Origin of the sequence: Candidatus Ichthyocystis hellenicum, from assembly GCF_001460935.1 — a bacterium.
GTDB classification, from domain to species: domain Bacteria; phylum Pseudomonadota; class Gammaproteobacteria; order Burkholderiales; family 2013Ark19i; genus Ichthyocystis; species Ichthyocystis hellenicum.
Map to the genome: position 1 here is coordinate 1,544,300 of NZ_LN906597.1, position 43,373 is coordinate 1,587,672.

Genomic DNA, 43,373 nt, shown 5'->3' on the forward strand with positions numbered 1-43,373 from the left:
TTTCTTTCCTACTACAGCTAGGAAAAATAATAAAAGAAAATCGGAAATAGCTTTCAACGAATAGGCAATAACATCAAAAAAATTTATATGTCAAATAAACGAAACCTGGGTACCGTGACTGTATCGCAGTACTCAGGGTCCGTTTTCGCTAAAATTACCAAATGTATTAACAACCACATTACAAAAATATTGCAGAATATAAAAAATCACACTCACTGCGTCAATCAACATCATCAATAAGATTTAATCCAGGTAATAAGAAAAATTATCAAAGTTAATTTATCAGAAGTGATTAGTAAAATAACTACGAAACTACAATGATATTAATCATATGACAATAACCTATCGTGCTACGATCCTAACTACCCTTACTGATAATAATGTATCATGTATACTAGTAGTTGTTACCAAATCAACCATGTAACAATATAGGTACCTATCGCAATTAAATTCCGGTAGTAGTATGATATGAATGAGAATAGTTATTATTAACTTAATCATGCGACAATAAAACTACTTTTCGTCGCTAGATATTGGTAATAATTTGTCATAACAGGTGGTAATTGTGATTAACTTAAGCATGCAACTATATGGGTACTTGTCCTCATTAAATGATAGCAATAATGACGATAATTTACAAAAAACATCACTAAAAATAGAACTTACTGAATTATGGAATCAAAATGTCACTATAGCAAATGAACCAAAAAGTATGCAGAACTCTGTAAATACCAGCACTATGGCAATAGTAATATCTATGGTCGTATTTTTTACTATTACCTTTACACTTGTCTCGTATATATGCAAACATAAACCAATTAGGAAAAATAATGATCCAATAAATTTCGTCTCTTACCACAAAATCGCACCTGATGATAACTTAAAATCGATCTATGACATTGGTGGTCCCGTGGAAAAAAGAGGAATTTCATGGCTACTACAGGATATATGATATTAGTTATGAGCAATGACTACCAACATGACTAATAAAATTGATGGGATAAATTTCCAAAGTTGCTCTTCTATAAGATCATAAAACTTCACATGTATACGTATAGAAAAAAACAGTTATACTGTAAATCACCATATCACCACACCGTAAAATTTATGCACCCAGAAATGATTAAAGAAGCAGCTATTGCCTACGCTCTGCAACACTTACCAACCAACATTAAATAATCCACCACCGAAATAAACACGGCGTAATAGCACATCTTCAGAATGATAAGTTACTATCATATTTAATTATTAGTATCCACAAAAATATATAAAATTCTCTACCTAAGTAAAAAAATAAATCATTATTTATAGTATTACTACTAAATCAATAACAGTAAATTACTAAAATTTTTTTTATAACTTACAAGTAAATATACAAAAGTTATAGCTTTGCAAAAATTGCTTTTATACGGACACATACTTATATCTTTTATACATATTAATTGGCAAATAAAAATAATGGTCTAAGTACGAAAATAATGAACTCCAAAATTAACATCTCGCCAAAGCAAAAATTCCTTTGATAATTAATAATTAAGACTAGATTATAAACATAGATTTATATGAAAATACTTTATATGAAACTACTTTGTGTGAAACTACTTATTTTGATATAGAGAGTGAACAAATGAATTTTGGTAACAAATATGATAATTAATAATTAAGACTAGATTATAAACATAGATTTATATGAAAATACTTTATATGAAACTACTTTGTGTGAAACTACTTATTTTGATATAGAGAGTGAACAAATGAATTTTGGTAACAAATATGTAAATAGCCTGGTTTCTTCAGAAGAAGTACGCTCTGTGATAGATCATGATCAAGAGGATGAAGATCAATCTGATGATGAATCCTCAGTTACCAATTGCTCTAGCCTTACTACCATCTATCAACCTCATCCAGATAATTCACATTGTATAATAGGAAAAGCAAAGGCAAAAGAAGATGAATGCTGTGGTAGTACTATATTCAGTATAATTAATAATATTAGAAGATCAACCACTTCATTAATTAATAGATCAGCAGCACCAATAAGAAGTTTATTTATGCTTGCATGTTTTTCAAATTTTGTAGAATTAGCCATCGGTGGTAATGAAACAATAGAACCAGATTTAACTAAGGCATTTCTGTCAAATCTGTGCCTAATGGTTTATATATCAGATTTTCCTTATACAAGAGGTGCCTCAACGTCCAGATATGACTTGCGATCATATCTACAAAATATTTCAGGAACAGATTTAATTAACTGTGGAATGAAAAAGGTCGAGGAATTAACCGAGATATTCAGCAAATACAATGGAACAAAAAAACTTGACATAATAAGCAAAATGGTCAGTAAATCTGCTGGAATGTTTGAGCTTGGAATATATGAAAACGCTAAATTAAACTCTTCAGATGAGAATACTGCACTAGATGTTGTCATGAATAGGTCATCCGTGGCATACGGCCCTAAAGATGATGTAAATATGGACATTTGCGGTTCTATCATGAAATACGCATGTTCTCCGACAGATGTTGGCGATGAACGTCATGACTTGGGGCACATAAAATCAGTATCTTTGATAGTACTAGTAGTTTTTGTGATTCCCGCAATGATTGTCTCATGTTGCGCATTAAATAATTATAGAAAATCTAGAAGAACGAAAAACCCGACGTTTAATGTTGAAGTAATAAATAGCCAAGATTATGCCGAAAGAAACGCTCCAGATATCCTTGATCCTAGTTTATGCCTGATACCAGAATATTTTTTAGAAACTAACGAATCAACCGTAACTGATATGACTAGCTGTGAACAACATGAAGAAAATAAGTATATGGAGGATCTGGTTGAATATTATTCAAGTGATCACGTGGAACCAGATTATACATGCACTAAAGAAAAATCAACCCAAGGAATATCTAAACTACAGCAACACAATGCTTTTATAGTAAGACACACATTGGAAACAATTTCAGAGGAAGATGAATCCAATTCATGCTTTGATGAATACAATTCATACTTTGATGAATCCGATTCATACTGTTGACGAAATACCAGAACCGGAAACATCGTTTTGAAATCCATAAAATATGCTCTAACACTATGTACAATCGCACAATATAGATGTCATGCTATTTGTACTAATTGGCATTAATAATTGATTATATGGCAATAAATAGTAAATTCATCCATCGCCTAATTCATGTAACTATTATCATATTATATTTTTATTAAATATTACTTAATTAAGTAATATTTAGATTTATGGAGACCTTCATGTTCAAATGCTTAACATCGGCACTTCCTATACCCAACCCTAACCCTTCAGATGAAGATAATACAACACCTAGTTCATCTGTGGATAATAGTGATGATACTTTACAGTCCATTGTTATGGAATACATATATTCTATAACAGCCGTCGGTGAAGAACATAGTACCCAGGAATACTCAAAAATATTATATTTACTAGCAATAGTATTTCTTGCAATTCCTGTAATACTTATCATGCACTACGTATTATGTGACTGTAAAAAATCTAGAAGAAGAGAATCACCACCACTTAGTCTTACCGTAACAGGACGCACTAAAGGGAAAAAAAAGCAAAGAAGAAGAGATGCATTATCACTCCATCTTGGCGTAATGGGACAACACACTAAAAGGGAAAAAAACCAACTAAAAGGAGAAGAATCGTCATCACTTAATATTGGTGTAATGAGACACAATAAAGGGAAAAAAATCCAAAGAAGAGTTAAACATCATCTACTCAATAACGCAGAAAAACGTTGCCTAACAACAATTCCAGAGGAAAATGAGATTGATTAATCTTACAGTCAAACATCAGGCCAAGAAACATCATTTGAAAGCGTACTCTAGATCTTTATGTATAATTGCACAATATAGTGGTTGTATTATTGTACATATTGATATAACTAATTGATTATACGGCAATGAATATTGAATTCATATCTTTCCTGATTTATGTAACTATAGGCACATGATATTTCATATTGTGTTGTTCTTGGATATTTATCGATAAAGTAAATGCGTATCTTTTACGGAGATTTTCATGTTAAAACGCCTCTCGTCGTCAATTTCTTTTTCCAGTTCTGGTACAAAAACTGAGGATGGGGGGGGGGTATTAACAGTAGGATACAAATCTGTAGGAGATCTCGGAACAGTAGAAAAAAGTCCAAATATTATAACTGCTAAGAATCATGAATTATCAATGTCTTTTGACACTACAGGTGGTTATATATACGGCCACTCTTGCGCTTTGTTTGGATGTACAACTGGAGGTTATGGTTGCAAAACTTGCTACAGTAATAATATGATTGATACTAAGTGGGATAGACAGACTGGGCAAGATCTAAGCACATTTGATCAGGTCGAATAATGTACGGTATTACATATATTATCAAAGTTAACGATCGTGTTTATTGCATGCAAACAATGGTATTCTGTGACTAACGTACGCATGTAGAATTGGGTTGTGTAATTTTAGTTTATATATGGCTACTATAGCTATAGTTACTTAAATAATACTTAAGTTTGAGCTTGGTTCGGTGTCAATTGTTCTTTTGTTGATGAATTAAAGTTGTTGCTTTTTCTATCAGCACAAATTAGTAAAACGTAACGGCACCACCGCTCAAGCAATACTTGAGCGCACTTTCTTCCATAGGTGATTTTAAAAAACCTGAAATGCGGCAAATTAACACCACAAATCAGATAATACACGTGGTGGTACCTTAAGTGAAAATTGACAACGCAATCAGTCATCGCCATCTACTTCGTATATTGTGGGGGTAGAACATATGTCTGTGCGTAATTTTTCTAACACTTTTTCAAAAGATAAGATTTCATCCATATATTTTTCAAGTAGAAGTTCATTATGACCATCAAAAACACGAAATCTAAATAGTGACTCGCAAAAATATGACAAATTTGATCTATAGCGATAAACCATGCAATAATATTTTTCTAGCACAGAAAGATATTCGGTAAACTTGTTACGACGATACAGACTACAACATACTTTTTCGCCACTAGAAAAAATATGATAATTCCTTGAAATTAATACTTTCAGGGAATTATCAATTCTGATACAAATTTTCTTTACCACAGGAACTAATCTAATTATACGATTAACATATATTAATGGAATATATTTTTTTACTTTTGCTACATCATCTAAAAATTCAAGGTCACTAAATGATAGAGAAATGTAACTACTAATTTCCGTATGATCTTCATGGTATCCCTCACAGCTGTCCCCCCTCAACAATAATTTAGTATTCGTGTCAATATCAATTAAGGCATGTTCAATATAATCATTGTCTACGCTATAAGCACTAGCAGAACTTGATGACACCAATGTTATATTATCCATGTAGACCCTTAGATAAAAGTTTTTATATTTATAGTAACAAGTGCAAGAATAACGTAACTATATTATTAACAATGGAAAATTTAATACAAAAAGATTATAATTGATAGTAGTAGAAACAAGATTGCGGACCTAATAGTTGATATATGTATATTAATAACATAGTAATACTACTCTAATATGTCCCCTAATTAAGGACTGAAAAATATCTTTTCTTACAATAAAGCTATATACGAATTTGTAATAATCTATAATTACTAAGTAAATATTTACCCTACTCATATGCAGCACCTCAATACTGAGCTTTTTTGCCACGATGAGGTGTTCTGCGAGATAAGCGTGAAGGTGAGTCCGAAAGAAAATTTTTCCACCAAAAAGATATTTCCGAATTAACTTCCCCTGCTTCAGTTCTAAGAAGCATAAAATCATATCCTAATCGGAAACGAGTATGAGATATGAATCTGGTTGCACGAGATACTGAAGTATTTTCAAATCTACTTTGCATCATCCATATTTCTCTTACACTAACTAAAATTCTCTTAGGAAGATCATAATCTCTTATTATTGATTGAGTTACCTCACTCATAGCCTTTAAAAGGGCATGATGCTGAGCAATACCGGAAACTCGATGGTCGTACCATCCTTTCCTAATGAGAGGCCAAAGAAGAGTAGCAAAGAGAAAAATTACACTAACTGACTGTCCCTTAGAAACACGATGATCAGTTTTTTCAAGCGATATTTGAACAAATGGATCATCAATGTGATCATAAACCAAATTTAATAGTGGAATAGTCCGATCATTTATTCCTAAGCGCTTAAACTCATGTATGCTGGACAGAGAATGACCAGATAAAAGTATCTTTATCAACTCGTCGAATAATCGTGCAGCTGGAACATTGTTAAGCAAGGATGAATGCCCATGAATAGCATCAACTAAAGAATCATCTAGAGAAAAAGAAAGCTTTTTAGAAAATCTAATGGCACGTAAAATACGAACAGGATCTTCACGAAATCTTTCATTAGGATCACCCAGCATCCTTATCACTCTTTTTGAAATATCAAAAATTCCACCGGAGTAATCTATCAACTCTTCCGAAAAAGGATTGTAGTAGATGGCATTTATTGTAAAGTCCCTTCTTTTTGCATCTTCAAACTGTGTTCCATAAAGATTGTCTTCCAATATACGACCAAAAGAGTCTTTATGCTTAGTTTCCAAATTTCTTCCTCGAAAAGTTGTTACCTCAACGTAATCGCGCCTGCTGTAAACAAGAACTATTCTAAAACGCCTACCGATAATTTTTGCGCGATGGAAAAGCTTAACAACATCTTCAGGATGAGCGCTAGTTGCTATATCAAAATCCTTAGGAACTTTATTTATCAATAAATCACGAACTGCACCACCAACCACAAAAGCTTTATGCCCATTTTCATGTAAAGTACGAATAATTTCTAATACGTTTAGTGGAAAATCATTCTTAGAGAAGCCATAATTTGAGCTAGAAAATATCCTCGGCTTACAATTCCGATTCCTCAGATTCATAAAACGTTGAAAAAGAAAATGAAACATTTCTTCACAATCCTTATAGTATATGCATCTCTACTCGTGGGAATCGTGAGCAATCATAGCTCTTCTTTTCACGCATTCTAACTCCTCAGCAGAATCAGGAATCAACCAAGTCCCTAATTGTTCCGATACTATCTTCTCCAATGCAGAAATCCAAAAATGACTGTCATTTAGTGAAGGAACAACATAAAACTCTTCTCCACCATTACTCAAAAAAACATCTCTAAGTTCAATACTAATCTCTTCCAAAGTTTCCAGACAGTCAGACACGAAGCTAGGAGAAACAACCATAATTTTTTTATGTCCAGAACAAGCCATCTTCTTTATCACATCCACGGTATAAGGTTCAACCCAATCAGCACGCCCAAAACGAGACTGAAAACAAACCTCATAACCATCCTTTGATAAACTTAGCTCTTCTGCAATCAGTCTAGCAGTTTGGTAACAGTAGCATGGATAGGGATCTCCAGCTTTCCAAGACATCCTGGGTATGCCATGAAAACTAAAAATCAATTTATCTGTTATGACGTTACGAGACCAAAAATCACGGATATGAACAGCCATAGCCTCAATATATGCCCTGTGTGTATGAAAATGATGAATAAATTTAATCTCAGGAATATATCGACACTTTTTTAAGATAGAGAAAAAAGCATCATAGACGCTACCAGTGGTGCTGCTGGCATACTGAGGGTAAAGAGGGAAAAGCAAGAACCTATCACACCCCAAGTTACGTAGTTCATCGTATGCCTCCTCCAAAGATGGAGATCCGTATCGCATTGCATGGCGAACACGCACAAATGACTGAGATTGATCAAACAACCTCTGCAAATTCTTAGCCTGGTAAAATGTATGAACACGGAGAGGAGATCCCTCTGACAACCAAATACTACGATACTTGTTAAGTAAGGAACGCGGACGAAACGGCAATACAACGGTACGTAAAATAATACTCCAGATCCAAGATGGAATTTCAACCACCCGCGAATCTGACAAAAATTCCTTTAAATAACTGCGAATAGAAGCAACAGACAACTCAGCAGGAGTTCCTAGGTTGACTAAAATAACCCCAACAAAACGGGATTGGCCGTGTATAAAACTAGAATCATGCTTATACTTCATACTCTCCCAAAAATACCCTCTAGAAAATAAGTAATAATAAACGCAATGCAGCATTAACAATGCCAAACAAAGCTACTGTAAAGCTAGTAATTAATGCCCCCTTAACCATAGATTAGAACCGCAAAAATCGTGAGATAACATAAAAAATCGCGATCTAAAATAGAGAAAAACACTTCACCTTAAGCCAATGCTAGCTATATAAATAATTTACCGGCGAATTGGCAATTTCAGCATTTTCACATATACAAAAAATATTTTTTGCCATTGATTAAATACCTCACTTTGCTTTGTTACAAAGAACAACCACCAAACTAGATAAATTTCAACAATAGCTCTTCAATAACTTCTCGTATTTTACCTAGCTCTTAACATAGGCTCCTGTATGGTTTTAAATGATTGTCGCACACAATATCGATTAATGAAATTCATTGCCTCCAGCATCTTAGGTAAAGAATAATCACAATTTTAACTGATCGGTATATTTTCAATATAGACATCATTGACAAGGGCTATCATAATAATTTCAATCGAGGGGATATGAAAAAATTTAATATGTCAAGATGATTAGCACCATCATCTGCCTTATTTTTTGAAAGTTTAAATCTACAACAGCAATACGCAAGCTTCTTCACAAAAATCGAGAGTTAGAACAAAATCCCTGTTCTTAATTACAAGAGCCAGAGACTTACTAATTATTTTGGTGGCATCAGTAATTAGGTGCTAAAAAACCACTTCCCCCAAAACGAGTAAGGTGTAAATCAACGCATTATTTTCTATGTCATCACACTACCTGTTCTACTATCCTGACTTAGGTATAATTGAAAACTTGTAGTAAGACAGCACACTGCAGTATCCAACCCACTTGAATATCGTTTTCAACATCTATGCACACAGCTGACACATAAAATACAATTAAATTAGCTTTTAGCAAAAATTGCTGTATCTTGCGTTAGTTTAAATTCCCCATATGTGCCAAAATAAGAAAATGTGGAGCACGACAGGATGTACTGTGAAAAAAAAATTCTCGAAAATAGGCCTGGTTGTCAAATCTGATTTACAAAGAACTAATCTAGTTGCCATAGAGAACGTGATTGCGGCATTTGCAAAAAACGATTGTATCATTTATACAACGGCGGAGTTATTTAAGACTATAAAAGAAAGAAAAAGTGATCTCACGGAAATAATTATTCCATGTGAAATAAACAGTTTACACGAAAATATAGACCTAGGAATTGCCTGCGGGGGAGATGGAACCTTAATGCATTTAGCGCGAGCCGTGGTAGGCCACGAAATACCAATAATGGGAATACATTTCGGTAGGTTTGGCTTCCTCATGGACGTATCATCAGACAGACTAGAACAGCAAATAGATTCGATATTTCAAGGAAAATACACTGTAGAACATAGAATTACATTGCAATTTTGTGCACCACAATCTACTCAAAATATAGGATTTAAGTTTGCCATAAATGACGTACTAATCCATCGTGGCACATACAACAGGTTGACAGAATTCATCATAAAAATAGACGACCACGAACTTCCAGGAATAAGAGCTGACGGCATAATAGTCGCATCCTCAACTGGATCAACAGGATACAGCCTATCAGCTCAAGGAAGCATTATACATCCTCAGTTAGACGCCATAACGGTGACACCTATATGCAGCCACAACATAGGAATCAACAATCGTCAAATGGTATTACCAGGAAACTCAAAAATAGAAATATGGTCACCTGACAGCGAAACTACCGTTCAAGTTGACGGCAGAAAATACGATCCTCTTATAGACACTGGAAAATCGATAGAAATAACAGGAAAACACAGGGGGCTGTCAATGATACATCCAATTGACTACAATTATTTTAAAAAACTAAGAAGTAAATTTCCGTAGGCAATCTCAACAACAAATCTGCAATATGGCGTCCCCAAGGGGATTCGAACCCCTGTTACCGCCGTGAAAGGGCGATGTCCTAGGCCTCTAGACGATGGGGACAGCACTGGTGGAGCTAAGCGGGATCGAACCGCTGACCTCTTGCATGCCATGCAAGCGCTCTCCCAGCTGAGCTATAGCCCCGAAAGTAGATAAGCTTGTAGAGGTACCCGCAACGACCGCATTATGCATGAGTTTAACAAAAATAACCAGAACTTTTGTAGTCACCATAAAAACATGGCGAATTATACACTGCAACAACAATCGATAATACAACGCAACAATAAACAATCAAAAAATCATAAAAAAAACAACATAAGCAAACAAACATTAATACGTAATTGTACATGCAATACGAACGCTAACCTAATACATCATCCATATCAAATAAACCAAATTCATGATTATCAAGAAATAGCGCAGCTTTAGTAGCACCAGCAGTAAAAATTTTTCTGCTATGGGCAGTATGCCTAATCTCTAGGCATTCATCCAAGTTGGAAAAAATTACTTTGTGCTCACCAACTATGTCACCTAAACGGGTAACCAACAAATCCTTTTCAAAAGAAATGGCATTCTTCTCTTCAACTTCACTTACTATGGACAGTATTCTTTTCATGGTACCTGAGGGAGAATCTTTTTTATGGCAGTGATGAGAATCTGACATATTCAGATCAAAATCAGCACCCAGAGCAATCAAAGACTGGCGCAAAAGACGATACATTAGATTCATACCAACACTCATGTTTGCAGAAAAAACACAGGCTGTATTACGTGAAAAATCGCTAATCTTCCTCATAACATTATCGGCAATACCAGTAGTACCAATAACAAGTTTAGTATTGGAATCACTACAAAACGGCAGGATAAACTCAGTCCACTCTGGGTGACTAAAGTCAATCAATACATCAACATCGGAAAGAGCATCAACTGACAAAGAAGAAACCTTTATGGGGAGTTGGCAGTTAGCAAACTCACTAACGGATTTTCCAATAGAAGAACTATTATCACGGGAAAACACACAAGCCAACTCCAACCCGTCACTACCGATCACGGACTCTATCAAAAGCCGCGACATACGGCCACGACAAGAAGAAATAGCAACTCTCACGAGCACCTCCGTTAGGAAGAAGTACTAGATACAACCCTACCACTGTCGTCGAAACAAAGCCACAAAACATACTGCTGATGCATAGCAGAATGTTTGTGAAAATATCCCTCACAACTAGCATGAAAAGGATCAAAAAAATTTGGTGATCCTAAAATACGGTAGACATCCTCACGAGAAGAACCAACGGAAATCGATTTAATATCCGATTGCTCATAAGGCAATCCCTGCAGCACAGACAACCGGTACCCGCACCCAAACAACAAGAAGACCGGTAGCAACGCATATAAAAATCTATATCCCAATATATTCCCTCCCTATACCAAAATTCCACATTAATCTGATGTACGGCAGAATGGTTATCGGTGGATTGACAGTATCAATTGCCCGAAAGCTTGAGTATACTACAACCCATAAGGCTATTATGGCTATCCCCACACCGTTTATTGGTCATGATCGGACAAATACCTATGAGCAAAAAATATCACCTGAAAGAAAACGGTCTTAAAATAACAACACCTCGCTTAAAAATACTAAATATATTTGAAACAAGCTTAGTAAAACATCTTTCTGCGGACGACATACACAAAAGGATATTAGAAGAAAAACTGGACATCAGCCTAGCGACTATATACCGCGTGCTGTCGGACCTCGAAGAAGTAGGAATTTTGGTTAAACAACACTTTGAGGGCGGAAAAGCCGTTTTTGAACTGAATAACCACGAACACCACGACCACATCATATGCATAAACTGCGGGATAGTAGAAGAATTCTTCGATGAAAGAATAGAATCTCTCCAAGAAAAAGTAGCAATGGAGAGAGGATTCAGCATCAAATACCATACTTTGCATCTGTATGTTGAATGTGAAAGAACGAACTGCCCTCATAAAAAAAGGGAATCATCGCTACCACAAAATCGAGCACAAACCCTAACCTGACCCCCAAAGTAGAAGTAAAAATCTGATTCATAAGTGAACCTTTAGCCCTAACTCTGGTCTTATCCTACTCCGGAAGCTACAAAATAACAATAATGAGAAGAATAAAAACGGCAGTGCTTTCGTTTGTAGTTATCATTTCTAGGAGAAGATCTTCCTGACTCGACAGAACCGCGGTTGCTCAGAAAGCTCTTTTCCTCGCCTCTTTTTATCAAATTTATACCTGGCAGTGCTGACTTTATCCCCCTGAGGAAGTATGATACATCCCTCGGCACTACGACAACGGTGAATCTTGATCCCGAAAATTTCTGTTTTACCGCCAGGGAAATAGCCATGAAAGCGTTTTTTGTGTTTTTTTTCTGCGTCGTTTTTTGTGTATTTATCCTTGCACCAACAACATCCATAGCTGAAACTGTGGTAATTAACCGCAATACTGTGAGTAAATCTTCATCGAATGGAACCGATAAGACCTATAAAAACTCCCCTCCGTATTCACAAATGAGCGAAGAAGTATTATCTCCTACTCGTGTAAAAGACGAGACTGAATGGAAAGTTTTAGACACTACTGAAGACATTGATACAAATGTGCCCAAGGAGGGTGAAGCCTATGATCAAAGCGATGATGATATGGTTTTGTTCGATCTATCCTCTGGTAATGAAATACCTATTATCAACGATAGCAAAGAAGATGACACCGGAGCACCGGTAGTAGTAGGAAAAGAATTAGACTTGGGACAAAACTTAGATGATGTTTGGGATCGAATTAGGCAGGGATTTGGAATGCCAGATTTTAAATCTAATCTGGTCCACCAAGAGGAACTTTGGTACGTACATCACCACAAAACGACAGTTGCTATTTTTGAGCGCGCCAAACCCTACCTACACTACATAGTAGATCAAGTGCAAAAACACTCCATGCCCACCGAATTCTCCCTTTTGCCGATTGTTGAAAGCGCATACAACCCTTTTGCTCTATCACCAGCGCGAGCCTCGGGACTATGGCAGTTTATTCCGTCAACCGGTAAAAAGTACAATCTATCTCAAAATTGGTGGGTCGACAAACGGAGAGACATCGTAGCCTCAACTAAGGCTGCTTTGACGTATTTCACCAACCTGTATAACCAGTTCGGAGATTGGCAGTTATCTTTGGCCGGATACAACTGGGGGGAGTCGGCAGTACAAAATGCTATCACTCATAACCAGCGGTACAACATGCCCGCCGATTATGAGCACCTAAAAATGCCACGGGAAACTAGGCACTATATACCCAAGCTTCAGGCATTAAAAAACATAATTAACAATCCCGGAGCATATGGTTTTGAGCTACCCCACATTGTTAATAAACCATACCTAGTAGCAGTAGAAATAACTAGTACCTTAGACATTCCCACCGCAGCAAAATTAGCAGAGCTCCCAATATCACAATTTTTGCACCTTAACCCGGCGTTTAAACGACCTGTAATCAAATCGAGCAAGAAGGACAAATATATCCTCCTGCTACCGTATGACCGAAAAGAAACTTTCCTAAAAAATTTAGATGATTATAGGAAACACAACAAAAAACTCAGCCATTGGCACATTTACTATATTTATCAAAAAACACCTATCAGATCAGTAGCCCAAAAATTTCATGTAAAAACTTCACAAATATTACTGAGTAACGGGTTAAACCCAGGCACTCATTGGGTACACGGTACGCTACTGATTCCTGATGCTAAAAACCCCATTCCAACTGCCATTGAAAATCAAATTCATAAAATAATGCCAATTCCTGAACAGGAAGAAGTATTTTATTATCAGAATCGTAGAAAACACAGATATCATGGCAAACACCATATCAAGAACATTTTTGGTTCCCACATAAGGTCCTAGCATAGGAATAATCGTACAATATGAAAAACTATATTACTCCTGATGGCTATACAACAATTTCAGACAGAGTAAAACACTTACTTAATGTTGAAAGACCAGAAGTAGTTGCCGTGGTTTCATGGGCAGCCGCAAATGGGGACCGATCGGAGAATGGAGACTATATTTATGGCAAAAAGCTTCTACGTAAAATCGACAATGAAATCAGGAGATTAACCAAAAGTTTAGAATCTGCAGTAATTGTCCCTCCCAGAGAAGATGATACTGATCAAATTTTTTTTGGTTGTTTTGTAACTTTTTTGTATGAAGATACCAATATCCATAACAGTATAAGAATAGTTGGAACGGATGAAATAGATGTTACCAAAAATTACATAAGCTGGAAGTCTCCTTTGGCGAAAGCGCTACTAGGAAAAAGAATGGGTGACGCGGTAACTGTAGCAACCCCGGAGGGAAACAGGTGCATTGTAATTGTTAAAATGTCGTACTCTACATTAGACGCTTATTCCGATTGCCAGCAATAACCGTTTTTAGCCTAAATTTTCACACCATACCGCGGGCAGAAACAGCAGAGCTGTACACAGAACCTCCTGGCAGTATACGCCCAACATACGATGTTTTGGTTTTGTACTCACCGTAATCATCATCGTCACCGCTATCGATTGAAATTCCACTCTCTTTTATTATTTTTAGCAGCTTGCGATCCTTTCCTTCCCCATCATTGGTAGATTCTCCTTTAAATACGGAAGAAATCTGCGCGGAGACAACAGTTACCGCATCCTTAATACCTTTCCTATGGGCAATTACTGGGGGAAGATCTGAATAAATCACGTGATCACCAAATTTATCATGAGTAACCCAACGAAAAAGAGGCCTATCTTTATTATCGCCTATTTCCTGTGAGTAAACTGGAACAGCCGTTAAACAAAGCAGATACAGGGAAAAAACGACAAGCGCACGAGGCGTATTATCCATAGTCAATGTACTCTAATTTATTATAATTATTTTTTATTTTCTAATTCAAAATGTATGAACCAGATTGACATCACAATAATATTGTCCCATAAAACAAAGAGTTAGTTTTTTATGACATGACCAATAATGTGGTATTATAACCGGTTTCACTGATTATCACACAAATAAGGATGGCTCAATGCCAGAACCGCCTCTATCGCTAACATTTGACGATGTTTTATTAGTTCCACGCTATTCCGACGTTGCACCAAGTAACGTCTCTGTGGAAACGTATTTGACAAAAGAGATATTGCTTAAGATACCTCTCATAGCTGCGGCTATGGATACAGTAACAGAGAGCAGATTAGCAATTGCACTATCCCAAGAAGGCGGGATTGGTATTATTCACAAAAACATGCCTGTAGATAAACAAGTAGAAGAAGTGAAAAAAGTAAAACGCTTCGAGGCTGGTATACTACGTGATCCGGTAATAGTAGCCCCTGACACATTGGTGGCCGATGTTATTTCTTTGGCACAAATTAAAAAAATATCAAGTCTTCCGGTGGTAGATAAAAACCAGAAAGTAGTTGGAATTGTTACCAATCGTGACTTTCGTTTCGAGAACAATTTAAATCAACCTGTGCGTAATATAATGACCCCTAGGGAAAAATTAATTACTGTGCCGGAAGGAAGTGACCTTCGATATGCTCAAGAGCTGATGCATAATCATCGTTTGGAGAGGTTACTGATAGTTAATGATAATTTCGAACTAGCAGGCTTGATAACACTAAAAGACATACTAAGCACTAAACAATACCCTCGAGCTTGCAAGGACTCTTGGGGGCGATTACGGGTAGGTGCCGCAGTAGGAGTATCATCAGACTCCCTAGAAAGAATTGATCTATTAGCTGAAGCTGGCGTGGACATTTTGGTTGTGGATACAGCTCATGGTCACTCGCAAAAGGTTATTGAACAAACACGATACATAAAAGATAGATACCCAAAAGTGGGTGTTATATCAGGAAACATTGCCACCGGAGAAGGAGCTGCAGCTTTGGCAGATGCCGGAGCAGATGCGGTAAAGGTAGGAATTGGTCCTGGATCAATTTGCACGACACGTATAGTTGCTGGAGTTGGTGTTCCACAGATCACCGCCATTTCCAACGTTAGCGCAGCATTAAAAGGGCGTAATATAGCCATCATTGCTGATGGCGGAATTAGGTACTCTGGTGATATAGCAAAAGCAATTGCAGCAGGAGCTCATTGTGTAATGATGGGTGGTTTATTTGCTGGCACAGAAGAAGCTCCAGGAGAAGTGGTACTGTATCAAGGAAGGTCTTATAAATCCTATCGTGGCATGGGATCAATCACTGCGATGAGAGAAGGATCTGCTGACCGTTATTTTCAGACGAGCTCTATCCCTGAAAAATTGGTTCCGGAGGGAATTGAAGGGCGTGTTCCATACAAGGGTCCACTAGCAAATGTTATTTTCCAATTGATAGGCGGTCTTCGTTCATCTATGGGATACTGCGGGTGCAGAAATATTGAGGAAATGCGTTCAAAAAATAGCTTTGTCCGCATAACATCTGCCGGAATGAACGAATCTCATGTTCACGACGTTCAAATTACCACAGAAGCTCCTAACTATTCAGTAGAGTAGCTAATATGTCTCATATACTAGTTGTTGATTTTGGATCTCAGTTTACTCAACTCATCGCTCGTCGCATCAGAGAATTCAACGTTTACTGTGAGGTGGTGCCGTATAACAGTTGTGCTGATCTAGGTAACAAAGACGTGCTTGGAATTATCTTGTCGGGGGGACCATCTTCAGTAACCGAAAAGATATCACCCACCATACCACCTGAAGTGTGGTCGTGCGGTATTCCGGTTCTAGGAATATGTTACGGCATGCAGGCTATGGCAAAAGAGTTGGGTGGGACTGTTCACCAGGATGGCGTACGTGAGTTTGGTCACTCTAATTTGATTTACCAACCTTCGCGTCTGTGGTCAAGCATTAATATCGATAAGAAACAGGATGTCTGGACCAGTCACTCCGACCAGGTACTGTCTTTGCCCAAGTGCTGCCGTTCCATCGCTCATAGTACTAATGAAGTTTGTGCTGCTTTTGAGCACCTTGAAAAACCGTATTGGGGAATTCAGTTTCACCCCGAAGTAACACATACTGTAAACGGGGGGCAAATTCTCCGTAATTTTGTACTCGACATCTGCAATTGCCAACCAAATTGGACAATGAGTAACTTTTCCAATAAAGCTTTGACATCCATCAGGGAAAGAGTCAAGGATGATCACGTTGTGCTGGGATTATCTGGTGGAGTTGATTCTTCTGTAGTCGCCGCGCTGGTTCATCAAGCTATTGGTGACCATCTGCACTGCGTATTTATAGATCATGGATTACTGAGAAAAAATGAAACGCAGCAAGTTTGTTCTTATTTCCAAAAAATAGGATTACCCATAAAACTTGTAGAGGCATCCAAATCATTTTTAACTGCATTAAGCGGAGTTTCTGATCCAGAAAAAAAGAGGAAGATAATAGGTCGGGAGTTTATCACAGCTTTTGAAAAAGAAGCTGCCTCATTAAACGCTAAATGGCTTGCTCAAGGAACAATTTACCCAGATGTAATAGAATCTTCAAGTTCTTCTAGCTCTTCCCAAATTATTAAGTCTCACCATAATGTTGGTGGTCTTCCACATAATCTTAATCTGAAATTACTGGAACCACTTCGCTTCTTATTTAAAGACGAAGTACGAAATTTAGGAAAAACTTTAGGTTTACCCGATTTTTTGGTACATCGGCACCCATTTCCTGGACCGGGATTGGCCATTCGTATTTCTGGAGATATCACTCCAGAAGCTATTGCTTGTGTAAGAGAAGCAGACGCCATATTTATTGACGAATTGCATAATAACAAACACGAAGATGGAAAATCATATTATGAGCACTTAAGTCAAGCCTTTGCTGTCTATTTACCAGTTTGCTCAGTAGGAGTTATGGGTGATGCTCGAACTTACAACGCCACTATTTGTTTACGTGCTGTAGAAACAGTTGACTTTATGACAGCCCGATGGGCTGCTCTCCCAGCAAGCCTTTTATCAATCGTTTCACACCGGATAATCAATGAAGTAGCTGGAATTAATAGGGTCGTATATGACATTTCAAACAAGCCCCCAGCAACCATTGAGTGGGAATGAAAACATTGATTCTGTTATAGACAAGATCTTCATGGAAGAGGCTTTGGTTTTAGCAAGTGAGGCTGCACGTACTGGGGAAGTTCCTGTTGGGGCAGTTGTTGTTTCCAATAATGAAATCATTGGTCGTGGGTATAACCGTGTTATTACAAACTCTGATCCAACAGCACACGCTGAGATAGTGGCCCTAAGAGACGCTGCTGTTAAAATAAGCAATTATAGACTACCTGGAACTACCTTATATGTCACACTAGAACCCTGCTGTATGTGCAGTGGTGCAATTTTTCATGCTAGAGTTTCACTAGTTGTTTATGGAACAACTGACCCAAAAACAGGATGTGCAGGTGGATTTATGAATCTATTTTCAAATAAAGCCATAAACCACCATACAAAATCACGTGGTGGAATTTTACAGGATGCATGTAGGAACATTTTGCTGGATTTTTTTTCTAAACGCAGACAAGGTTTAGACACAATATAAAAATGAGAGAAAAAGATATGGTGCATATCGTAGTAAGCATTGCTGAGCAAACCCTCGGCCTTTGGGATGATCATCTGTGTAGGTATGATAAAATCTACACGATATCGACATCTAGAAATGGCCCAGGGGAGAAAAAAAATAGCTATCGTACACCTCGCGGGCATATGACCATAGCGGAAAAAATTGGAGCCGGCCAAAAACTAGGAACCTTCTTTGTTGGTCGTCGCCCGGTTAACCCTGATACCGTAGTGGACAAATCTAAGGGAATAACAACAAGAATTTTATGGTTGGATGGTGCAGAACCTGGATTTAATAAATTAGGTGACTGTGATACCAAAGAACGGTTTATATACATTCATGGTGTACCTATAGCAGCCCCGCTTCCAAGATTTATATCGCAGGGATGCATTAACATGACAGACGACGACGTGCTTGATCTTTTCGATCGTGTGCACACAGGAACCCCGGTAACGGTTTACGAAAACAAACTACCCTCTTACTACGTTAATACCAAACCAGGAAATTTAGAAGAAATTAGGAATTTTTTTCCACATGCACCTGAATCAGAGTGGCAGTGGATGGCCACATCGACAAAAGATCAATCTGTAATGGGATACATAGCTGTTGATGATAACAATATTGTTGACATGAAAACCACTGAAGCTCACAGGGAAGTCACTGAGAATCAAATGATTGAAACTATTGGTTACTATTGCATGGCTAAAGGATACCAAGCCCTAAGTAGGTAGGGCTAGTGATCTATGGAATTGCCTTTTGGAATTTCACCCAGGCGAAGGAAAGCAACTTCGGTGAGAATTGGTCCGATACCCTCCAGTACAGCAACACTTCCGAACACAACCGGAATCAAAATATCGCTAAACTCTGGATATAAGCCCTGCGTGGTGTATATCAGACCTATAGCAAGACCGGCCATAGGAACCATAATAAGACTAAGGTAGAAAGATTCAGTAACAGTCATCTGATTTTTACGGTGGAATAGAAGTAAAGTAAAAAATTTAGATACAAAACGTACCACAGTGAAAACAACTATATCAAAAAATGCCTCTGCAACGTGAGAGATTTCAATCTTTGCTCCAGCAACCACAAAAAGAATTATGTAGAATATGTCCCCTATTTTTCCGTACCTAGCTTCCGCAATAACCTCGTCGGCACTACTAGAGTAATTCTTAGTGAATATACCAAGAGATAGTAGAAGCATGATCATGGACATGTTTAGTGCCTTAGATATGCCCAAACTGAGCACTATGGCTGCAGCCATCAAGGAATACTGATCTGTGTTCTGGTTTCCTATGAAATCCGACAAAAAATAGAGAATACGAGACATTATATAAGCCACTAGGATTGGCAAAATGAAGCTATAGATAGGCTGCGATACAATAAACGTCCAATTGGCATGATGCTCATAATGAAGAAAAGGAAGAACTAAGCTAAACACAAGAGCCGATGCAACATTATTAGCAGCAACAAGATCCAAAGATATAGATGTAAATCTTCCTGAAACACCGAGCTCATTTACTAACAAAATCAAGATAGCCGGCGAAGAAGATATAGCAACGGAAGCCACTATTGCCGAATGAATATCAGAATAATGCAACCACTGAAAAGAAAAAAATATAAGCAAGAAAGTCAAAACTGCATCAAAAACAGACGTAGCAATTAAACTAGGATTTCTCTTAAATACCTCGAAGTCTATTTGTTGCCCCAAACGAAACAAAATGAGAGCCAAAGCTATGTTAACAAAATCCTTAGAAGTTCTAAGGAGATCGGGAGTAAGAATTTTCCATACCTCTGGTCCTATCAGGAAACCAGCAACCATAAAAGAGGTAATACGGGGAATAGGAAGCTTTGCTCTAGAAACACAGCTAGCCAAAAATATCCCAGACACCAACAAAATACCGAAAAGTATGAGATTATTGAGATGAAACAACGACTCAGTTGCTACAAATAGCCCACGATGTAAAGCAGAATCATCCAACAGGTCACCTTCCGTGAAAAACAAAATTTTTCAAAAGAAACAAGTATGATTATCTAGCGATCAAACCCCAGCAGCGTATCTAGTAGTAGTGTATGCTATTAGGCGGTCATTATGGCAGGAAAAAGAATTGACATGAAAATAGCCGTACTCTTTTCAGGGAAAGGATCAAACCTAGGAGCCTTAATATCTTCACCAGTCAGACCGAACATAGAGCTCTGCTTGACGGATAATCCAAACGCTCTAGGGATAATCAATGCCCGCTCCCACAACCTCCCGGTATTTATAGCTAATTATGAAGAATATGTAAACAAATCGGAGTTTGAAAAAACGGTACTCAACGAACTAAGAAGAAGAGCAATCAACTATGTCGTTCTAGCTGGGTTTATGAGAATATTATCAGCAGACTTTATATCTCAATACAGCAATAGAATCATTAATATTCATCCTTCTTTGTTACCAAGCTACACAGGACTAAATACCCACGAACGCGTTATTAAAAACGGCAACAGGATCCACGGAGTAACCATTCACTTCGTAACACCACAAGTAGATACCGGACCGATAATTGCACAAGGTGCTATTCGTGTCCAACCAAATGATACGCCGGAATCTCTACAGGAACGAATCCACAAGCTAGAACACCTAATGTACCCCAAAGTTATGTCATGGATTATAAAAGGTCAAATTTATGTAAACGCCCAAGGAAAAGTTGTTCCTCCTTTTTGTACCGGCTTTATCATGGAGGACTAATAAATGAACGAATACTTAATACAGCTGTGTGCAGAACCGTTATCTGAGATTTTATCAACTCCTACTGCTGCTGCAGATGCACTACTAGAACGATATCTGAGAGAAAAACGCCTAGGCAAAAATGAACGCATGTTCGTATCAGATCTATACCATGGCGTTATTCGTCACAAAAAATCTTTATCATTCTTAACCGGAACTAAAAATCCAGGAATACTAGCAAGCTTTTACGGAAATATGGGAAATAATCGTGAAGAACGATATCTAGCTCTGTGTGAAGATAAACGCCTCAAGAACGCTGGAAAGGCAGTACAATATGATATTCCCGAATGGGCAGTGCCTCTGCTAGAAAAAAAAATTCCGGATCCATGTGAACTAGAAAAATTCATCTTTTCCATTAATCAACCTGCAACCATAGATTTGCGAGTTAATACTTTAAAGACTAATATCCATGAATTAAAAAGCTACCTATTAAACAAAGGATACGCAGTTGAGGAAACTACTTGGTCACCCACTGCCTTACGTTTACCTACTGTGATCCCCTTCAATGCTGGAAGAGACCTTCGCTTTCAAAAAGGTCACTTTGAGATTCAAGATGAAGGAAGCCAATTGATAGCTCATTGGTGCCAACCTAAACGTCATGAAATAATCGTTGATCTATGCAGTGGAGCTGGAGGAAAATCGCTAGCACTAAGTTCATTGATGCGCGCAACAGGAAGAATTTACGCTTTCGATATATCACGCAAACGTCTTGAAAAAATTAAGCCACGGCTACTACGAAGTGGCGCGAAAAACATTACCCCTATACTTTTAAATAATTTAAATGATGATCGTTTAAAAAAGTGCTACAGTAAAGCTGATCGTGTCTTAGTCGATGTTCCTTGCAGCGGTAGTGGCACGTGGAGGCGTCACCCATATCTAAAGTGGCGCTACGTTAGCAGTGATATTGTTCAGTTTCAACGGGATCAGAGTTGTATTTTGGAAAAAGCATCGTCTTTGGTAAAACGTGATGGTTGGCTGATCTACTCTACTTGCAGTTTATGGTCAGAAGAAAATGAACTAAGTATAGATAGATTTCTTAGTCATCATCCCGAGTTTGTCAGGGTGCCATACCATGAGTGGAAAGTGGCCGCTGTTGATGGAAGTCAACACTTTGATGACGCTCAATTGTATACGCATAGACACCAAACAGACTGTTTCTTCGTTGGAATACTCAAGAAAATTTCTTAGTTACTGATCGTTATTCTTGGATTAAACAGGTGATTTTATGAGCCCTATTCAGGATTCATTCTACAACTCCCCACTGGGGTCAATATGGGCGGAAATAATAAGTGGAGCCGACTGGTTTCCTATGATAGTAAGCCTTGTTTTATCTTTATTACTATTTTTCTCTGCTCACGCTGTAAACCACTCCTTCAACAAATCTAAAAGTTGTATTCGACGCATAAATTTGTGCAAAAAAATCTTTTTCCCCTTAATAGTTTTCATATTAGCAACTTTAGGGAATCAATTAGCAAAATTTTTACCAGCAGATAAAGGAATAATGGAGTTGTTTTTTCAGGCAACACTGGCATTTTTGGAGATCAATGTTTTATGGATAATGGTTGACAGTATTTTTTCTAAAAGCACATTTAGGACCAATTTAAACAGGATGATATCGTACTTAATTTCCATCCAACTATTGCTTGAAGCAACAGGAATGTCTACTGTTGCATCCGAAAGCATAAAAGGCATTTTCTTAAATATAGGAAACTATAAGGTCAGCTTATCAGACGTTATGGGTGCCATGATAATAATATTTTTAGGATTATTAATAGCATTTTACCTTTCTTCTATTTTCGCCACACAAATAAAAAAATCATCGATCCAAGCTAATGCAAAAGTGGCTATTATAAATGTAGGCAGTACTGTAATAATATCGCTAGCAATCATAATATCTCTTCCCATGGCAGGTATAAATATCACTGCTTTGAACGTATTTAGTGGGGCACTCGGTGTTGGTCTTGGACTAAGCCTAAAGCAAGTAGCAAGCAACTACATTAATGGTCTGATTATGTTAATCGAAAACAAAATCAAGATCGGAGATTGCATACAGGTAAACGGATTTCAGGGGATCGTACAAACGATGTCTTCTAGAGTAACAACTATACAAAAATATGACGGAACCGCAGTTATTCTACCTAATGAAATAGTTTCTGGTGGTACAGTGGAAAACTTCAATCTTAATGAATACACTCCTGGAAATCGCATTGCAATATCAGTAATTTTAGATCATGAAACTGACATGAACAAAGCATCTACGCTTATGATATCCGCTGCAAACTCGCACGAAGCAGTGATCTACCGTGAAAAAACCAAAGTACAAATCAAGGAAGTTAAATTAGAAGGCATAGTAATCAATCTACGTTGCTGGGTAGCTGACATACGCAACAACAGCAACGACGTTGTGGACCACATATTACGAGATACCATTAGCACATTCCGTAAGAACGGCATAGCTTTTGCAAAACTCACATTTTTACCAGATATCAGGTAACTGGCTGCTCAGGACTTTATCCACTAGCCTTATCAATGCAAGATTTTATTAAACCGCAAAGATATTTGGACAAGGAGAGACAATCTAATCCATTATCCACACAGTACTTGAAGCAAGAAAATGTGAACCAATCATAAGCGCAGCCCATCCCTAAAATTAAAACGATCTCTCTGCACAATTTAACAATGGGCCTACGGGAATATCTGAGATAACTAAAAGATCTTCTAACACAATAGCAACGTGAGCTAGGATCAACTTGAGGCACACCACGAATGGAACCGGGATCTTGTTTTTCTGCCCAATCTTCAACCATAGACAATCTTACATCAATACCAGAAACTCCAATAACCTCTTTAATTTTATCTTGCACAGCACGCACATCAAATACTACTGAATCACCTAAAAAATGCTGAAGTGATCGTTCCAAGCCAACCAATGCCACTCTATCATCCATGGTAATACCACTTCCAGATTCTTTAACCTCACTCAAGTTACCAATAAGAGCTACTAACTTAAGCTGAAGACGATCAATCTCCAAATCTGATAGTGTGATACTAGGAGCACATGATGTAGAGGCGAGAGAACCATAATTAGGAACAGCTCTAGATGTAGGTGTAGGCTGAGAAGAAACAACAGCGCAATCCATATCCTGAATCAACAAACAGGAGGTATCGGAAAAATCATCCTCTTCACCAGTACCATGTTCAAGAACAGACGACGACGAACCAAAAATGGGCATCATATCCACCTCCACAAAAAAGCGGCCAACTGCAGAACAATGCCAAAATAAGAAGTAGCCCTAGGCTACTACGTCGAATAATAATTGAAAATAGTGGATTCCATTAATACAAAAGAGTATTTTTGTGAAAAATTTCTTATACTTATATCAATAATTAGCTAAATATAAATCTAAATGTTAACAAACAAAAAAAAGGGGATAAATCCACGATCTACCCCCCAAAAAGATAAAGACACAAGATCGAAAATTACTTCATCTTCGACTCTTTATAGATAACGTGCTTACGGACAACCGGATCATACTTCTTTAACTCAAGTTTTGTATTCAAAGTCCTCTTATTCTTGGTAGTAGAATAAAAATGACCCGTAGAAGCAGTTGACTCCAACTTAATCTTCTCTCTCATAACCCTCCCCAACCGGCCAGCCAAAACAGTAGACCAGTAAAAACAAATCTAATCCCAAAAATTAAACCTTACAAATCTGCAAGCCACAACAAGGATTGGCAGAGCACGAGTTCCAAAAATAATCAATGCCGTACTTGTCTATCGTACGGATAGCAGCAGCAGAAACACGCAACGAAACCCAACGACCCTCTTTCTCAAGCCAAAAACGCTTACGGTGAAGATTAGGCAAAAAGCGATGCTTAGTCTTGTTATTAGCATGAGAAACACGATTACCAACCATAGGAGACTTACCAGTAACCTGACAACGACGTGCCATAAAATACGCCTTCCAAATTTTCCCCGAGCGGGTGATTATACACGAGCAGTACTACATTTTCAATAACATCAATCTTAGCGATTACAACAAACGGAACGAATACAACTACAGAGCTTACCTAAAAGCTGCCAAAAAGTAAGTCCTCTAGATTCAACCCAATCACAAGGGGCATACAGCAACCAATCGCATATCATATTAGAGAAAAAGAACAGAAAAACCTTCCTCAAAAGTATAATAGGAGGCGAAGGAGAGCGGAAAAAGCACAACAAGCATCTAATAAAAGCAGCACACCGCCGCCTGGAAGATTGCACATTATAAGGTCTAATTGCTCCAGGAGAAACAGATTCAGCAAAAGACTCCAGAACCACGACTCTAGCCTCTAGATCACTTGCACCAAGCAAAGAAACACTACTATCAACGCTTAAGATTGATGAATCTCGATCTTCCGATATATCAAACCCCCCCTGAGAAATCATCACCGCTGTCTCCAACCCCCGTACGAGACGCCTCATCTGGTAATCGTCATCGTGCAACAGTAGTTGTTGTTCATTCAGCACACGAAAATTATCAACCACAACTTCATCCAAAATAGAATTATAGGTCTCAGGAGGGCGACGCCCAGGTCGCACCAAAACAGCAGCAGAAGCATTTACAGAGACACCAGAAGAGGAAGTGGAAGGACGCAGAGAAGAAAGAGTGGAACCCGCGGTAAGACAAGTACCGGAGTCAGATTCATCAATATCAACAAGAACATAATCAGTTGATTCCAAACTAACACCAGGCGGAATCAGCCTCGGCAAAGCACCAAAGTCCATAGCAACCTCCTAGCATTCCACACCCAAAAAGGAAAAACTGCCACCAACAAAGGTAGTAGGAGCCATATCAAATGACCGAAAGAAACGTCACCGGCAACAATTATTTCTAAAAAAGTCGCTAATCAACCGAAACATACTCCAAGAGTCCAGCTCATACTTGGACATCAACTGACAAACACCTATACTAATCCAATCTTGAAAAATATTGTGAAATAATATTACACAGCACATCTTGGTCAAACGACCGCATGTAGTACGTTCGTATTTAACATCACGAAAAAATTTTAAGCAAGCATTACTAGACACTTCCCCGTTATGGACAATATCTGGGCGTACCTTCCTAATTATATTGTGGAGAAGCTCCAAACGATCATTAGCTGAAAAATTAGAAAAAATTGGAGCAAAAACACTATTTATAAATCTAGCAGTAACCTTGGCTGAAAAATTTTCAACATCATAAGATTGAGAAACCATATTCTCAATAATATCCTCTCTCCTAATTAGAGAAGAAAAACCTAATTCATCCTTCTCACACTTAGATAGGTAATAAAGATAGGTAATACCTAAGGTAAGATCTGAAAGATCTTTATGGTAAGAATCTTTAACTAACAAATGATTTAGCAAATCACTTAAATCACCAAAATCACCACCATCATCAAAATTAATATCAGAATGAGAATTATCCCTTGCAGGAATAAACGATTCACCTGCAGACAACGTGTGTATTGACGGAGGGGGAGATGTTATAACATCAGCATCAGATAAATTATAATTTTGACTTAAGGAAAACAAAGAACAAGAAGAAAGATGACTGCCATCACAACCATTTTCCACTGAAGACGCCGAAGAAGAAGACGGGGAATAATCACAAAAAACAACATCGAAAGTATTCATAAATCATACTCCTGTCAGATACCATATAAAAAATTATTGCATCTAATTATTTACTTCTATGCTGGCAACATTTCTTAATAGATGAAATAATTCTTTTGCATACGGTAAGAGCATCAAGGTCATGATTCTGAAGAAACAAACAGCAACCATAAGACATATATTCATAGCAAGTGTGTGTAAAGAATATCCAAATAGCTTGAAAAAAACATTTAAAAAATGGATTGCGCGAATATTTCATAAATCTGTAACATTTAGTAAAAAAACGACTTACAGAATTACCGGTTGGTTCTGGAAAAGGAAAAACTTCACCTGGGTAAAGATCATCTACTGCTCTAGAAATTAAGTCGACACGATCGCAGAGATCCTGGGCTCCGCTCAAATTTAATAATAAATTATCTTGCAGCAATTTTTTTAAGTCATCAAATGATAGTCTGTCATTACCTTTAGATTTAACAATTTCAGATATGCTGCTTTGAAGTTCATTCATACATAAAAATTCATCTTCCGTTGGCCCACCAGGACGACTTTGAGCTCGCAAAGTATATCCCAATGTAATCATCAAACTAGTCAATAATTTTTGAGCACACTGCCCATCATCCTCAATAGAAATCAAAACTTGGGAAGTTTCACCCAAACTACCTGAAGATTCAACATTTGAAGACATAGAACAAGAAACAGCTAAAGAAGGTTCTTTAGTGAAATCGCAAGCATGATTGTCCTGATAAAATTGACCATAACTTAGTGAAGAACTTGTACTGGACAAATGTTCTTCTTCAATCAAAGACAAACCATCATCACAATGAGAATCCACGGAGATTCTAAACATTTTTAACTCCTTATTAGTCTATAATAAGCACCACAAAGACAAAAAACCAACTTTAATAGGGCTAAAAATTAGAGTTGTTCAAACATTTTTTTGTAAAAGAAACATAAAATTCGCATATATATAAATATAAATTTATGGTGGTGATTAGCGATATGGAAAAACTATTATACCATCAAAATAATGGTAATTTTTTATTACTGAACACACAAAAATAATAATGAATGAAAATAAAAAAGGACAAAGAGAGATTTGGAGTGGGTACCGCAGTTAGATAAAAATACAAAAAACTGTCATGAAAACATGAAACCGTGTAGGCATTAATTTGAAATGTATAAAACGATTTACTGATTACTAAAATTTTCCTCTTATTTTAGAACAAAAACACATACAAATACTGAAGACAGGTATCAAGATTAAAAAACTACTTTTGTTGGACAAATAATGATCCACGTACACCTTTATTAAAATTAGATCTTCCAAGTTTAAAAAGATTATAGAATAAATATATCGCCGGAACTATTACCATAAGATAGGTATAATAGCTACCGTATACCCCCTCTGGACCATAGACTTCGGTAAGGTTATGCCAATAGTCGTTGTCAAGCAAAGGTAAAACACCGGCTTCAGAAAATTCATGAAATGCGTAGAAAAACAACTGAAAGCAAAACATATAAAGGAAAGATGCAGTTGCTCCGAAAAATATCTGCAAATTCACGCGGGAACCGTAGAGGAGCCAAAACACACCTAAAAGAAACGCAGAAAAAACTCCCAAAGCTGCCCCCAACAACATTCCGCTAGAAAAACCTGACTGATGGATAAGAACACTAACCATAAACGCCACTTCCATGCCCTCACGGGTAATCATCAGCATGGTAATCAAGAAAACCCCTAAGTGAGAAAGCAATGTCATGCTGGAGCTAGAAACTTCATCAATCCTATTAGAAATTGAACGTCGTATACCCCCAGAAGCAGCTTTCTTCATAAATATCAACATAAATAACACTAAAAAAGCAGCTGTAATAGCCATAAAACCCTCAGAGATAGGCTGAACAGCATACTCAGAAAGCTTAAAGCCAAGAAAAGAAGATAACAATACAGCGGACAAAACACCCAGGAAAACCGATTTCAGCAGAATAGATCGACCTGTCTGCTTAAGATAAGAAGCGGTAATAGCAACTATCATAAAAGACTCTATACCCTCACGGAGAGTCAACATAAACATGCTGTACATAAGTTAGCTCCTCAGTAAACCCCATTCCACCACGGAGAAACAAATTATACGTCAACCAACGAAATAATAATACAAATAATTCTCATTAATCATTAGAATGGCCTTACATGGAAGAAATGTAAAACAACCTTGGACACTCCCTGGGATATAACATTCCATTCGTGTAGGGTATTCTAGGTAGAGATGAAAATGAAAATTTACTGAAGTTTTTGGGGATTTTAGCCCAAACCTCAACCAAAACAGGAAGCCCCCTACGTCGAGACTTGACGCAGCGCAGTGAAATGTTATCCAAATTAAACAAGGAAGCCAATCTACGGTTGCGACTTCTCTGATGTTGAATCATCTCAAGCACCTCATTGTAGGAAACCCTAGCACCCTCCAAATTAGGTAATTTAGAGAACAACCTAGACAACTCATGAAGAGCTAATATGGAATTTTCGAAAAAAGCATCAGGATCAAAAACATCACAAGTACCGTGCTTATACCATTGATGTCGATGTATGAAATCGACGAAAAAAGGTGTAGCCCCCTTTATGTCCTCGAAGACATATCTACTTAAACCTGGAACTGACTTTAACAGCTCTGAATCAGCAACATGACACCCGCAACAATCAGAAACGGAACAATACATCAGTTGACCAGTCCTACTCTCCGGCCATAGTCCGTGCAAAACCAGAGGCATACGCCTATATCTAGCATAGAATCGGTAATCACACACCCGATCTCTTGAAAACGACCTCCATGAAGAATAAGACCTAACGGCACAGATCCCGGGATAATGAAAAGCAGCAATAGTATAGTAAGAAAAATCACCCTTTACCCCATGGGCACAAGACTTAGAAGCACATTTTGAAGAAACAGCAAATGGAGCCAACAAAACCAAAGCGGCAATAACCACTTCGGTATAACCTCTAAGAGCAATCGAGACTTTATCAAAAAACACAACACCCTCCACTAATGACCGCACCAGACACGAGCATTATAGAAAAAATGTGACCACAGCGAACAAGAACTGCGGTTAGTCCAAGAAGTTTGCACATCCCTAAATAATCTCTCAGGATGTGGCATAAGCATGGTAACAGAGCCATCAAGTGAAGTAAAACCTGTGTTGCCACGGAAAGAACCATTAGGATTTAGCGGATAAGCATCGTCTTCATCCCCCCTACCGTTAATGTAACGCAAACAAACAAGACCCGCATCTATCCTAGAAGCACGGCCCTCAGCATGTGAAACGATTGTAGGCAAACACGATCCCTCCATACCTCGAAAAAATATCGACGGCGACTCAATAACTTTTGTCATAACTAGCCTAGCTTCAAACTGACGTGATAAGTTAGATTCAAAAGCAGGCCACAAATCAGTTCCAGGAATTAAAGAACGAATTTGGCTAAGCATTTGACAGCCATTACAAACACCTAAGGAAAAAGTATCGGGACGGTTAAAAAAATCCTTAAAAATTTTTCTCAGATTATCATTCAGCAGAATGCTGTGTGCCCAACCACGACCGGCAAAAGGAACGTCTCCATAAGAAAAACCACCAACAACAGCAAGACCACGATACCTAGAAAAATCAGATGAAGACGATAATAAGTCTGTCATAGTTACATCAAAAACATCAAAACCTACGTGATGAAAAGCCGCTGCCATTTCACTTTGACCATTACTACCTCGTTCCCTCAAGATAGCAACCGCAGGACGCTCAACACTGGCAGTGCAAAAATTAATACTTTGAGGCATGCTTATTGATAGATCTACAAAAAGCCTAGTCCTCTCTTCCTCTTCGATAAGATCGAACTCTGACCTAGCACATTCAGGATTGTCTCTATGCCTACTAACTTCATAGCTAACCTCAGACCAACATCGATGTAAAAAAGATCTATCTTCAGAAAATAAACATTTTGATGAACGATATATACGTAACTTGGTGTGCTGTAAATTTATGGATCCTATCGTATGAGTACAAGACGAAAGACCATATTTCCTCAATATAGACCAAACACACTGTCTTTTTGATTTACGAACCTGTATAACTGCACCTAGTTCTTCACTAAAAAGAGCAGAAAAAATGTGATCTTTAAATGGTCCTGACAAAAATTCAGGTCTTACATCCAACCAATCAACATCCATAATAGTAGAATCGTAACACAATGGATCTATGTTTAAGTCTATCCCAATATGAGAAGCAAATAACATTTCAGAAATAGTCGCTAACAATCCACCGTCAGAACGATCATGATAAGCCAATAATAATCCCTGGGTATTCATCTCTTTTATTACAGAAAAAAGACGAACAATATCTTCAGGATCATCACAATCTGGAACTTCAACCCCAACTTGAGATGTAACTTGTGCGAAAATAGAATTTCCTAATCTATTCTTACCTCGACCAAGATCAACCAGAAGTAAATCAGTATCGCTATCTGTAGCTAATAATGGTGTAAGAGAGCAACGAACATCATCGAGCGGAACAAAGGCAGAAGCGATCAAAGAAACGGGAGAAACAACCATCCCTTTATCAGAAGAAACAGACATGGACAATGAATCTTTACCAACAGGAATTGCTATGCCAAGATACTGACAAAAAGATGATGCGGATTCAACAGCTTCACGTAAGGCACTATCTTGACCAGCAAGACTAAATTCTGCCATCCAATTGGCAGATATAACTAAAGACGATAGTACACAGTCACCAACCGATGCTATATTTGTCAAGGCCTCAGCTATTGCCATACGTGCTGACGCAGCGGGAGAAATAATAGCAAGAGGAGATCTCTCACCCATAGCGACAGCATACCCGGAGTTGCTTACAAAGGAGGAGGTAATGATGGCACAATCTGACACAGGAACTTGCCAAGGACCAACCATCTGATCCCGATAAACCAAACCGCCAACTGTACGATCACCTATGGTAATAAGGAATGACTTATCAGCGACAGTAGGATGACGCAAAACATCAACAATAACATCCTGTATTGCGTAATCATCGCAACTAATTGGAGCACAGGAAACACTTTGTTTTTTATTACTATCAACAACAATCGTCTTTTTGCTAGAATTAGAATTTAGCAAATCATGCAAAGGAAAATTTACTGGAGTAGTACCATCCAGATCGTCCTCCAAAATAATAACCTCGTCATCTATGACCTCTCCAATAACAGCATACGAGCACCGCTCTCGTTGGCAAACACTTTGGAAAAGATTAAGATCATCGGGATTAATAATCAACACATAACGTTCCTGAGACTCATTGCACCAAATTTCCGCCGGTGATAATCCAGTTTCCCCAAGCAAAATATCTCTGAGCTTACAACGTGCACCTTTGTTTGCAGAATAAACCATCTCAGGAACCGCATTAGCCAAACCACCAGCACCTACATCGTGAAGAGAAAGTATCGGATTTCTATCTAAAGACGAACAGTAACTGATTACTTCCTGAGCCCTTCTCTGCATCTCTGGATTACTTCTCTGCACTGATGCAAAATCAACTTTGGCGTCATTCTTTCCCGCTCCAGAGGATGAAGCTGTACCTCCTGCCATACCAATTAAATATCCAGGACCACCTAATTGAATAATCAACGAACCAACAGAAATATCTTTCTTGTAAAAGTTACTTTCACAAACACAACCCATTCCACCGGAAATCATTATAGGCTTGTGATAACCATAGTTAACTTCGGCAATGATTTGTTCAAAAGAACGAAAATAACCGCATACATTTGGTCTGCCGAACTCATTATTAAACGATGCAGCACCAACTGGTCCAGAAAGCATAATATCCCATGCTGTGGACATGTGCGAAGCTAAAACAGAGCATTGGTTGTTTTCCCAATGCCTCCGGCGTTGTGGAATATGAAGGTGAGAAACAGAAAATCCGCATATGCCAGCTAATGGAAACCCACCAGTTCCAGTAGCTGATTCATCCCTAATTTCTCCACCGCATCCAGTGGCTGCACCAGAAAAAGGTTCGATAAGTGTGGGATGATTGTGAGTTTCCACTTTTACTGACAAACCAATTTCCCGTTGCCTCATAAAATAAAGGTGATCAACTTCAGAGTAGTACCAATATCCAGCAGCACGTGATTTTAAAATTGCCGCATTATCGACGTATGCACTGACGGTACTATAAGAATTTTTAGCATGAGTCTGACGAATGATATCAAAGAGTGAAAATTTAACTTGCTCACCATCAATCACCCACGAGGAATTAAATATTTTGTGGCGACAATGCTCTGAATTTGCCTGAGCAAACATAATTAATTCAGCATCTGTTACTGACCTCCCCCAGCAGTCATAAAGATCACACAAGGTATTTATCTCAATATTATCTAGACCTAATCCGTAGCTCTTAGAGGCAAGTTCAATAGAATTAGCATTTTTTTCAATATATGTAACCGATTTCACATCATTAGTAGAAAAAATATCGTAAATAAGTTCTGGATCATCTATTACAACTTGGGTCATATGATCGAAAATCAAAGACTGCTGATCTGGAAAAACAACGCAATGTTGAGGTTTAAAAGCAGCAAATCCCATTTCTATATGAATCACTGAATCAAAACCACAGTCGGATAATAATTGCGTTGCCTTAGACGACCAGGGGGAAATTGTTCCCCAACGAGGCAAAACAAAGCACCATAAATCATCTTGATCTCCAAGGGTCTCTGGAGAAAAAAAAGACTCAACAGAAAACATGGAGCACAGTTTCTCCAATTGGGATGAAACAAGATCATCCTTCAAAAGGAGAACATATATCGGGCGAGCAATAACAGGAAAAGACAATAATGACGTGAAAGAAGCTGGGAGACAAACCTCGCCCGAACCCAGCAGTATGGAAATAATGGGCTTCAAAGCCATGTTATAAGCAACCATGAAAAGTAAACACAGTGTTAAAGAAACACCACATCCCTACTTTGTGTTGGCAAATAAACATACTCGTGCGTAACAATTTTTTCGGAATGACTACTACTAAATACAAAGGCACAAGAAATAACACACAAGACAGCAGAGAATATAGCGAAAAAAATCAAAAACTTCCTTAATAGCTCCCGACTTTTGGGATCCGTATGATCTCGAAAAAAGTACACAAACCAGAGAAAGATGACGAATATACCACAAGAAAGAAGGAAAAGTATCCAATGAAGCCCAAGAAAAACAACAGCACTGGTAAGTAACAAAAACGATCCCATAACAGCTAAAAAGAAAAACCACAAAAAAAATGCACCGGTAAATAGTAAAAATCCGGAGATAGTTGCACAAAACAACAACAAAAATGAAATTAAACCCAGCAAAAACATCATCTCCCTCCTAGAATACAATCATTGCGTAGTAAAAAAGAGTATAAGTAGTCTGGAATAGACTGAATCGAATTAAATCTAAATCAAGGAAAAAATTACAGCCCCAACGCGCCTTTTTTCCAAACATAAAACATTGAAAGTCCTACATGCTGCGGGTGTAGTCATTATCTCAACCGGCAACCCAGTACCAGAAAGTTTGTACAAAATGCTAAAATAATCTACAACAAGCTCGTTTCCTGTTCCCCACAATAATACTTCCAAATCATACTCCATAAGGAAGGAAAAGCTGTGCTCAGAAACACGTCCGCTATCTGAACGAGGCCATGCAATTGGCCTCACGGTAGAAAAAACGCAAACGGGAAGCGGATAAGAACACCCACCAACCACAACATCTGAATCTCCATAAGAAGAAATAGTATAACCTGCAACATCATTTTCTTGATGAAATTTCATTTACGTATAAATCCTATAGAAGCAAATCCTATAAGAGGCACTTAAGCAATATTATTCTTACATTCACTGTGCCTAGCATCATAATAGGATATAGAAGCTAGAATAAAGATGGAACAAAAAATGCCCACAGTAGAACCCATTATCAACAAAACACTCTTCAAGTTGTCATGAATACTTCCTACCATGGGAATATTAGTAGAAACAAAGCACAATAATGAAAATAGCATCATGGAAAAAAGCAGTAAAGCAATAGTAAAAAGAATAAGCTTCATATCGGTGGGAATAGGACTGCAAGTTTCAACACTGCGTCCCAGAGAAACACTGCTATCCGGTAAAGCACCAACATCACTGCCAACACTTGAATAATGGGAACGAAGCGAACCGGATTGGCAGGAAATATCTATACTACTGCAGCAAGCCGACGAACTAGTAGCGCAAGACACCTCCAGGCTACTACAACCACCTAACCCAAGAGAGGAAGAATCTTGACAACCATCAAAATCTGAACTACAACCTGACAAATCGCATTCATTATATTCTTGGAATAAACACGTATGAGAAATGGGCATAAGACAGATCCTCCCTACGCTTTGCATAAAAACATACCCAGAAACGGGAAAATATAACTCCTATTGGCGCGAAAATCAGAAATACACAGGACAACTACAAAGGACAACTAAAAACTAATGTAGTAACAAAAATATACACTCCAACCTATTGTTAACCCAAACAACAACGGCATGAAAACACACAATAACAATTGCGAAAATGCATCAACAGAGTAGCACGGCCATTGTATATTAATATGTTAGTAGATTCAACTATAAAACACTTAATTATAGATGTAGGCAATACCATTTAACGAAAAAATTACTTTCACACCCACTCTCTGGGTTTCAGGAAAATAGAATACAACTCGTCCTCCGGAGATCCGGGTAACGGCTTCCAATCATATTCCCAGCTCGCTAGTGGTGGCATTGAAATAAGAATAGACTCTGTTCTGCCATTGGACTGCAAACCGAAAGTAGTTCCGCGGTCCCATAGCAAATTAAACTCAACGTAACGACCACGACGATATAGTTGAAACCGACGCTCCCTGTCGTTATAAGCATAATCTGAGCGCCTATTTACTATTACAGAATAGGCATCAAAAAAACCTCGTCCAATATCATCAACAAGGCGAAGAGAATCTTTTAAGCCCAGAGAATTAAAATCATCAAAAAATATACCTCCGATACCTCGTGCCTCTTTGCGATGTTTAAGAAAAAAATACTCATCACAATTTTTCTTAAATAGTGGGTACAAATTTTCCCCAAACGGAAGCAAAATTTTCCGACAAGATCTGTGAAAATGTTGCGCATCCTCGAAAAAACCATAATAGGGGGTCATATCCATGCCACCTCCTATCCACCAGGTAACAGAATTAGAATTATCATCAATAAACTCCCTATTTTCTGATAACAAAATACTAGATGAGACCGTACAAAAAAATCTCACATTTAGATGAACTGTAGGAACATATGGATTCCACGGGTGAATAACCAACGAAACACCTGTAGCAAAAAATTGTTGTCCAGCAAGATGTTCTCGAAAAACCGTAGCAGAACTTGGTAATGATTCGCCATAAACCGAAGAAAAATTAACACCACCTCTCTCAAAAATATTGGATTTTTCGAAAACACATGATTCACCTCCACCACCTTCAACACGAACCCAGCTATCACGCTTGGCAACACATTGCCCCAATTTCTCAAAGGAAGTTACTAAATGATCATGTATAATCTTGAAGTGGTTTTGTACATTTTGTATAGATAGCATTTTAGTTAAACTCCCTAGGATAGGCTGAGAACACGTTCCAAGCCCGATAATATACCATGAGCGACAATACCAATTTCTTAGATGAAATTTTCCTTTCTATAGACTCTTTATTTGAAGACGGGGGACAACTATCTAGTCAAGTGGAACGATATACCCCAAGTAAATCTCAACTTGAAATGGCCAAAGCAATTTCCTCTGCAATTGTATCAAATTCTATGTTTGTTGCTGAAGCCGGAACGGGAACTGGAAAAACATTTGCTTACCTTGCACCGGCACTATTATCAGGTCGAAAGGTTATCATTTCTACGGGCACAAAAGCTTTGCAAGATCAAATTTTTTACAGAGATTTACCATTAATTGCCAATGCTCTAAATCTGCAAATACGTAAAGCTCTTTTAAAAGGTAGAAACAACTATTTATGTCAATATCATCTTCAAAACTTTACAGAACAACTTTGGGAAGATGAGACCAACTGGAGTGATGTAGAAGTAATAAGAAATTGGTCAACTCATACTAAAACTGGCGACAAAACCGAATTGCCAGATATTTCTGAAGAAAACTCTCTGTGGAATAAAGTTACATCGACCAGAGAAAATTGCCTGTCAAAACTCTGCCCTTACTATTCACAGTGTCACGTTATGGCGGCACGGAAATCAGCTATAAGCGCAGATGTTGTAGTAATAAATCATCACCTGTTTTTCTCTGATTTAGCTATGAGAGATGAAAAAACAGGGAGCATATTACCGCACTTCGAAGTAATAATATTCGACGAAGCCCATCAAATACCAGAAATATCAAGAAATTTCATGAGCATAAAATTATCCACCGCAAAAATTACTCAAACAATAAAAGATTTGGATACAATAATACGCGATCATGCCCCTGACTCACCGCATCTAATGGAAAACATACAAAAACTACATACCAAAATGAAATTACTTCTGAAATCACATGAAAACATAGAACACATAAAGCAAAAACAGTCATGGGAAAAATCTCAATCTGAAGTTGTACCATTTTTACTTGAATCTTATAACTATTTGTCATTTTTTAAGAATATTCTTTATGATCATAAAGATAGATGTAAAGAACTAGAACAAGCATACGAAAATTTGGATGAGTTCATAAATATCTACCAACATTTTTTCTCGGAAGAAAATAGTGAATATATTCGTTGGGTAGAATACCTTCATACCGGTTTTACTTGCATATGTGCCCCGTTAAACGTTGGAGAAACAATTCAGAATAATATCGAAGCAGATGATAAAAGCTGGATATTTTGCTCAGCCACACTATCTATTGACAACTCATTTGAACATTTTTCAAATTTAATGGGATTTAAAAATAAACTACACGAAGGAAACTCTGGGATTTGGGAGAGTCCTTTCGATTACGAAAATCAATCTATGCTGTATGTCCCAGAAAATTTTCCCGACCCTTCAGCCCCTGACCACACCAGTGAAATTATCAAATTAGCTGAGAGATTACTACCATATAATCAAGGGGGGTCTTTTTTTCTATTTACAACTCATAAGGCTTTACAAAAAGCGGCGGAACTAATAAAAAATAATTGTGCGTGGAAAAACACACCTATATTTGTACAAAATGACAGTGGCAAAACGGCACTTTTGGAAAATTTTCGCCGTAGTAAAAGAGGTGTTTTACTGGGAACTCAAACATTTTGGGAAGGAATTGATGTTCGGGGTTCTGCACTAAGCTTCGTTTTAATAGACAAGATCCCTTTTAATCCCCCAGATGATCCTGTAATTTCAGCTCAGATAAACTCCATGAAAAGTAAAGGTGAAAAACCATTCTGGTCCTTTCAGGTTCCATCCGCTGCCTTATCTCTAAAACAAGGAGCAGGAAGACTAATTCGAGATCAAAGAGACCATGGAGTACTAATAATCACAGATAAACGACTAAAAACCAAAAGCTACGGAGAAAAAATATTAAAGAGCCTACCAAAAATGAGAGTAGCAAAAACAGAAAATGAAATCACAGAATTTCTCAAGAAAATACCGTACATACCCGTATAAAACTAGATCGTACATACCCGTATAAAACTAGATACGTACATACCCGTATAAAAATAAATGTACACGACAAATACAAATAACAACTAGAAATAATTAATACAAGTTTTTAGTTAATTAAAAATTGTCATTGCCATAGTTAATTAAAAAGCATATAAAAATCAAATATCGGCAATACAATTTCCCTGCTGCATAGAATGAAACAGTGCACCTATGGCACTTATTATGGCACTTATAATTGTAGTTGTAACACTATCATATAAGTAATTATACCTATACCTAAAAACCGTATCATTTAATAAAGTTATAACATTAGGAATGATAACACCTTAATTTTATATATAAATTTATGAATAAAATAATTTCTACAAGTATAAAAAAACACTACCAAAAATGAGAACAGCAAAAACAAAGGACAAAGTCATAACCTTCTTCAACAAAATACCATACTTATTAATCTGACCGGTGTATCATACCGAGCATATAACGGGTATGTATTTATCCGGTTATTGCGCACGTTGATTTCAATTTGCTATTGTGTATCGTGAATTAATTATCTTTTGGATAACTAGAATGAAGATAATTACCTACTTTAGAATAGAAAAATTTTTTACTTTAAATGGAGGGTATAAATTTGATTAACAGACCTTTACTTGTGGCATCAGAATACTACGGAGAGGAACATAACGATGGAACTGAAGAAAGCGGCGAATCAGCACCCGTTGATGTTACTCAAAGTAGTGGCGAAGAAAATGAATACAATGTAAACCAAAACTGCAGATTGTCGACTAAAGCAACTCGCTCTTGCAAGCTGGATGAAGTTAGCGCAAAAGATACTGAAGTCAATGCTGCAGTTGCCTTAGCAACTTTTCTGGCACTTACAGTTGCAATATTGGTTATTCTAGGAGTGTGTCTATACCTAAATAACGGAAGCTTTGACAAAGTAGAGTTTGGCTGGTACCTCGCTGTCATAGGAAGTAGTGTATTAGGATTGGGAACAGTACTTACCGTAGCTTCTTGTTTTTTTGACAAAACATAGAATGATTGCCACAGCATTGTGTTGAACATAAAAGCAAACTGTGTGGCATCAGTAGTTTTGTTAAAAAAACAGGCGGGTAAACTAGTAAGGAAACTGACGTTTTGGCGGAAGTGCCTAATTGAAAATTGCGGTTACAATAATTGTTTCCGGAAGCTAAGTGTCCGTTAAAAAGAAACAGCCATATGATAATCTGACAGTAATACTAGGTTAGTATATGGCTATTTCTAGTGCAGCTATTGTAATGTAAAATTGTATCGCTGGATAATTTTTTGAGCCCCCATCATTTATTTTTCTATATCAAGTCAATACCAGTAAATTTCACCTCGCTTATTACAGATAGTATATTAGTCGTGGTAGCTTAGAAAGTAGTATCGACCTTTACTAACTACCTCTCCCTTTACCTGTAATTTATGTTAAAACAACTATCTGATGATATTTAATATTACGACATTACAAAACAAGATTAATTGGTTTATAACACAGTTTAATAATACATCACCAATCAAAATTTTTATAATTCTTGGTAATGGTGCCAACGAAGAAGTCTTACTTTATTCAAAAGTAATAAAAGTAACATTTATGTCTGGTCATCCCGAAAGGTATTTATTTTTCTGCTTTATATGTTTCACAATACTTTCTTGATCACTAAAATATCAAGCACAATATTGAAATCATCAAATTAGCTAAGAAGATAAGATATTATCTGCCCATTAATCAAACTGAATATTTCTTTCCATTCTCAACCCATAAGGATTTACAAAATCATATCCCATGCGCTAGCATGACTCTAAAACAAGGAGCATGAAAACTGTGGTTTGTAATTAAAAAATCATGATGCGATTATAAGATCAGATAAACTTCTAAAAAATTTAAAGAGAAGGTAAGTAACAAGATAATTCAACAAAAAACCAAATTATCAGTTTGACCATCTGGGTCTATTACTAGCTAACTATATAGCTAGTCAAAACAGAAATAATTTCATACTCTGGAAAGGTTTTTACTTTGAATGGAGGAAACACAAATTTGCTTGAGTAACCAAACCGCCACCGCGAGAAACATGAAAGTTTCTTAAATGGTGACACTGGAAACCATAGTAACACAGACACCTTTGATGTGAACCAAAATAATAACGAAAAAACTGGGTTTAATGTAGACCAAAATTTCAAGTTTTCCACTAAAACATATCGTTATTGCAAACCACATAGTATTAGCACAAAAGACACTGAAATCATCAATATATACCTAAGTACTGATGAGATTCAAGAAAAAATGACATTCGGTTGGTACCTAACTGTTGCAGGAGGCAGTGCATTAGGATTAGGAACAATATCTGCCATAGCTTGTGGATTTTTTGACAAGACATAGATTAATTACCTCTGTATTCCTTTGAACTAGAAAGAAAATTAAATACAGTATCACTACTCTTATTAAAAACCGGTGTAACTTGGGTGAGGAGTACCAGTGGAATGACTGATTTTTTAGCGAGTAAAAATTGAGTTTTATGGTATTTACTGCCGAGATATTGTGTCTATGCTCAAGAAAAAATAGCCATATAACAGCCGAAAGTTATGGTTATAATATGGCTGTTATTGTTTAGCACTTGCAATAAATAGTTGTATCGTACCAACATGTTACGGTGAACTCAGTAATATATTTGTTCCAATCTAATCTAGTAAAAATTTTTTACACTTCCTAGTATTTTCAGTAATTTTTTTATTTCCGTAACTATATAGTTTATTTATCCATATCAACAAATTTCACTTTTGATCAATTAATTCGGTAGTAGTAACAAATATATCAGTATATTCGTATATTTTATTTTTACATGATAAGTATGTAGAAATAATCACCTAAGATGCCATATTTTACGCCACCTACCAAATAAGTTATTTGAAAAATTTAAAATATAGTTAAACAGTAAACCACCAAACAATTTTTTTGTTTTTGGTATTTATTTAATGTTTACAATAAATACGTCCAATTTTTTTGTGTAATGTATAAATGTTAACCTCCTGGAAAGCATATATTTATCATCTATCACCAAAAATTTTATATCTAAACTGATAATAATAATTACTAATTATACTTCGGCAGTATCACATGTGTACTAGTAATTGAAGTAGATGAGTAGATGAAAAAATACTGCAGATAGATATATTTTTTTGCTTTACGCTTGCATCCGTCATTGATAGCATCATCGCTTAAATTGTTTGTTAATATTATTTATGTTTATGTGTTTATATGTCTTGACGACGATGATCATGATATTTAATTGCAATCATCATGTACTTACGATAAACGTTACTATGTAATTTAGTATTGATCTGAGAGAGTGTAATCGTGAAATTTCCACCTGTATCAAATATTAATTCTGTGGAATTAGTAGAAGTTATAAATACCGATAGCATTAGCAATTTATCCTCTCAAACAGGAGAAAGAGGAAACAATATATCTGTCATTACCAATAATGGCTCAATCAATTTACATTCAGAAGAAATTGTAAATGCCAATCCTAGTAACAACTTATTACTGCAACTAAGAGAAGAAAATGACAATATTTCTACCACTGCCAGTGTCGGCACGATAGGTTCAGAAACAGATGAAATAGAAGATGACATAGGGGTTGTTGAACATCAGGATTTACAATGTTTTAACTGTGATAATCGTGACAATTTTTTGGTATTTGTATTTTTTGTATTATTTTTGGTAGTTTTTGTAATATCTGTAATGAAAGTGTACCAAAACGGATACTCTGTTGCTATTGCTTTGTTCTTGTCATTATCTGCATTTGGGGTATCGGTTTACTCATGCAGATTGTTTAACTTCTGCAGTGTTGCTGCAATATGATTTGATTTTTACAATCCATTTTATTGTCATTTCCAGAAGGGGAGAATTACCTTGGCTAACTCAACAAATTTTAATTGTAACCTATCGGTAGATAGTGATCATAGTAGTGATGATGATGCATCTTCACAGTCCCCTCTTTCCTCTTTGCAAGGAGATTATGAGGAAGTTATTTCCCATGAAAACGATGACTGTTGTTCTAATACAAAAGATGTTGGAACACAAACTAGTGGTAATGATGATGAAAAAGCTTCGACATCTTCTCCTATATTGTTACTAAGAGACGCTTCTACGCAACTTAATGATAACAGAGGTGAAAGGTGCTTTTATGCGGTTACTAAACAAGTTGACGCTGTCACTAAAGAAGAATGCGCAATGGATAAAAGCTACACATTGGTTGTAGATGTTGGAACTCAAATTGGAGCAAAGATAGCACCAGATGAAATTTCAGAGGAGATTCGTATGGTCCCTACGAGCTCAATAATAACCACCCATATCCCAAATAATAGAAAAAGACATTTTGCTATCCAACATACTACAATTGAGTCCGGAGGACCTTCGACAAGAAGACCTTCGACAAGACTTGCAGCAAGGAACCTTATTTGGAATTTATGGGCAGTAATGACGTTTGCTTCATTTACTATGGAGCTGTATAGGTCAGCTAAAGGAGAAGGAACAGGTGACCTATCAACCGTGTTTGTTATTGGAGTTATTGGATTATTATTGAGAGAAATTTTCGGTTAATTAGCAATAGAAATATTAGTACTTTCGTGTATGTTTTTAATATATTTTAATATAATATGCTAGCTTTTAGGAAACATTTGGTTATAATGCGGTTGTTTGTAGT

At 37.1% G+C, this 43,373-nt stretch carries 41 protein-coding genes and 2 tRNA genes; 20 read left to right on the top strand and 23 right to left on the bottom strand.

The genetic code is table 11. The annotated features are described in order from the left end of the window. Window positions 1–565 precede the first annotated feature (565 nt). From Arg41_RS05935 to Arg41_RS05950, 4 genes are all read left to right on the top strand, one after another. Window positions 566–952, top strand: a complete 387-nt coding sequence (locus Arg41_RS05935) for a hypothetical protein (RefSeq protein WP_092490580.1) — start codon at window positions 566–568, stop codon at window positions 950–952. 802 nt (window positions 953–1,754) lie between these two features. After that, complete coding sequence (locus tag Arg41_RS05940; protein ID WP_092490581.1) at window positions 1,755–3,032, top strand: hypothetical protein; 1,278 nt, start codon at window positions 1,755–1,757, stop codon at window positions 3,030–3,032. A gap of 230 nt (window positions 3,033–3,262) precedes the next feature. Beyond that, window positions 3,263–3,811: a hypothetical protein gene (locus tag Arg41_RS05945; RefSeq protein ID WP_092490582.1), complete on the top strand. Its 549-nt coding sequence runs from the start codon at window positions 3,263–3,265 to the stop codon at window positions 3,809–3,811. 244 nt (window positions 3,812–4,055) lie between these two features. Next, window positions 4,056–4,382, top strand: a complete 327-nt coding sequence (locus tag Arg41_RS05950; protein ID WP_092490583.1) for a hypothetical protein — start codon at window positions 4,056–4,058, stop codon at window positions 4,380–4,382. Window positions 4,383–4,757: 375 nt separating this feature from the next. Here the strand turns inward: Arg41_RS05950 and Arg41_RS05955 are convergent, their stop codons facing one another. The 3 genes from Arg41_RS05955 to hemH form a co-directional block, all read right to left on the bottom strand. After that, complete coding sequence (locus tag Arg41_RS05955) at window positions 4,758–5,375, bottom strand: hypothetical protein (RefSeq protein WP_092490584.1); 618 nt, start codon at window positions 5,373–5,375, stop codon at window positions 4,758–4,760. Between the two features lie 289 nt (window positions 5,376–5,664). Then, window positions 5,665–6,939 carry a polynucleotide adenylyltransferase PcnB gene (gene pcnB, locus Arg41_RS05960; RefSeq protein ID WP_092343306.1) on the bottom strand — a complete coding sequence of 425 codons (1,275 nt, stop codon included), beginning with the start codon at window positions 6,937–6,939 and terminating at the stop codon, window positions 5,665–5,667. Between the two features lie 30 nt (window positions 6,940–6,969). Then, on the bottom strand, window positions 6,970–8,058 hold the full coding sequence (gene hemH / locus Arg41_RS05965; protein WP_157722297.1) for a ferrochelatase: 1,089 nt from the start codon (window positions 8,056–8,058) through the stop codon (window positions 6,970–6,972). Between the two features lie 1,009 nt (window positions 8,059–9,067). On the opposite strand from hemH, the gene Arg41_RS05970 reads away from it, so the two are divergent. Next, window positions 9,068–9,952 carry an NAD(+)/NADH kinase gene (locus Arg41_RS05970; RefSeq protein ID WP_157722298.1) on the top strand — a complete coding sequence of 295 codons (885 nt, stop codon included), beginning with the start codon at window positions 9,068–9,070 and terminating at the stop codon, window positions 9,950–9,952. A gap of 26 nt (window positions 9,953–9,978) precedes the next feature. Here the strand turns inward: Arg41_RS05970 and Arg41_RS05975 are convergent. The 4 genes from Arg41_RS05975 to Arg41_RS05990 form a co-directional block, all read right to left on the bottom strand. After that, window positions 9,979–10,054 (bottom strand) — tRNA-Glu (locus tag Arg41_RS05975). Between the two features lie 5 nt (window positions 10,055–10,059). After that, a tRNA-Ala gene (locus tag Arg41_RS05980) sits at window positions 10,060–10,135 on the bottom strand. Window positions 10,136–10,352: 217 nt separating this feature from the next. Further along, window positions 10,353–11,099, bottom strand: coding sequence for a 4-hydroxy-tetrahydrodipicolinate reductase (gene dapB, locus Arg41_RS05985; RefSeq protein WP_092343309.1), 747 nt, complete (start codon window positions 11,097–11,099; stop codon window positions 10,353–10,355). 11 nt (window positions 11,100–11,110) lie between these two features. Beyond that, window positions 11,111–11,401: an outer membrane protein assembly factor BamE gene (locus tag Arg41_RS05990; protein WP_157722299.1), complete on the bottom strand. Its 291-nt coding sequence runs from the start codon at window positions 11,399–11,401 to the stop codon at window positions 11,111–11,113. A gap of 165 nt (window positions 11,402–11,566) precedes the next feature. Between Arg41_RS05990 and fur the strand changes: the two genes are divergently transcribed. Then, complete coding sequence (gene fur, locus Arg41_RS05995) at window positions 11,567–12,034, top strand: ferric iron uptake transcriptional regulator (RefSeq protein ID WP_092343327.1); 468 nt, start codon at window positions 11,567–11,569, stop codon at window positions 12,032–12,034. A gap of 59 nt (window positions 12,035–12,093) precedes the next feature. Here the strand turns inward: fur and Arg41_RS07960 are convergent, their stop codons facing one another. Then, a complete protein-coding gene (locus tag Arg41_RS07960) occupies window positions 12,094–12,366 on the bottom strand; it encodes a hypothetical protein (RefSeq protein ID WP_092343311.1) in 273 nt (90 codons plus the stop codon). On the opposite strand from Arg41_RS07960, the gene Arg41_RS06000 reads away from it, so the two are divergent. Both Arg41_RS06000 and greB read left to right on the top strand, forming a co-directional pair. Further along, window positions 12,365–13,903 (top strand): transglycosylase SLT domain-containing protein, encoded by a 1,539-nt coding sequence (locus Arg41_RS06000; protein ID WP_092343312.1) that lies wholly within the window; start codon window positions 12,365–12,367, stop codon window positions 13,901–13,903. The genes Arg41_RS07960 and Arg41_RS06000 overlap by 2 nt on opposite strands. A 20-nt stretch (window positions 13,904–13,923) precedes the next feature. Further along, entirely contained in the window at window positions 13,924–14,424 is a 501-nt protein-coding gene (greB, locus tag Arg41_RS06005; RefSeq protein WP_092343313.1) for a transcription elongation factor GreB, read from the top strand. Between the two features lie 19 nt (window positions 14,425–14,443). Here the strand turns inward: greB and Arg41_RS06010 are convergent, their stop codons facing one another. Continuing rightward, window positions 14,444–14,875, bottom strand: coding sequence for a hypothetical protein (locus Arg41_RS06010; RefSeq protein WP_092343314.1), 432 nt, complete (start codon window positions 14,873–14,875; stop codon window positions 14,444–14,446). Window positions 14,876–15,053: 178 nt separating this feature from the next. On the opposite strand from Arg41_RS06010, the gene guaB reads away from it, so the two are divergent. From guaB to Arg41_RS06030, 4 genes are read left to right on the top strand one after another with little or no spacing between them, the layout of a single operon-like run. After that, window positions 15,054–16,514, top strand: a complete 1,461-nt coding sequence (gene guaB, locus Arg41_RS06015) for an IMP dehydrogenase (protein ID WP_092343315.1) — start codon at window positions 15,054–15,056, stop codon at window positions 16,512–16,514. A 5-nt stretch (window positions 16,515–16,519) separates the two neighbouring features. After that, window positions 16,520–18,064: a glutamine-hydrolyzing GMP synthase gene (guaA, locus tag Arg41_RS06020; RefSeq protein ID WP_092490586.1), complete on the top strand. Its 1,545-nt coding sequence runs from the start codon at window positions 16,520–16,522 to the stop codon at window positions 18,062–18,064. After that, window positions 18,021–18,542 carry a tRNA adenosine(34) deaminase TadA gene (gene tadA / locus Arg41_RS06025; protein WP_242641415.1) on the top strand — a complete coding sequence of 174 codons (522 nt, stop codon included), beginning with the start codon at window positions 18,021–18,023 and terminating at the stop codon, window positions 18,540–18,542. Before guaA ends, tadA begins: the two co-directional genes overlap by 44 nt. Before the next feature lie 2 nt (window positions 18,543–18,544). Next, complete coding sequence (locus tag Arg41_RS06030; RefSeq protein ID WP_242641416.1) at window positions 18,545–19,291, top strand: L,D-transpeptidase; 747 nt, start codon at window positions 18,545–18,547, stop codon at window positions 19,289–19,291. Window positions 19,292–19,293: 2 nt separating this feature from the next. Here the strand turns inward: Arg41_RS06030 and Arg41_RS06035 are convergent, their stop codons facing one another. Continuing rightward, complete coding sequence (locus Arg41_RS06035; RefSeq protein WP_157722300.1) at window positions 19,294–20,538, bottom strand: cation:proton antiporter; 1,245 nt, start codon at window positions 20,536–20,538, stop codon at window positions 19,294–19,296. Between the two features lie 111 nt (window positions 20,539–20,649). Between Arg41_RS06035 and purN the strand changes: the two genes are divergently transcribed. From purN to Arg41_RS06050, 3 genes are read left to right on the top strand one after another with little or no spacing between them, the layout of a single operon-like run. Further along, window positions 20,650–21,288, top strand: coding sequence for a phosphoribosylglycinamide formyltransferase (purN, locus tag Arg41_RS06040; RefSeq protein ID WP_092486685.1), 639 nt, complete (start codon window positions 20,650–20,652; stop codon window positions 21,286–21,288). Between the two features lie 3 nt (window positions 21,289–21,291). After that, complete coding sequence (locus tag Arg41_RS06045; protein ID WP_092343319.1) at window positions 21,292–22,515, top strand: RsmB/NOP family class I SAM-dependent RNA methyltransferase; 1,224 nt, start codon at window positions 21,292–21,294, stop codon at window positions 22,513–22,515. A 37-nt stretch (window positions 22,516–22,552) separates the two neighbouring features. Next, window positions 22,553–23,821, top strand: coding sequence for a mechanosensitive ion channel family protein (locus Arg41_RS06050; RefSeq protein WP_092343320.1), 1,269 nt, complete (start codon window positions 22,553–22,555; stop codon window positions 23,819–23,821). A 16-nt stretch (window positions 23,822–23,837) separates the two neighbouring features. On the opposite strand, the gene Arg41_RS06055 is transcribed toward Arg41_RS06050, so the two are convergent. From Arg41_RS06055 to hemF, 13 genes are all read right to left on the bottom strand, one after another. After that, window positions 23,838–24,563 (bottom strand): hypothetical protein, encoded by a 726-nt coding sequence (locus Arg41_RS06055; protein WP_092490587.1) that lies wholly within the window; start codon window positions 24,561–24,563, stop codon window positions 23,838–23,840. Between the two features lie 244 nt (window positions 24,564–24,807). Further along, window positions 24,808–24,963 carry a 50S ribosomal protein L33 gene (gene rpmG / locus Arg41_RS06060; protein WP_092343322.1) on the bottom strand — a complete coding sequence of 52 codons (156 nt, stop codon included), beginning with the start codon at window positions 24,961–24,963 and terminating at the stop codon, window positions 24,808–24,810. Between the two features lie 61 nt (window positions 24,964–25,024). Next, on the bottom strand, window positions 25,025–25,279 hold the full coding sequence (gene rpmB, locus Arg41_RS06065; protein WP_092343323.1) for a 50S ribosomal protein L28: 255 nt from the start codon (window positions 25,277–25,279) through the stop codon (window positions 25,025–25,027). 74 nt (window positions 25,280–25,353) lie between these two features. Then, window positions 25,354–26,094, bottom strand: a complete 741-nt coding sequence (locus Arg41_RS06070; RefSeq protein WP_092490588.1) for a hypothetical protein — start codon at window positions 26,092–26,094, stop codon at window positions 25,354–25,356. A gap of 87 nt (window positions 26,095–26,181) precedes the next feature. After that, window positions 26,182–26,988 carry a hypothetical protein gene (locus Arg41_RS06075; RefSeq protein WP_092490589.1) on the bottom strand — a complete coding sequence of 269 codons (807 nt, stop codon included), beginning with the start codon at window positions 26,986–26,988 and terminating at the stop codon, window positions 26,182–26,184. 46 nt (window positions 26,989–27,034) lie between these two features. Continuing rightward, window positions 27,035–27,814 carry a hypothetical protein gene (locus Arg41_RS06080; RefSeq protein ID WP_092343326.1) on the bottom strand — a complete coding sequence of 260 codons (780 nt, stop codon included), beginning with the start codon at window positions 27,812–27,814 and terminating at the stop codon, window positions 27,035–27,037. Window positions 27,815–28,235: 421 nt separating this feature from the next. Beyond that, on the bottom strand, window positions 28,236–29,045 hold the full coding sequence (locus Arg41_RS06085; RefSeq protein WP_092486691.1) for an FTR1 family iron permease: 810 nt from the start codon (window positions 29,043–29,045) through the stop codon (window positions 28,236–28,238). 103 nt (window positions 29,046–29,148) lie between these two features. Beyond that, window positions 29,149–30,012 carry a ribonuclease T2 family protein gene (locus Arg41_RS06090; RefSeq protein ID WP_176695754.1) on the bottom strand — a complete coding sequence of 288 codons (864 nt, stop codon included), beginning with the start codon at window positions 30,010–30,012 and terminating at the stop codon, window positions 29,149–29,151. Next, window positions 30,000–33,899: a phosphoribosylformylglycinamidine synthase gene (purL, locus tag Arg41_RS06095; RefSeq protein WP_157722302.1), complete on the bottom strand. Its 3,900-nt coding sequence runs from the start codon at window positions 33,897–33,899 to the stop codon at window positions 30,000–30,002. Before purL ends, Arg41_RS06090 begins: the two co-directional genes overlap by 13 nt. Before the next feature lie 32 nt (window positions 33,900–33,931). Beyond that, window positions 33,932–34,342 carry a hypothetical protein gene (locus Arg41_RS06100; protein WP_157722303.1) on the bottom strand — a complete coding sequence of 137 codons (411 nt, stop codon included), beginning with the start codon at window positions 34,340–34,342 and terminating at the stop codon, window positions 33,932–33,934. A 75-nt stretch (window positions 34,343–34,417) separates the two neighbouring features. After that, window positions 34,418–34,792 (bottom strand): Mth938-like domain-containing protein, encoded by a 375-nt coding sequence (locus tag Arg41_RS06105; protein WP_092343211.1) that lies wholly within the window; start codon window positions 34,790–34,792, stop codon window positions 34,418–34,420. A gap of 41 nt (window positions 34,793–34,833) precedes the next feature. Then, window positions 34,834–35,361: a hypothetical protein gene (locus Arg41_RS06110; RefSeq protein WP_092343210.1), complete on the bottom strand. Its 528-nt coding sequence runs from the start codon at window positions 35,359–35,361 to the stop codon at window positions 34,834–34,836. A 307-nt stretch (window positions 35,362–35,668) separates the two neighbouring features. Beyond that, a complete protein-coding gene (hemF, locus tag Arg41_RS06115) occupies window positions 35,669–36,610 on the bottom strand; it encodes an oxygen-dependent coproporphyrinogen oxidase (RefSeq protein ID WP_092343209.1) in 942 nt (313 codons plus the stop codon). Window positions 36,611–36,666: 56 nt separating this feature from the next. Between hemF and yoaA the strand changes: the two genes are divergently transcribed. From yoaA to Arg41_RS06140, 5 genes are all read left to right on the top strand, one after another. Then, on the top strand, window positions 36,667–38,646 hold the full coding sequence (yoaA, locus tag Arg41_RS06120) for a DNA repair helicase YoaA (protein WP_092343208.1): 1,980 nt from the start codon (window positions 36,667–36,669) through the stop codon (window positions 38,644–38,646). Window positions 38,647–39,277: 631 nt separating this feature from the next. Next, window positions 39,278–39,682 carry a hypothetical protein gene (locus Arg41_RS06125; RefSeq protein ID WP_092490592.1) on the top strand — a complete coding sequence of 135 codons (405 nt, stop codon included), beginning with the start codon at window positions 39,278–39,280 and terminating at the stop codon, window positions 39,680–39,682. A gap of 1,113 nt (window positions 39,683–40,795) precedes the next feature. Further along, the gene (locus tag Arg41_RS06130) at window positions 40,796–41,047 is read left to right on the top strand and encodes a hypothetical protein (protein WP_092490593.1); all 252 of its coding nucleotides are present in this window, start codon (window positions 40,796–40,798) and stop codon (window positions 41,045–41,047) included. 975 nt (window positions 41,048–42,022) lie between these two features. Beyond that, window positions 42,023–42,529, top strand: coding sequence for a hypothetical protein (locus Arg41_RS06135; protein ID WP_092490594.1), 507 nt, complete (start codon window positions 42,023–42,025; stop codon window positions 42,527–42,529). Window positions 42,530–42,580: 51 nt separating this feature from the next. Continuing rightward, a complete protein-coding gene (locus Arg41_RS06140) occupies window positions 42,581–43,270 on the top strand; it encodes a hypothetical protein (RefSeq protein WP_092343204.1) in 690 nt (229 codons plus the stop codon). The last annotated feature ends 103 nt before the right edge of the window (window positions 43,271–43,373 follow it).

What these genes read in the sequence shown, in the direction of transcription:
- tadA (WP_242641415.1), top strand. Translation starts at nt 18,021, where the DNA reads ATGACATTTCAAACAAGCCCCCAGCAACCATTGAGTGGGAATGAAAAC.
- Arg41_RS06045 (WP_092343319.1), top strand. Translation starts at nt 21,292, where the DNA reads ATGAACGAATACTTAATACAGCTGTGTGCAGAACCGTTATCTGAGATT.
- Arg41_RS06050 (WP_092343320.1), top strand. Translation starts at nt 22,553, where the DNA reads ATGAGCCCTATTCAGGATTCATTCTACAACTCCCCACTGGGGTCAATA.
- Arg41_RS05955 (WP_092490584.1), bottom strand. Translation starts at nt 5,375, where the DNA reads ATGGATAATATAACATTGGTGTCATCAAGTTCTGCTAGTGCTTATAGC.
- hemH (WP_157722297.1), bottom strand. Translation starts at nt 8,058, where the DNA reads ATGAAGTATAAGCATGATTCTAGTTTTATACACGGCCAATCCCGTTTT.
- purL (WP_157722302.1), bottom strand. Translation starts at nt 33,899, where the DNA reads ATGGCTTTGAAGCCCATTATTTCCATACTGCTGGGTTCGGGCGAGGTT.
- rpmG (WP_092343322.1), bottom strand. Translation starts at nt 24,963, where the DNA reads ATGAGAGAGAAGATTAAGTTGGAGTCAACTGCTTCTACGGGTCATTTT.
- Arg41_RS06000 (WP_092343312.1), top strand. Translation starts at nt 12,365, where the DNA reads ATGAAAGCGTTTTTTGTGTTTTTTTTCTGCGTCGTTTTTTGTGTATTT.
- hemF (WP_092343209.1), bottom strand. Translation starts at nt 36,610, where the DNA reads ATGCTATCTATACAAAATGTACAAAACCACTTCAAGATTATACATGAT.
- Arg41_RS06070 (WP_092490588.1), bottom strand. Translation starts at nt 26,094, where the DNA reads ATGGACTTTGGTGCTTTGCCGAGGCTGATTCCGCCTGGTGTTAGTTTG.
- yoaA (WP_092343208.1), top strand. Translation starts at nt 36,667, where the DNA reads ATGAGCGACAATACCAATTTCTTAGATGAAATTTTCCTTTCTATAGAC.
- Arg41_RS06105 (WP_092343211.1), bottom strand. Translation starts at nt 34,792, where the DNA reads ATGAAATTTCATCAAGAAAATGATGTTGCAGGTTATACTATTTCTTCT.
- Arg41_RS05950 (WP_092490583.1), top strand. Translation starts at nt 4,056, where the DNA reads ATGTTAAAACGCCTCTCGTCGTCAATTTCTTTTTCCAGTTCTGGTACA.
- greB (WP_092343313.1), top strand. Translation starts at nt 13,924, where the DNA reads ATGAAAAACTATATTACTCCTGATGGCTATACAACAATTTCAGACAGA.
- Arg41_RS07960 (WP_092343311.1), bottom strand. Translation starts at nt 12,366, where the DNA reads ATGGCTATTTCCCTGGCGGTAAAACAGAAATTTTCGGGATCAAGATTC.
- Arg41_RS06110 (WP_092343210.1), bottom strand. Translation starts at nt 35,361, where the DNA reads ATGCCCATTTCTCATACGTGTTTATTCCAAGAATATAATGAATGCGAT.
- fur (WP_092343327.1), top strand. Translation starts at nt 11,567, where the DNA reads ATGAGCAAAAAATATCACCTGAAAGAAAACGGTCTTAAAATAACAACA.
- Arg41_RS06100 (WP_157722303.1), bottom strand. Translation starts at nt 34,342, where the DNA reads ATGATGTTTTTGCTGGGTTTAATTTCATTTTTGTTGTTGTTTTGTGCA.
- Arg41_RS06085 (WP_092486691.1), bottom strand. Translation starts at nt 29,045, where the DNA reads ATGTACAGCATGTTTATGTTGACTCTCCGTGAGGGTATAGAGTCTTTT.
- guaA (WP_092490586.1), top strand. Translation starts at nt 16,520, where the DNA reads ATGTCTCATATACTAGTTGTTGATTTTGGATCTCAGTTTACTCAACTC.
- Arg41_RS06030 (WP_242641416.1), top strand. Translation starts at nt 18,545, where the DNA reads ATGAGAGAAAAAGATATGGTGCATATCGTAGTAAGCATTGCTGAGCAA.
- Arg41_RS06010 (WP_092343314.1), bottom strand. Translation starts at nt 14,875, where the DNA reads ATGGATAATACGCCTCGTGCGCTTGTCGTTTTTTCCCTGTATCTGCTT.
- Arg41_RS06055 (WP_092490587.1), bottom strand. Translation starts at nt 24,563, where the DNA reads ATGATGCCCATTTTTGGTTCGTCGTCGTCTGTTCTTGAACATGGTACT.
- pcnB (WP_092343306.1), bottom strand. Translation starts at nt 6,939, where the DNA reads ATGTTTCATTTTCTTTTTCAACGTTTTATGAATCTGAGGAATCGGAAT.
- purN (WP_092486685.1), top strand. Translation starts at nt 20,650, where the DNA reads ATGGCAGGAAAAAGAATTGACATGAAAATAGCCGTACTCTTTTCAGGG.
- Arg41_RS06080 (WP_092343326.1), bottom strand. Translation starts at nt 27,814, where the DNA reads ATGTTTAGAATCTCCGTGGATTCTCATTGTGATGATGGTTTGTCTTTG.
- guaB (WP_092343315.1), top strand. Translation starts at nt 15,054, where the DNA reads ATGCCAGAACCGCCTCTATCGCTAACATTTGACGATGTTTTATTAGTT.
- Arg41_RS06075 (WP_092490589.1), bottom strand. Translation starts at nt 26,988, where the DNA reads ATGAATACTTTCGATGTTGTTTTTTGTGATTATTCCCCGTCTTCTTCT.
- rpmB (WP_092343323.1), bottom strand. Translation starts at nt 25,279, where the DNA reads ATGGCACGTCGTTGTCAGGTTACTGGTAAGTCTCCTATGGTTGGTAAT.
- Arg41_RS05945 (WP_092490582.1), top strand. Translation starts at nt 3,263, where the DNA reads ATGTTCAAATGCTTAACATCGGCACTTCCTATACCCAACCCTAACCCT.
- Arg41_RS05940 (WP_092490581.1), top strand. Translation starts at nt 1,755, where the DNA reads ATGAATTTTGGTAACAAATATGTAAATAGCCTGGTTTCTTCAGAAGAA.